The organism is Micromonospora musae (assembly GCF_003626635.1).
Taxonomy (GTDB): domain Bacteria; phylum Actinomycetota; class Actinomycetes; order Mycobacteriales; family Micromonosporaceae; genus Micromonospora; species Micromonospora musae.
The window spans coordinates 57,672-114,742 of the sequence record NZ_RAZT01000009.1 but is presented as its reverse complement, the minus strand read 5'-3'; the positions used below and the strand labels follow the sequence as shown (position 1 = coordinate 114,742).

General features: G+C 72.4%; 52 protein-coding genes (2 of these 52 cut by a window edge). 15 read left to right on the top strand and 37 right to left on the bottom strand.

Annotated elements, in window-relative coordinates; all coding sequences use genetic code 11:
• The 3 genes in view from D7044_RS18900 to D7044_RS18890 are tightly spaced (at most 44 nt apart) and all read left to right on the top strand, a layout consistent with a single transcriptional unit that may run on beyond the window.
• Window positions 1-522: the 3' portion of an ABC transporter substrate-binding protein gene (locus tag D7044_RS18900; protein WP_120689704.1), read on the top strand. It extends 348 nt beyond the left edge of the window; the window shows 522 of its 870 coding nt (coding positions 349-870); its start codon lies off the left edge, out of view; its stop codon occupies window positions 520-522.
• A 44-nt stretch (window positions 523-566) separates the two neighbouring features.
• Complete coding sequence (locus D7044_RS18895) at window positions 567-1,346, top strand: amino acid ABC transporter permease (RefSeq protein ID WP_120689703.1); 780 nt, start codon at window positions 567-569, stop codon at window positions 1,344-1,346.
• Window positions 1,343-2,086, top strand: coding sequence for an amino acid ABC transporter ATP-binding protein (locus D7044_RS18890; protein WP_120674903.1), 744 nt, complete (start codon window positions 1,343-1,345; stop codon window positions 2,084-2,086). The genes D7044_RS18895 and D7044_RS18890 overlap by 4 nt, the downstream gene beginning before the upstream one ends.
• Window positions 2,087-2,160: 74 nt before the next feature.
• Here D7044_RS18890 and D7044_RS18885 read toward each other — a convergent pair whose 3' ends face one another.
• From D7044_RS18885 to D7044_RS18875, 3 genes are all read right to left on the bottom strand, one after another.
• Window positions 2,161-3,000: a sugar phosphate isomerase/epimerase family protein gene (locus D7044_RS18885; protein ID WP_199716698.1), complete on the bottom strand. Its 840-nt coding sequence runs from the start codon at window positions 2,998-3,000 to the stop codon at window positions 2,161-2,163.
• A gap of 68 nt (window positions 3,001-3,068) precedes the next feature.
• Window positions 3,069-4,229 carry a dihydrodipicolinate synthase family protein gene (locus D7044_RS18880; protein WP_120689702.1) on the bottom strand — a complete coding sequence of 387 codons (1,161 nt, stop codon included), beginning with the start codon at window positions 4,227-4,229 and terminating at the stop codon, window positions 3,069-3,071.
• A complete protein-coding gene (locus D7044_RS18875) occupies window positions 4,226-5,377 on the bottom strand; it encodes a Gfo/Idh/MocA family protein (protein ID WP_120674899.1) in 1,152 nt (383 codons plus the stop codon). The genes D7044_RS18880 and D7044_RS18875 overlap by 4 nt, the downstream gene beginning before the upstream one ends.
• Window positions 5,378-5,589: 212 nt before the next feature.
• On the opposite strand from D7044_RS18875, the gene D7044_RS18870 reads away from it, so the two are divergent.
• Complete coding sequence (locus D7044_RS18870; protein WP_120689701.1) at window positions 5,590-6,624, top strand: LacI family DNA-binding transcriptional regulator; 1,035 nt, start codon at window positions 5,590-5,592, stop codon at window positions 6,622-6,624.
• Window positions 6,625-6,744: 120 nt separating this feature from the next.
• Here D7044_RS18870 and D7044_RS18865 read toward each other — a convergent pair whose 3' ends face one another.
• From D7044_RS18865 to D7044_RS18835, 7 genes are all read right to left on the bottom strand, one after another.
• Window positions 6,745-8,841 (bottom strand): PQQ-dependent sugar dehydrogenase, encoded by a 2,097-nt coding sequence (locus D7044_RS18865; RefSeq protein WP_120689700.1) that lies wholly within the window; start codon window positions 8,839-8,841, stop codon window positions 6,745-6,747.
• A gap of 34 nt (window positions 8,842-8,875) precedes the next feature.
• Entirely contained in the window at window positions 8,876-9,838 is a 963-nt protein-coding gene (locus D7044_RS18860; protein WP_120689844.1) for a LamG-like jellyroll fold domain-containing protein, read from the bottom strand.
• A gap of 112 nt (window positions 9,839-9,950) precedes the next feature.
• Window positions 9,951-10,700 (bottom strand): ABC transporter ATP-binding protein, encoded by a 750-nt coding sequence (locus D7044_RS18855; RefSeq protein WP_120674893.1) that lies wholly within the window; start codon window positions 10,698-10,700, stop codon window positions 9,951-9,953.
• Window positions 10,690-11,427, bottom strand: coding sequence for an ABC transporter ATP-binding protein (locus tag D7044_RS18850; protein ID WP_120674891.1), 738 nt, complete (start codon window positions 11,425-11,427; stop codon window positions 10,690-10,692). The genes D7044_RS18855 and D7044_RS18850 overlap by 11 nt, the downstream gene beginning before the upstream one ends.
• A gap of 76 nt (window positions 11,428-11,503) precedes the next feature.
• Complete coding sequence (locus D7044_RS18845) at window positions 11,504-12,625, bottom strand: branched-chain amino acid ABC transporter permease (protein WP_233565039.1); 1,122 nt, start codon at window positions 12,623-12,625, stop codon at window positions 11,504-11,506.
• Window positions 12,609-13,496, bottom strand: a complete 888-nt coding sequence (locus D7044_RS18840; protein ID WP_120689698.1) for a branched-chain amino acid ABC transporter permease — start codon at window positions 13,494-13,496, stop codon at window positions 12,609-12,611. Before D7044_RS18840 ends, D7044_RS18845 begins: the two co-directional genes overlap by 17 nt.
• A gap of 5 nt (window positions 13,497-13,501) precedes the next feature.
• Window positions 13,502-14,725 carry an amino acid ABC transporter substrate-binding protein gene (locus tag D7044_RS18835; RefSeq protein WP_233565038.1) on the bottom strand — a complete coding sequence of 408 codons (1,224 nt, stop codon included), beginning with the start codon at window positions 14,723-14,725 and terminating at the stop codon, window positions 13,502-13,504.
• A gap of 123 nt (window positions 14,726-14,848) precedes the next feature.
• Here D7044_RS18835 and D7044_RS18830 point away from each other — a divergent pair, with 123 nt between their 5' ends.
• Window positions 14,849-15,880: a LacI family DNA-binding transcriptional regulator gene (locus tag D7044_RS18830; protein ID WP_120689697.1), complete on the top strand. Its 1,032-nt coding sequence runs from the start codon at window positions 14,849-14,851 to the stop codon at window positions 15,878-15,880.
• Between the two features lie 33 nt (window positions 15,881-15,913).
• Here the strand turns inward: D7044_RS18830 and D7044_RS18825 are convergent, their stop codons facing one another.
• Window positions 15,914-16,705: a maleylpyruvate isomerase family mycothiol-dependent enzyme gene (locus D7044_RS18825; RefSeq protein WP_120689696.1), complete on the bottom strand. Its 792-nt coding sequence runs from the start codon at window positions 16,703-16,705 to the stop codon at window positions 15,914-15,916.
• A 357-nt stretch (window positions 16,706-17,062) separates the two neighbouring features.
• On the opposite strand from D7044_RS18825, the gene D7044_RS18820 reads away from it, so the two are divergent.
• Window positions 17,063-18,625: a coiled-coil domain-containing protein gene (locus tag D7044_RS18820; protein WP_120689695.1), complete on the top strand. Its 1,563-nt coding sequence runs from the start codon at window positions 17,063-17,065 to the stop codon at window positions 18,623-18,625.
• Between the two features lie 86 nt (window positions 18,626-18,711).
• On the opposite strand, the gene D7044_RS18815 is transcribed toward D7044_RS18820, so the two are convergent.
• The 8 genes from D7044_RS18815 to D7044_RS18780 form a co-directional block, all read right to left on the bottom strand.
• Window positions 18,712-19,419, bottom strand: a complete 708-nt coding sequence (locus D7044_RS18815) for a phosphatase PAP2 family protein (protein ID WP_120674881.1) — start codon at window positions 19,417-19,419, stop codon at window positions 18,712-18,714.
• 112 nt (window positions 19,420-19,531) lie between these two features.
• On the bottom strand, window positions 19,532-19,975 hold the full coding sequence (locus D7044_RS18810) for a VOC family protein (protein WP_120689694.1): 444 nt from the start codon (window positions 19,973-19,975) through the stop codon (window positions 19,532-19,534).
• Between the two features lie 152 nt (window positions 19,976-20,127).
• On the bottom strand, window positions 20,128-21,165 hold the full coding sequence (locus D7044_RS18805) for a zinc-dependent alcohol dehydrogenase family protein (protein WP_120689693.1): 1,038 nt from the start codon (window positions 21,163-21,165) through the stop codon (window positions 20,128-20,130).
• A complete protein-coding gene (locus D7044_RS18800; protein WP_120689692.1) occupies window positions 21,162-22,019 on the bottom strand; it encodes a carbohydrate ABC transporter permease in 858 nt (285 codons plus the stop codon). The genes D7044_RS18805 and D7044_RS18800 overlap by 4 nt, the downstream gene beginning before the upstream one ends.
• Window positions 22,016-22,951, bottom strand: a complete 936-nt coding sequence (locus D7044_RS18795; RefSeq protein ID WP_120674873.1) for a carbohydrate ABC transporter permease — start codon at window positions 22,949-22,951, stop codon at window positions 22,016-22,018. Before D7044_RS18795 ends, D7044_RS18800 begins: the two co-directional genes overlap by 4 nt.
• A 59-nt stretch (window positions 22,952-23,010) precedes the next feature.
• On the bottom strand, window positions 23,011-24,378 hold the full coding sequence (locus tag D7044_RS18790; RefSeq protein WP_233565037.1) for an ABC transporter substrate-binding protein: 1,368 nt from the start codon (window positions 24,376-24,378) through the stop codon (window positions 23,011-23,013).
• Between the two features lie 52 nt (window positions 24,379-24,430).
• Complete coding sequence (locus D7044_RS18785; protein WP_120689690.1) at window positions 24,431-25,192, bottom strand: DeoR/GlpR family DNA-binding transcription regulator; 762 nt, start codon at window positions 25,190-25,192, stop codon at window positions 24,431-24,433.
• Between the two features lie 365 nt (window positions 25,193-25,557).
• The gene (locus D7044_RS18780; RefSeq protein ID WP_233562988.1) at window positions 25,558-26,838 is read right to left on the bottom strand and encodes a multidrug effflux MFS transporter; all 1,281 of its coding nucleotides are present in this window, start codon (window positions 26,836-26,838) and stop codon (window positions 25,558-25,560) included.
• A gap of 230 nt (window positions 26,839-27,068) precedes the next feature.
• Between D7044_RS18780 and D7044_RS18775 the strand changes: the two genes are divergently transcribed.
• A complete protein-coding gene (locus D7044_RS18775) occupies window positions 27,069-28,505 on the top strand; it encodes a nitroreductase family protein (RefSeq protein WP_120689689.1) in 1,437 nt (478 codons plus the stop codon).
• 73 nt (window positions 28,506-28,578) lie between these two features.
• Here D7044_RS18775 and D7044_RS18770 read toward each other — a convergent pair whose 3' ends face one another.
• Window positions 28,579-30,369 (bottom strand): ABC transporter ATP-binding protein, encoded by a 1,791-nt coding sequence (locus D7044_RS18770; RefSeq protein ID WP_233565036.1) that lies wholly within the window; start codon window positions 30,367-30,369, stop codon window positions 28,579-28,581.
• Between the two features lie 73 nt (window positions 30,370-30,442).
• On the opposite strand from D7044_RS18770, the gene D7044_RS18765 reads away from it, so the two are divergent.
• Window positions 30,443-31,015, top strand: a complete 573-nt coding sequence (locus tag D7044_RS18765) for a TetR/AcrR family transcriptional regulator (protein WP_120674865.1) — start codon at window positions 30,443-30,445, stop codon at window positions 31,013-31,015.
• A gap of 25 nt (window positions 31,016-31,040) precedes the next feature.
• Here D7044_RS18765 and D7044_RS18760 read toward each other — a convergent pair whose 3' ends face one another.
• The 9 genes from D7044_RS18760 to D7044_RS18720 form a co-directional block, all read right to left on the bottom strand.
• Window positions 31,041-31,382 carry an MmcQ/YjbR family DNA-binding protein gene (locus D7044_RS18760; protein ID WP_120689688.1) on the bottom strand — a complete coding sequence of 114 codons (342 nt, stop codon included), beginning with the start codon at window positions 31,380-31,382 and terminating at the stop codon, window positions 31,041-31,043.
• Window positions 31,383-31,502: 120 nt separating this feature from the next.
• Window positions 31,503-32,048, bottom strand: coding sequence for a gluconokinase (locus D7044_RS18755; RefSeq protein WP_120674861.1), 546 nt, complete (start codon window positions 32,046-32,048; stop codon window positions 31,503-31,505).
• Window positions 32,038-33,267, bottom strand: a complete 1,230-nt coding sequence (manD, locus tag D7044_RS18750) for a D-mannonate dehydratase ManD (RefSeq protein ID WP_120674859.1) — start codon at window positions 33,265-33,267, stop codon at window positions 32,038-32,040. Before manD ends, D7044_RS18755 begins: the two co-directional genes overlap by 11 nt.
• Window positions 33,268-33,298: 31 nt before the next feature.
• Window positions 33,299-34,249 (bottom strand): sugar kinase, encoded by a 951-nt coding sequence (locus D7044_RS18745; protein ID WP_120674857.1) that lies wholly within the window; start codon window positions 34,247-34,249, stop codon window positions 33,299-33,301.
• On the bottom strand, window positions 34,246-34,881 hold the full coding sequence (locus tag D7044_RS18740) for a bifunctional 4-hydroxy-2-oxoglutarate aldolase/2-dehydro-3-deoxy-phosphogluconate aldolase (RefSeq protein ID WP_233565035.1): 636 nt from the start codon (window positions 34,879-34,881) through the stop codon (window positions 34,246-34,248). The genes D7044_RS18745 and D7044_RS18740 overlap by 4 nt, the downstream gene beginning before the upstream one ends.
• A 5-nt stretch (window positions 34,882-34,886) precedes the next feature.
• Complete coding sequence (dgoD, locus tag D7044_RS18735; RefSeq protein ID WP_120674854.1) at window positions 34,887-36,035, bottom strand: galactonate dehydratase; 1,149 nt, start codon at window positions 36,033-36,035, stop codon at window positions 34,887-34,889.
• 7 nt (window positions 36,036-36,042) lie between these two features.
• A complete protein-coding gene (locus D7044_RS18730) occupies window positions 36,043-36,858 on the bottom strand; it encodes a carbohydrate ABC transporter permease (RefSeq protein ID WP_120674852.1) in 816 nt (271 codons plus the stop codon).
• Complete coding sequence (locus D7044_RS18725) at window positions 36,855-37,805, bottom strand: carbohydrate ABC transporter permease (RefSeq protein ID WP_199716682.1); 951 nt, start codon at window positions 37,803-37,805, stop codon at window positions 36,855-36,857. Before D7044_RS18725 ends, D7044_RS18730 begins: the two co-directional genes overlap by 4 nt.
• Window positions 37,806-37,881: 76 nt before the next feature.
• Complete coding sequence (locus tag D7044_RS18720) at window positions 37,882-39,168, bottom strand: ABC transporter substrate-binding protein (protein ID WP_233562985.1); 1,287 nt, start codon at window positions 39,166-39,168, stop codon at window positions 37,882-37,884.
• A 135-nt stretch (window positions 39,169-39,303) separates the two neighbouring features.
• Here D7044_RS18720 and D7044_RS18715 point away from each other — a divergent pair, with 135 nt between their 5' ends.
• A complete protein-coding gene (locus tag D7044_RS18715; RefSeq protein WP_233565034.1) occupies window positions 39,304-40,062 on the top strand; it encodes a FadR/GntR family transcriptional regulator in 759 nt (252 codons plus the stop codon).
• A 57-nt stretch (window positions 40,063-40,119) separates the two neighbouring features.
• Here the strand turns inward: D7044_RS18715 and D7044_RS18710 are convergent, their stop codons facing one another.
• Window positions 40,120-41,280, bottom strand: a complete 1,161-nt coding sequence (locus tag D7044_RS18710) for a CapA family protein (RefSeq protein ID WP_120689685.1) — start codon at window positions 41,278-41,280, stop codon at window positions 40,120-40,122.
• A gap of 144 nt (window positions 41,281-41,424) precedes the next feature.
• The gene (locus D7044_RS18705; RefSeq protein ID WP_120689684.1) at window positions 41,425-42,642 is read right to left on the bottom strand and encodes a DUF418 domain-containing protein; all 1,218 of its coding nucleotides are present in this window, start codon (window positions 42,640-42,642) and stop codon (window positions 41,425-41,427) included.
• A 97-nt stretch (window positions 42,643-42,739) separates the two neighbouring features.
• On the opposite strand from D7044_RS18705, the gene D7044_RS18700 reads away from it, so the two are divergent.
• Entirely contained in the window at window positions 42,740-43,306 is a 567-nt protein-coding gene (locus D7044_RS18700) for a TetR/AcrR family transcriptional regulator (protein WP_120689683.1), read from the top strand.
• A 144-nt stretch (window positions 43,307-43,450) separates the two neighbouring features.
• On the opposite strand, the gene D7044_RS18695 is transcribed toward D7044_RS18700, so the two are convergent.
• Window positions 43,451-45,040, bottom strand: coding sequence for a glycosyltransferase 87 family protein (locus D7044_RS18695; RefSeq protein ID WP_158610017.1), 1,590 nt, complete (start codon window positions 45,038-45,040; stop codon window positions 43,451-43,453).
• 126 nt (window positions 45,041-45,166) lie between these two features.
• Window positions 45,167-45,631 (bottom strand): carboxymuconolactone decarboxylase family protein, encoded by a 465-nt coding sequence (locus D7044_RS18690; protein ID WP_120689681.1) that lies wholly within the window; start codon window positions 45,629-45,631, stop codon window positions 45,167-45,169.
• A 145-nt stretch (window positions 45,632-45,776) separates the two neighbouring features.
• Here D7044_RS18690 and D7044_RS18685 point away from each other — a divergent pair, with 145 nt between their 5' ends.
• Window positions 45,777-46,658: a sigma-70 family RNA polymerase sigma factor gene (locus tag D7044_RS18685; RefSeq protein ID WP_120689680.1), complete on the top strand. Its 882-nt coding sequence runs from the start codon at window positions 45,777-45,779 to the stop codon at window positions 46,656-46,658.
• Window positions 46,659-46,700: 42 nt separating this feature from the next.
• Here the strand turns inward: D7044_RS18685 and D7044_RS18680 are convergent, their stop codons facing one another.
• From D7044_RS18680 to D7044_RS18665, 4 genes are all read right to left on the bottom strand, one after another.
• Complete coding sequence (locus D7044_RS18680; protein ID WP_120689841.1) at window positions 46,701-47,303, bottom strand: LutC/YkgG family protein; 603 nt, start codon at window positions 47,301-47,303, stop codon at window positions 46,701-46,703.
• Window positions 47,300-48,730 carry a lactate utilization protein B gene (locus D7044_RS18675; protein ID WP_120674834.1) on the bottom strand — a complete coding sequence of 477 codons (1,431 nt, stop codon included), beginning with the start codon at window positions 48,728-48,730 and terminating at the stop codon, window positions 47,300-47,302. Before D7044_RS18675 ends, D7044_RS18680 begins: the two co-directional genes overlap by 4 nt.
• Window positions 48,727-49,491, bottom strand: a complete 765-nt coding sequence (locus D7044_RS18670; protein ID WP_120689840.1) for a (Fe-S)-binding protein — start codon at window positions 49,489-49,491, stop codon at window positions 48,727-48,729. The genes D7044_RS18675 and D7044_RS18670 overlap by 4 nt, the downstream gene beginning before the upstream one ends.
• Window positions 49,492-49,623: 132 nt before the next feature.
• Entirely contained in the window at window positions 49,624-53,022 is a 3,399-nt protein-coding gene (locus D7044_RS18665) for a glycosyl hydrolase family 95 catalytic domain-containing protein (protein WP_120689679.1), read from the bottom strand.
• A gap of 304 nt (window positions 53,023-53,326) precedes the next feature.
• Between D7044_RS18665 and D7044_RS18660 the strand changes: the two genes are divergently transcribed.
• The 4 genes from D7044_RS18660 to D7044_RS18645 form a co-directional block, all read left to right on the top strand.
• On the top strand, window positions 53,327-54,175 hold the full coding sequence (locus D7044_RS18660; RefSeq protein WP_120674830.1) for a fumarylacetoacetate hydrolase family protein: 849 nt from the start codon (window positions 53,327-53,329) through the stop codon (window positions 54,173-54,175).
• Entirely contained in the window at window positions 54,172-55,536 is a 1,365-nt protein-coding gene (locus D7044_RS18655; RefSeq protein ID WP_120689678.1) for an L-fuconate dehydratase, read from the top strand. Before D7044_RS18660 ends, D7044_RS18655 begins: the two co-directional genes overlap by 4 nt.
• On the top strand, window positions 55,533-56,306 hold the full coding sequence (locus tag D7044_RS18650; RefSeq protein ID WP_120689677.1) for an SDR family NAD(P)-dependent oxidoreductase: 774 nt from the start codon (window positions 55,533-55,535) through the stop codon (window positions 56,304-56,306). The genes D7044_RS18655 and D7044_RS18650 overlap by 4 nt, the downstream gene beginning before the upstream one ends.
• A 75-nt stretch (window positions 56,307-56,381) precedes the next feature.
• A protein-coding gene (locus D7044_RS18645; protein WP_120674823.1) for a sugar ABC transporter substrate-binding protein crosses the window boundary here: on the top strand, window positions 56,382-57,071 show its 5' portion. It continues 360 nt past the right edge of the window; only the first 690 of its 1,050 coding nucleotides appear in the window; its start codon is at window positions 56,382-56,384; its stop codon lies off the right edge, out of view.

The window sequence follows — 57,071 nt, the reverse complement described above, 5'->3', positions numbered from 1 at the left end:
CGCAAGAAGACTGTGGACTTCGGCAACGGGTACGACTTCGGCTACTTCGGACTCGACGTCCCCGCCGGCTCGTCGATCAAGAGCTTCGACGAGCTGACCGGGAAGCGGGTCGTCGTCGTGCAGGGCACCGTCCAGGACGACTACGCCAGCGGCAAGGGGCTCGACCCCGTGCGGGTGCCGGACTACAACGGCGCGATCAACCAGCTCAAGGCCGGCACCGCGGACGCCTGGATCGCCCCGGCCGAGATCGGCGAGACCTCGGCCGCGGAGAGCGGCGGGAAGATCACCGTGGCCGCGAAGCTGCTCAGCCCCGCACCGACGGCGTACGCGGTGGCGAAGGGGAACGACGCCCTGCGCAAGGCGCTCGACAAGGGCCTCGACGAGGTGATCGCCGACGGCACGTGGAGCCGGCTGCAGGCCCAGTACTACCCGGGCCGGCCGATCCCCGCGGACTTCAAGCCGGGCAGCGGCACCGTGGCGGTCCCGGCCGCGCCGACCGCGTCCGCGTCGGCCACGTCCTGACGGTACGACGAGACGAGCGAGCGGAACGGTAGGAGAGGCGAGACATGGATCCGTTGCGCACCCTGTGGGAGACGTTCTTCGACTGGGAGTCGATGCGCGAGGCGCTGCCCGAGATGCTCACCGTCGGGCTGCCCAACACGCTGATCCTCGCGGTCTCCGCCGCTCTGCTCGGCTCGGTGCTGGGCATGCTGCTGGCGATCGCCGGCATCTCCCGCACCCGGTGGCTGCGCTGGCCGGCGCGGGTCTACACCGACGTGTTCCGGGGGCTGCCGGCCGCCGCGACCATCCTGCTGATCGGCGTCGGCCTGGCGCCGCTCGGTATGCAGGTGTGGGGCCCGAACCCGTACCCGCTGGGCATTCTGGCGCTCTCCCTGATCGCCGCCGCCTACATCGGAGAGATCTTCCGCTCCGGAATCCAGTCGGTGGAGGCGGCCCAGTTGGAGGGTGCCCGGGCGTTGGGCTTCTCCTGGGGCGAGGCGATGCGGATGGTGATCATCCCGCAGGGCGTACGCCGGGTCCTGCCGGCCTGGGTCAACCAGCTCATCGCGCTCATCAAGGACTCCAGCCTGGTCTACTTCCTCGGTCTGGTGGCCAGTCAGCGGGAGCTGTTCCGGATCGGGCAGGACTACGCGGCCACCACCGGCAACGAGTCGGCCCTGCTGCTGGCCGGTCTCTTCTACCTGGCGCTGACCGTGCCGCTGACCCACGTGGTCAACGCGATCGACGCCCGGCTGCGGCACGGCCGGCTCGCCACCGGACCGGCCGACGAGATCGACGACGCCGACCTGGCCCTGCCGGGCGCGGCGGGAGGGAGCGGGCGATGACCGTCGACATCAGCACCTCGGTCAGCCTGGCCGTACGCGACGTCCATCTGGCCTTCGGGTCCAACCGGGTGCTGCGCGGGGCGGACCTGGACGTCGCCCGGGGCGGCACGGCCTGCGTCATCGGGCCGTCCGGCTCCGGCAAGTCGACGCTGCTGCGGACGATCAACCGGCTCATCGAGCCGGACCGCGGCGACGTGCTGCTCGACGGGCGCAGCGTGCTCGCCGACGACCCGGACGCGCTGCGCCAGCGGATCGGGATGGTCTTCCAGCAGTTCAACCTCTTCCCGCACATGAGCGTGCTGCGCAACGTGACCCTGGCGCTGCGTCGAATCAAGAAGCTGCCCGAGGAGGAGGCGGTGGCGCTCGCCCGGACCCAGCTGGAGCTGGTCGGGCTGGCCGGCAAGGCGGACGCGCGTCCCGGACACCTCTCGGGCGGGCAGCAACAGCGGGTCGCGATCGCCCGGGCGCTGGCGCTGCAGCCGCAGGTGATGCTCTTCGACGAGGCGACCAGCGCGCTCGACCCGGAGCTGGTCAAGGGGGTGCTCGGGGTGATGGCCGACCTCGCCTCCGCCGGCATGACCATGGTGGTGGTGACCCACGAGATGGGCTTCGCACGGGAGGTGGCCGACACGGTGGCCTTCATGGACCACGGCGTGGTGCTGGAGTCCGGTGAGCCGGCGGCCGTCTTCGAGGCGGCCGAGCACCCGCGGCTGCGCCGGTTCCTGGCCCAGGTGCTCTGAGCCGCGCCGTCGCGCGCGCCGCTGGTCTGCGGACGGCCGGACCGCTCGGTGCCGCCCGGCCGTCCCGCGACCGCTCAGTCGGGTAGCACCTGCGTGACGTAGCGGCGGGCCAGCGTCGCCACCACCTCGTCCGGGTCGGCCGCCCAGACGTCGGCGTTGAAGATCTCCACCTCGATGTCACCGGTGTAGCCGGCCCGCTCGACGGCGCGGCGCAGCAGCGGGAAATCGATGTGCCCGTCGCCCATCATGCCCCGGGAGAGCAGGGCGTCCGGCGGCAGCGGGGTGATCCAGTCGCAGACCTGGAAGCCGGCGATGCGGCCCCGGGCGCGAGCGATCTGGCCGAGGACGTCCGGGTCCCACCAGACGTGGAACGTGTCGACCACCACGCCCACCTGCTGGGCGGGGAACCGCTCGGCCAGGTCGAGCGCCTGCCCGAGGGTGGAGAGCACCCCACGGTCGGCGCAGAAGATCGGGTGCATGGGCTCCAGGGCCAGCCGTACGCCCCGTCGGGTCGCGTACGGCGCCAGCTCGGCGATCCCGTCGGCCATCCGGTCCCGGGCGCCGGCCAGGTCACGTGAGCCCTCCGGCAGGCCGCCGACCACCATGACCAGACAGGCCGCCGCCAGCTCGGCGGCCTCGTCGATGGCGCGCCGGTTGTCGTCGAGAGCCTGCCGCCACCGCGCCGGGTCGGCGGCGGTGAGGAAACCGCCGCGGCACAGCGAGGAGACCCGCAGGCCGGCGTCGGCGACGAGCCGGGCGGCGGCGGGCACGCCGATCTCCTGCACCGGCTCCCGCCACAGCCCGACCGCCGGCAGGCCGGCCCGTACGCAGCCGGCGACCGCCTCGGCGACCGACCACCGTTCGGTGGTCCGCTGGTTGAGCGACAGCCGGGCCAGCCGGGGGTCACCGGGGATCGGGGTCGGCACCCCGGCCGGCCGTCCGGACGGCACGTCGAGGGTGTCCATGGTGGAGAGCGCGTCGGTCATCGGGGCACTCCGGCGACGTCGAGGAAAGCCCGCAGCCGCGCGGCGGCGAGGTCGGGGTCGGGCAGCAGCCGGGCGTCGTCGGCGAGCCGGACCAGCTCGGCCAGGTGGAGCACGGACCGGGCGCTCTGCAGGCCACCCACCATGGTGAACCCGGGCTGGTGGCCGCAGAGCCAGGCGAGGAACGCGATGCCGGTCTTGTAGTACCAGGTCGGGGCGGCGAAGAGATGCCGGGCCAGCGGGAGCGTCGGTGCGAACGTCTCGTCGTACCGCGCCGGGTCGCCCGCGTCGAGGGCCTGCAACGCGGCCGAGGCGGCCGGGGCGATGGCGGCGAAGACGCCGAGCAGGGCGTCGCTGTGGTGCGTACCGTCGCCCCGGATCAGCTCCGGGTAGTTGAAGTCGTCGCCGGTGTAGAGGCGGACGCCGGCCGGCAGGGCCGCCCGTAGCCTTTGTTCGTGCCCGGCGTCGAGCAGCGACACCTTGATCCCGTCGACCTTGCCCGCGTACCCCCCGACGAGGTCGAGCAGCGCGGCGGTGGCGGCCGGCACCTCCGGCGAGCCCCAGTAGCCGTCCAGGGCCGGGTCGAACATCGGGCCCAGCCAGTGCAGGATCACCGGGCCGGAGACCTCGTCGAGCAGCGGAGCGTACACCTTGGCGTAGTCCTCGGGGCCGCGGGCCAGCCGGGCGAGCTGGCGGCTGGCCATCAGGATGACCTGTGCCCCGCTCGCCTCCACGACCTCGATCTGGGTGCGGTAGGCGGCGGTGACCTCGTCGAGCGAGGCGAGGTCGGCCGGGGCGTGGTCGGTGCCGGCGCCCGCGGCGATCCGGCCGCCCGCCTCCCGGGCGGCCGCGGCGCTGCGCGTGATGAGCTCGCGGGTGCTGGCCCAGTCCAGGCCCATGCCGCGCTGGGCGGTGTCCATCGCCTCGGCGACCCCCAGCCCGTAGGACCAGAGGTGCCGGCGGAACCCCAGGGTGGCCTCCCAGTCGACGACCGCCGGCGCGCCCGGGGTGTTGTCGCCGAGCGGGTCGGCCACGACGTGCGCCGCGGCGAAGGCGATCCGGGAGGTGATCGGCCCGGCGGGCCGGGACCAGCCGACCGGCTCGGCCAGCCGGCGCTGCTCCACGGTCCCGTCCGGACGGGGCAGCCGCACGGTGCTCACGCCGTCAGCTCCGGCAACTCGACGCGGCGCCCCTCCCGGGAGGAGCGGAGCCCGGCGTCGGCGAGCTGCACCCCACGGGCGCCGGAGAGCAGGTCGTACGGGTTCGGCGCGTCCTCCACGACGTGCCGCACGAACTGTTCCCACTGGGCCTTGAAGCCGTTGTCGAGCACGGCGTTGTCCGGCACCTCCTGCCACTCGTCACGGAAGTGCCGGGTCTCCGCGACATCCGGGTTCCAGACCGGTTTCGGGGTGACCGTGCGGTGCTGGACCCGGCAGCGGTGCAGCCCCGCCACCGCGCTGCCCTCGACGCCGTCGACCTGGAACTCCACCAGCTCGTCCCGGTTGATCCGGACCGCCCAGGACGAGTTGATCTGGGCGATCACCCCGCCGTCGAGCTCGAAGATGGCGTACGCGGCGTCGTCGGCGCTCGCCTCGTACCGCTGGCCCTGCTCGTCCCACCGGTGCGGCACGTGCGTGACCACCCGGGCGGTGACGGCCCGTACCCGCCCGAAGAGGTTCTCCAGCACGTAGTTCCAGTGCGGGAACATGTCCAGCGCGATGCCGCCACCGTCCTGCGCCCGGTAGTTCCAGCTGGGCCGCTGGGCCGGCTGCCAGTCGCCCTCGAAGACCCAGTAGCCGAACTCGCCGCGTACGGACAGGATGCGGCCGAAGAAGCCGCCGTCGACCAGTCGCTTGAGCTTCAGCAGGCCGGGCAGGTAGAGCTTGTCGTGCACCACGCCGTTCTTCACCCCGGCCCGGCGCGCGTGCCGGGCGAGTTCGAGCGCGCCGGCCAACGACTCGGCGCTCGGCTTCTCGGCGTAGACGTGCCGGCCGGCGTCCATCGCCTTGATGAGCGCCTTCTCCCGGATCTGGGTCAGCTGGGCGTCGAAGTAGACCGGGTAGTCGGGGTCGGCCAGAGCGGCGTCCAGGTCGGTCGTCCATCGGGGAAGGTCGTGCCGCTGCGCGATCTCACCCAGCTTGGTGGCGTTCCGCCCGACGAGCAGCGGCTCGAGCTGCACCCGGGTGCCGTCGGAGAGCGCCACCCCGCCCTGCTCTCGGATGGCGAGGACGGATCGGACGAGATGCTGCCGGTAGCCCATCCGGCCGGTCACCCCGTTCATCACCACGCCGAGCTTGCGAGCGGCCATCGACGACCTCCTTGGGAAAGCGCTTACCGAGACGGTAGGGCAGAGCGCGCCGCCGGTGCAAGCCCCGTCCACATCGGCCGGTCACCGCCGGTGCCGATCGGCCCCGGTGGATGGGAGAAGCCCAGCTCATCAGGGTTTGACGACGCGATCGGCCGGTTCCTACGCTGGCTGCGGACGATTTCCGTCCGACGCCCGCGGGAAAGGACGGTGTCGTGACCGGTTCCGTCACGCTGCACGACGTGGCTCGGCGCGCCGGCGTCTCGCTGGCCACCGCCTCGCGTGCGCTCAACGGCAGCGCCAACCGGGTGGTGGGCGAGGAGCTGCGCGAGCGCGTACTGCGCGCGGCGGCGGAGCTGCGCTACTCCCCCAACGCCCACGCCCAGGCGATGGCCCGCGGACGCACCAACATCGTCGGTCTGTCGCTGCACGACATCGCCGACCCCTACTTCTCCGCCGTCGCCGCCGGCGTGATGCGGGCGGCCGAGGCGCACGGCCTGCTGGTCACCATGGCGAGCACCGAGCGGCGCCCGGGGGCCGAGACCGACTACGTGGGGGCGTTCCGCCGGCACTGGGCCAGCGTGGTCGTCGTGGTCGGCAGCCGCACCGACGACCGGGCGGCCACCGACCAGCTCGCCGAGGAACTCGCCGCGTTCGAGGCCGAGGGCGGGCGCGCGGTCGCCGTCAGCCAGCCCCGCCTGCCGGTGGACACCATCTCCATCGACAACCACGCGGGCGCGCGCGACCTCGGCCACGCCCTGCACGACCTCGGGCACCGGCGGTTCGCGGTGCTCGCCGGCCCGACCGACCTGCTCACCGCGAGCGAGCGCGTCGCCGGCTTCCGGGAGGCGCTCGCCCACCACGGCGGCCGGCTCGCCGCTGAGCACGTCGTGTCCGGGCCGTTCACCCGCGACGGCGGGTACGCGGCCATGCAGCGCCTGCTCGACCGGAGCCCGGACGTGACAGGCGTCTTCGCGGTCAACGACGTGATGGCGGTGGGCGCGATGGCGGCGCTGCGCGACCGGGGCGTCGAGCCGCCGGGCGGCATGGCGATCGCCGGCTTCGACGACATCGCCACGCTCCGGGACGTCAACCCGGGGCTGACCACCGTGCGGATCCCGCTGGAGGAGATCGGCGCGCTCGCCGTCCGGATGGCGCTCGACGACGGCGTGGCGCGACCCCGGGTGCACCGGGTGGCCGGCGAGGTCGTCGTACGCGCCAGCACCCCCCGCCTGCCCCAGCCCCGTTGATCATGAGGTTTGCGGGGCCCACGAAGATCGACCCGGCCGCCGACCCCATGATCGACGGCGGGGCGGCCACGGAAGGCGGCCAGGTGGGGGCGGCGGTGTGCCGCCGCCCCCACCTGATGGTCAGAGCGCCGGGGTGCCGCGCACCGTGAGGTCACGCAGCCGACCGACGTTGTCGAAGGAGCCGAAGCCCACCCGACCCGAGTCGAACGTGGTGTCCCGGGCCGTCATGAGCGGATCCTTCGACCCGTCGACGTAGACCGCGATCTCGCCGGTGGCCGGCAGGTGCCGGACCCGGACGTCGTGCCAGTCGGCGTCGACGACGGCCGGGGCGGCGCCCCGGGACCGGCCGTTCCACTGGTAGTCGATCCGCTCCCGGTCAGCATTGTTGACCTTGAAGATGCCGTTGTGCGGCAGGATCGTGTTGTCCGTGGAGAGGTGCGCGTAGTAGAACTCCGTGTCCGAGCGGTAACCGAAGACGATGATCACATCCCGGTTGCTCACCTCGACCGGAGTGTCCAGCCGCACCTTCGCGGTGATGTCCACCGCCGCGAACTCCGGGCCCGCGGTCAGCACCGCGTACTCGAAGGGGCGGCGCGGGCCGGGACGCTGCACGCCCGCCTCGGCCAGGATGACCTCCTTGCCGGTGAACCGCCACTTCGCCGGCGTGACCGGCCGCCAGTTCGTCGGACGCATCGTGTCCCGGACCTTCGTCGTGCCGGGCTGCCCGTCGGCGAACTCGCGCGTACCGGTCACCTTCCAGATCTTCCCGTTCGCCTTGGCCAGGATGTAGAGCTCGCCCTGTGCGTCGGTGCCGAAGCGCAGGTCGACCCGGTTCGGGTCACCCGGCGCGCCCGGGCCGGAGAGGTCCTGCATCCGCACCGCCGTGCCGGCGGCGTCGAAGAGGGCCAGCCGGTGGATCGGGGCGAGCCCGCCCCCGCGCCGCATCTGCTTCGCCTCGGTGTACAGCACCCGGCCGTCGACCAGGTCACCGAAGACGTACTTGCCACGCAGCGCCGGCACGTCCCGGCCCCGGTAGACGAACCCGCCGGCCACCGCGACCCCCACGTCCGAGGTGCAGTTCCAGCCCGGCGCCGGATCGTGGTCGTACGCGGCCACCGGGTAGGTGTAGCCGTACTGCTCGTCGTCGGCCGGGAGCGGGAAGATCTTGTCGCAGGGCGCGGTCGACGTCTTGTCGAAGAGGAACGCCCCCTCGCGCTCGCTCCAGCCGAAGTTGTCGCCGGCGCGCACCTCGTAGATCGCCTCGATGGCGTGCTCGCCGATGTGACCCAGGTACATCTTGCCGGTCTGCCGGTCCCAGCTGAACCGGTGCGGGTCGCGGAAGCCGACCGCGTAGACCTCGCCGAGCGCCCCCTCCCGCCCGACGAACGGGTTCGACGGCGGAACGCCGTAGCGCCCGCTCGCGGCGTTGGTGCCCAGCGGGTCGATCCGCAGCAGCTTGCCGTGCGGCAGGGCGAGGTTCTGCGGATCGGTGTTGCGCACGCCCAGCCCACCGTCACCGACGGCGAGGTAGAGCATGCCGTAGTCCGGGTCGCGCTTCTTCGCCGCCGGATTGAAGTTGATCTCCTGGATGCCGTGCACCTGGCCGCCGAAGCCGATCCGCAGCACCTCGCGGCGGGTGCCGGCGAAGGTGTCGGCCGCCGGGTCGCTCGCCGTCCACTCGGTGATGATGCCGTGGAAGATCGTGCCGGTCTGCGACCAGTCCGGCACCTCGGTGGCGAGCGACGCCTGCTCGGTGTGGACGGTGTAGAACTTGCCGCTGCGCTTGAAGTCGGGGTGGAAGGCCACGTAGCCGAAGCCCTGGCCGAGACCCCGGCCGGAGAAGAACTTCGGCGCGAAGGTCGACGCGACGTCGAGGTACACGTGCGGTTCACCGTTCTCGACGACGTACAGCTTGCCGTTGAGGTCGGGTACGGCCCGGCGGCCGGAGCCGTCGGGGATCTCCATGATGGTGTTGATCCGGGCCTGCCGCATGAGCCGCGCGTCGGTCGGCGCGGGCGTCGGCTCGGACTTCGGGAACGACGTGTACTCGCTGAGCACGAGCCCGAGGCGGCTCTGGGTCTGCGCCTCGGGCACCGGATCGTAGATCGCGTCGGCGGCGCGGGCGGGCGCCGCGGCCACCAGCGACAGGGTGAGCGCGGCGGTCGCGAGCGCCGCCGTGGCCACCGATCTGCGCAGGCGGCGAGTGGAGATGCGCACAGGTCACTCCGTTCTCGGGGGGACGGGAGGTGGATCAGCGTCGGTGGGTCATGTGCCGGTACTGCCGTTCGATCTCCCGCGCGTCGAGCGCCCGGTCGAGGAACATCAACGAGTCCATCCGGCAGTCGCACGGGTTCTGCTCCCGGTTGTCCTGCGGATAGCTGCCGCCGATCTTGATGCCGCGCGGATCGGAGGCGGTGGTGACGTGCGGGCCCGGGCCGGCGACGAGCCACGGGTCGTCGGTACGGGTGTAGAAGCCGGCCAGCGGCACACCGTCGCGGTAGAGCGCCATCGCGCCGGTGCCGAAGTCGAACGTGGCGGTGAGGTGCACCCAGCGCCCGGCGGGCAGCAGCGCGCGCCAGTCCTGCGCGGCGGCGAACGTCTGGGAGTTGCCCCCGTCGAGCCGCCGGCCGAGCGCGACCAGCCGCAACTCCCCGTTCACGTCGATCAGCTCCAGCAGGGCCCGTACGCCGTGCCCGTCGGAGTCGCCGGTCAGTACGCCGGCCAGCCCGATGGCGTTGTAGCGATCGGCCGGGTCGGTCGTGTTCGAGTTCGGCTTCGGTTCGGTCATCTCGACCTTGAACCAGCCCATCACCGTGGTGCCGGCGACGGCGTTGAACGCGCGCAGCGTACGCACGCCGCTCGCCGAGTAGATGCCGGCCTTCCAGTCGTCGTTGCCGGCGACCGTCGGCTCGACCTGCCGGGTCTGCAACGCCCGGCCGCTGCCGGCGTAGGCGCGGTCCCGCACGCGCATCTCCGCCGCGCCGTTCACCAGCTCGATCTCGGTGCCGGAGCGCCCCTGGTCGCGTTCCAGCGCCTCGTCGCCGGGGACCGGATGATCGAAGTCGTAGAAGGCGACCAGGTCGTCTCGTAGGGACGGGTGGACGTCGCGCGGGCCGGCCCGGAAGGCCGACGCGGGTGGCGCGGCGACACCGGCCAGCACCCCGGCCGCCAGCACGGCGGCGGTGGCGGCGGCGACGCGTCCTGCTCTGGACATCGCGTACACCTCTCTGTGCCACGAACCTCGTCGGTCCGGTCCCGGTAAACGCTTACCCCGTTGGCCGGACCTCGCTATGTCATTTGTGCGGTGGTGCCGTACGGGCCGGCCGTCAGCGCTTCGGAACGACCGGGGGCTCGGCGGGCCGGCCGCCGAGGTAGAGCTCGCCGAGCTGCGGGTCCGCCAGCAGCTCCGGCGCGGGACCGGAGATGTGCACCCGGCCCAGGTCGAGTACGCAGCCCAGGTCGGCGGTCTCCAGTGCCCGGCGGGCGTTCTGCTCGACGAGCAGCACGGCGGTGCCGGCGTCGCGCATCCGCACGACCTGCTCGAAGACGGTCGCCGTGGCCTTCGGGTCCAGGCCCATGGACGGCTCGTCGAGCAGCACGACCTTCGGGTCCACCATCAGCGACCGGGCGAACTCGACCTGCTTCTGCTGGCCGCCGGAGAGCAGCCCGGCGAGGCTCCCCCAGCGCTGCGCCACCACCGGGAAGAGCTCCTTGACGAACTCGGCCCGACGGGCGACCCGGGTCTTGTCGCGCAGCGTGTAGCCGCCGAGCAGGACGTTCTCGGCCACCGTCATCTCGCGGAACACGCTGTGCCCCTGGAGCACGTGCGCGACGCCCGCGGCGAGCATCGCCTGCGGCCCCTGCCCGGTCACCTCCCGGCCGCCGACCAGGATCCGCCCGGACCGGGGCCGGAGCAGCCCGCTGGCCACCTTCAGCACCGTGGACTTGCCGGCGCCGTTCGGGCCGACCAGGCAGACGACGGAGCCGGCCGGCACCGCGACGGAGAGCCCACGCAGGACCGGCGCGGCGCGCCCGTAGCCGGCCTGGATGTCGACGAGTTCGATCTCAGACGCCAAGGTAGGCCCCCAGCACGCGTTCGTCGGCGCGGATCACCGACGGTGGCCCCTCCGCGATCGGCCGGCCACGGTCGAAGACCACGATGTGGTCGCTGATGCTCATCACCAGGTCCATGTTGTGCTCGACGATGACGAAGGTGCGGCCCTCGGCGTTGAGCTCCCGGACCAGGCCGCCGATCCGGTCGAGCAGGGCCGGGTTGACCCCGCCCGCCGGCTCGTCCAGCAGGACCGTCTCCGGATCGGCCATCAGCACGCCGGCCAGCTCCAGCAGCTTCTGCTGCCCCCACGACATGTTCCGCGCCTCGACGTCGACGAGGTGCTCGATGCCGAGCCGGGTCAGCCAGCCGCGCGCCCGGTCGACCTCCGCCCGGCCGTGCGCGCCCCGCAACCGGCCGAGCAGGCCCGCCGGGCGTACGGCGGCGAGCACGTTGTCCAGCGCCGACATGCGAGGAAAGACCCGGCAGAGCTGGAAGGTACGGCCCAGGCCGGCGTGCGCGATCGCGTGCGGGGCGGCCCGGGTGATGTCCCGTCCCCGGTAGACGGTCCGGCCGGAGTCGGCGCGGATCATGCCGGTGACGCAGTTGAAGAACGTCGTCTTGCCGGAGCCGTTCGGCCCGATGAGCGCGTTCACCTGCCCGTGCCGGAAGGCGACGCTGGCGCCGTCTAGCGCCACCACTCCCCCGAACGCCTTGGTGAGGCCCTCGGTCCGCAGCGCCCGCTCGCTCATGCCGGCACCTCGCTCCGCTCGCCGCCGCCATGAGGCTCCACCGCACCGCACCCGATGATTCGCTCACTCCGCTCGCTCATGCTCGCTCCTTCGTGGACGACGCCGCCGGGCCCGCTCCGGCCAGCTCGGTCTCGGCGCCTTCGCGCTGCTCGCGCAGCTCGGCGGCGGTCACCTCCCGGATGGACTGCTGGGCCGGGCGGAACCGGTCGATCGCGGCGCTGACCGCCGGCAGCACCCCGTCGGGCATGAAGAGCACGACGACGGCGAGCAGCAGACCGGTGGCGACCAGGTGCAGCGGGGTGCTGCCGTACTCGACCTTGAAGTACTCCAGCGCCGTGCCGACGACCAGCGCTCCGAGCAGCGGGCCGAAGAGGCTGCGCACCCCGCCGAGCAGCGCCATCAGCACCAGGTAGGAGCCGGTCAGGATGGAGAACTGGAAGACCGGGTCGAGGTCGCCGAACCAGAGCGCGTACAGGCCACCGGCGGCGCCGGTGAACCCGGCCGACACCACGAACACCACGAGCTTGTAGGCGAAGGTCGGGATGCCCAGCGACTCCGCCTTGTCCTCGTCCTCCCGGATCGCCTTGAGCCCGAGGCCGAACCGGGAACGGTCGATCACCCACCAGACCAGCAGCGCGAGCGCCAGCAGCCCGGCGAAGAGGAACCAGAAGACCCGGTGGTGCTCGGGGCGAAGCAGGTCCGGGAAGGGGCGCGGCACGGTCAGCCCGCGCGAGCCGCCGGTGAACGAGGCCCAGCTCTGGAAGACCAGCAGCAGGACCAGCACCAACGCGATGGAGACGATGACGAAGGAGGCGCCGCGCACCCGTAGCGCCGCGTAACCGATCGGCACGGCGAGGGCCGCCACGGCGAGGGCCGCGACGACGAGCGCCACGAAGCTGGGCACGCCGGCCTTGGTCACGAGCAGGGCGGTGCCGTACGCGCCGAGCCCGGCGAGCGCCCCGTGCCCGAGCGAGATGTAGCCGGTGAAGCCGCCGACGAAGTTCCACGAGGTCGACAGGAGGGCGTAGTTCAGCACGAGGATGCCGGCCGAGAGGATGTACGGGTTGGGCGCCAGCGACGGGAACGACAGCACGGCGACGACGAGCAGCAGGAGCAGGACGCCCCGGGCGGCCCGACCGGCCATGACCGCCGGCCGGCGCGCGGCGAGGGTGGTTACCGGTTCAGAAGCGCTGGGCAAGCCGGCCTCCGAAGAATCCCTGCGGGCGGAACGCCAGCGTGGCGAAGAGCGCGAGGTAGAAGATGGTCTGCGCCCAGGTGGTGTTGAGCGGGATCTGCAGCAGGCTCTGGGTGAGGCCGAGCACCATGGCGGCGGCCGCGGCCCCGGGCACGCTGCCCAGCCCGCCGACCACGATGATCGCCATGAGCGGCCCGATCCAGTGCCAGTGCAGCGAGGGGTAGATGGTGGTGTCCAGGGCCAGCGCGGTGCCGCCGACGGCCGCGGTGGCCAGCCCGAGGCCGAAGCCGTAGCCGGCGACCCGGTTGGTGTCGATGCCGACCAACCGGGCCGCGTCCGGGTGCTGGATGGTGGCCCGCAGCGCCCAGCCGAACGTGGTGCGTTTCAGCAGCAGGTAGAGGGTGAGCAGCGCGGCCACCGCGAGGCCGAACGCGATGAGCTTCACGACGGCGATCCGCGCGCCGAAGAGCTCGATGTTCGCCGTGCCGTAGCCGAGCTGGACGCGCCGTTGGGTGCCGGTGAAGGCGTACCCGAGCAGCCCCTCGATGATGACCGCGATGGCGAAGGTCAGCAGCACCGACATCATGGTCAGCGTGGCGGGGCGCAGCCGGGCGAGCAGGCCCCGTTGCAGCAGCACCCCGGCGGCGAAGAAGAGCGGGACCGTGACGACCAGGGAGAGCAGCGGGTCGACGCCGAGCCGGGTCTGCGACCACCAGGCCAGGTAGGCGGCGAGGATGAGGAACGCCGAGTGGGCGATCATCACCACCCGCATGATGCCGAAGTAGAGCGTCAGGCCCGAGGCCAGCAGGGCGTAGAGCCCGCCGAGCAGCAGACCCAGGATGACGCTCTGGAAGATCAGCGCTCCGGAGGTCATCGCGGCTACCAGGCCGGCTTCGGGTAGACGATGTCGGCCTCCTTGGCGTCGGCCGGGAGCACGATCTGGATCTCCCCGCCGACCCACTGCTGGATCATGTGGGCGCCCTGCGGTTTGCCGGTCGCGTCCCAGCTGAGCGGGCCGACGACCGTCTCGACGGTGTTGCCGCGTACCCAGTCGATGAGCTTCTGCTGGCACTCGCCCTGCTCGGCGCAGCCCGCCGCGGTGATCGCCGCGGCGACGACCTGGCCGGTGGTGTACGCGTTCGCCTCGTCCTCCTCCGGCGGCGTGCCGAACTGGGCGGTGTACTTCTCCACGAACTCGACGTTGCTCGGGTAGGGCGCCTTCTGGGTGTAGCCGGTGGGCGCCAGGATCCCCTCGGTCTTGTTGCCGATGGCGGCGGCGAACTCGGGGCTGGTCGGCGCCGTGGAGAACGCGGCGAGCTTCGGCTGGTACGCGAGCTGCTGGAGGGCGACGATCAGGTTCACGCCGTCCTGGTACTGCGAGCCGCCCACCACGAGATCCGCCTTCGACGCGGCGATCTTCGCGGCGATGCCGCTGAACTCGGTGGTGTTCGGCGGGTAGACCTCGTCGACCACGGTGCGGACACCGCCCGCCTCGAGCTTCTCCTTCAGCCCGTACGCCGTGCCCTGCGCGAACGGGTCGTCCATCGCCGCGTACGCCGCGGTGGTGGGGCGCTGCCCGGCCGGCAGACCGAGGATGTACTCGGCGAGGTGGTTGTAGTGGTCGTTCGCCACCGCGGGGGCGGCGTAGAAGAGGTTCTTGAAGCCCTGTTCGAAGACCTCCTTCGCGGCGCCCGCGGGCTCGACGAACAACATCCCGTACTCTTCGGCGACGCGGGCGGCCGGCACGACGAGCCGGGTCGAGAAGGGACCGACCACGACGTCGACCTGGTCCTGGCCGATGAGCTGCTCGTAGTCGGAGACGACGCGGTCGGCGTTGGACTGGTCGTCGAGGATCTTCAGCTCGACCTGGCGGCCCAGCAGGCCGCCCTTGTCGTTCACGATCTTCGCCCAGGCCTGGTAGCCGCGCTGGACTCCCTTGCCGGGCTCGGAGAAGTCGCCGGTGAGCGGCAACGAGATCCCGACCACGATCGGGTCATCGCTGGAGGTCGAGCCCTCCTCGCCACCGCTGCAACCGGCGAGCGCGAGGGCCGTCGTCGCGCCGAACGCCGTCGCCCATCTCATCTTCGTCAACCGGGTGGACATGCTCGGAGGCTCCTTTGCACCGGGCTGGAAGCGCTTGCGAAAGCGCTTTCGTACTCTAGGGTGTGTCCTACGTCACTGGCAATAGATGAAGGTGCCGACATCGATGTCTCAGGAGAGTCGCTGATGCCCAAGCCTGGCTCGAGGCTGCGCCTCGTCGACGTCGCCGAGCGGGCCGGAGTGTCACTGGCGACAGCGTCCCGGGCCCTCTCCGGCCGGGACGGAGTCAGCGAGGAGGTCGCCGACCGGGTGCGGCGGGTCTCCCAGGAGCTCGGCTACGTCGCCAACCCGTACGCGCGCACCCTCGCCGGGGGCGCCAGCTCGACCGTCGGCCTCGTCGTGCACCAGGTGGACGACCCGTACTTCTCCGAGATCGCCGGCGGGGTCATCGAGGTCGCCGCCGAGCAGGGGCTGCTCGTGCAGATCTGCCACTCGGGGCGCGACCCGCACTTCGAGCTGCGCCAGATCCGCCACCTCATCGCCCAGCGGGTCGGCATCATCCTCATCGCCGGCTCCGGCTACACCGACACCCGGGTCGAGGCGGAGACGAAGGCGGAGCTCTCCGCGTACCAGAGCCTCGGCGGGCGCGTCGCGGTCATCGGGCGGCACTCCCTCGGCGCCGACGCCGTGCTGCCCGACAACGAGGCCGGCGGGCGGGCGCTCGCCGAGCACCTCCTGGCGCTGGGGCACCGGCGGATCGCGGTGGCGGCGGGGACGCCGGGGCTGACCACCGTCACCGACCGGCTCGCCGGGGTCGCCTCGGCGCTGCGCGGCCACGGCCTGGACCTCGCCGAACTGCCGGTGGTGCACACCGACTTCACCCGGGAGGGCGGGCGGGTGGCGGCCGAGCGGATCCTCGGCGACCATCCGGGAACGACGGCCGTCATCGCGCTCAACGACGCGATGGCGATGGGGGTCCTCGCGGTGCTACGCGCCCGCCGCATCTCGGTGCCGGAGCGGGTGTCGGTGGTCGGCTTCGACGACGTCTCGGTCGCCGCCGACCTGGCGCCCAGCCTCACCACCGTCCGGCTGCCCATGACCGAGATGGGACGCACGGCGCTCGCCCTCGCGCTCAAGCCCAGGTCGAACCGACCGCGTCGGCGCCCCACCGGGCACACCCTCGTGGTGCGGGACTCCACCGGTCCGGCGCCCGCCTGACCACGACGGGCGCCGGAGCGGTGCAGCTGCGGCTCAGAAGCCGGGGAAGACGGAACGCAGCTCGTCCAGGCTCACCGGCCCGGTCAGCCGGACGGCCTCCGGCGTGTACTGCGCGCCGAGCCGTCCCACCGTGAGGCGCAGCCACGCCTCGGCCGGCGCCAGCAGCTCCCCGTCCGGCCGCTCGGGGGCGTCGGTCAGCTCGACCCGCTCGCCCAGCCGCAGCCCGAAGAGCCGCGACGGCTCCTCCAGCCGCACCGTGAGGTGTGCCTGTCGTCCGCCGAGAACGTCCGCGCGGCTCGTCCAGGCGAGCATCGCCCCCACGTTGTCGAGCAGGCGCGCCACCGCCTCCGCCGACACCGTCGCCGACGGGTCGAATCCGACCTCGACGTCCCACTGGTGCAGGGCGAACTCGCTGAGCCGCATCCGGGCCGAGGTGGCGACGTCCACCGGCTCGGGCAGGAAGCCCAGGTCGATCCGGAGCTGCGCCCGGGTGGTCGGATCCAACGCTTCGTACTCCTCGACGAGCCGCTGGTTGGCCTCGACGAAGCCGGCGGCCTGCTCGGCGGGGGACATCGCGTCCCACCGGGCCCAGACCGACTTGTTGAAGTCACCGCCCGGCGCCGCGCCGCCGGACTTCGCGGCGCGCAGCGCCGCCAGGTTGATCTCCGCTCCGCTGCCGAGGTGGCTGAGCACCTGGGACACCTGCCAGTCACTGGCGCCGGAGGGCCGTACCAGGTCCTCCTGGCCGAGCTTCCCGACGAACGCGACGAGCGCGTCGTGCCCGCCACGCAGGGCCGATATCGTCTGGTCTGCGATCGAAGACATGTCTCTCCTGTTCGTTGCGCGGCGCCGCCGCCCGCCCGCGAGGTGCGGAGCCGGCCGGGACCGGCGCCGCTGACCATCATGCCGCGCGCCCGGGCGACCCGCGCCGTGCTGAGGTCTTTGCCATGCTTTACTCTCGACGCCTTCGAGCCGGAGACGCCTCGGGGGCCGCGGCCGACACCGGCGGTGGCTCGACGGCCACCGACCGTCCGGGACGCCGGGCGGCGACCGGCGTCCACGCACGACGGGCGCGCCCCGTGGCAGGAGCGCCGGGTCGATGACGATCCGGCGTCGGCACGACGGTAGCGTTGCGCGACCCCATGCCCTGTGGGGACGGCAGGATCGTACGGAGGATGTCGGATGTCCAACGGCGAAGAGCCGTTCGCGGTACGCGAGAACCGCGGCTCGCGACCCAGCTTCGAGCTGGCGCTGCGCGGTTACGAGAAGCGGCAGGTCGATCGGTACATCGAGCAGCTCGACGGGCAGCTCGCGGCGCTCTCCACCGAGCGCGACCGGGTGACCGGGCAGGTCCGGGAGCTGACCGCGCAGATGCAGCAGCTGCACACCGAGCTGACCGAGCTGCGGCACCGCCCGAACCAGCCCGACCGGGCGTCGTTCCGCGATCTGGGCCCGATGGTCGACCAGATCCTCGCGCTGGCCGAGAAGCAGGGCGCGGCGATCGCCGACACCGCCGCGCAGCGCGCCGGGGAGCTGCAGACCGAGGCGGAACGGACGCTTGTCGACGCGCGCGAGCGAGCCACCCGGGCGCTGCAGGACCTGGAGGAGGAGCTCTCCGCGCGCCGCGTCGAGCAGGAGAAGACGTACGAGGAGCGCCGCACCGCGGTCGAGACCGAGATCGCCGAGATCCGGGAGGCGGCGGAGAAGCTGCGCGCCGACGGGGAGGCCGCGCACGAGCGGGCCCGCCAGGAGGCGAAGCGGATCAGCGAGCAGAGCGCCCAGCAGGTCGAGCAGGCCCGAGCCGCCTCCGAGGCGCTGACCCGCGCGGCGCGTACGCAGATCCAGCAGGAGCTGCAGGCGGCCCGGAGCAAGAGCCAGCAGGAGCTGGCCCAGTGGCAGGCGAACATCGAACGGGACGTCAACGAGCGGCGTACCGCCGCCGAGCAGGAGATCGCCGAGCAACGGGCGACCGCCGAGCGGGAGATCGAGAACCAGCGCAGCGCCGCCGAGCAGACCATCGGCTCCCTCATCGCCGAGGCGCAGCAGTACGCGACGGAGGTGCGGCAGCGCGCCGACGAACAGGCCACCACCCACCAGGAGCAGCTCACCGAGCTGCACCGGGAGGTGACGGTGCGCCAGCAGGCGCTGACGCAGGTGGAGTCCGAGCTGGGCGCGGCGCAGCGGAAGCTGGCCGGGGCGCACCAGGAGCAGTCGGCGACCGAGCACGAGTTGGGCACGGCGCAGCGACGCCTGGAGGAGGTCCGCCAGCAACTCGCCACCGAGGCGGCCCGACTCGACGAGGCACGCCGCTCCGCCGACCTGGCCGAGCGGCACGCGAAGGACGTCCGTGCCCGGGTGCAGCGCGAGGCGAAGCGGGTGGCCGACCTGGCCGCCGCGGCGGTGATGGCGGCCGCGGCGGGCGGCGGCGAGACGGCCGAGTACCCGACGGTGGGCACGCGCGAGCCGGGCCGGCGGCGGGCGAACGGCGGTCCCGCGCACGCGCAGGTCGAGGCGGCGGCCGAACCGGGCGAGGCGGCACCGGCACCGACTCCGGCCGAGCGGACCGCACCGGCCGAGACGCAGCGACCGGTCGAACCTGTCGCACACCCGCAGGAGCAGCCGCCGGGCGGGCCCGCCGAGACGCCACCTCCCGTCGAGCGGACCGCTCCGCATCTGGTCGCGGAGCCGCCGGCCGAGCCGGAGACCGGCGCGCATTCCAACGTGATCGTGCCCGAGCGGCGGTAGGGTGCGCCCCGCGCAGGGGCGGGTCGGCGGCAACCTGTCGACCCACCCCGCACGCGGATTGTCGAGGACCGGAGCGCCGTTCGGCGTCAGCGGGAGTGGTCCAGCCACCGCGGCAGCGGCAGCGTCCGCCACGGCACCCGCAGCAGCGCCCGGATGATCAGCAGGCCCAGCAGGTAACCGCCGACGCTGTCGGTCAACCAGTGGTAGCCGAGGTAGGTGGTGCCGATGAAGACGAGCACGCCCGGCACCCACATCAGCAACCGGCGGGCGAGCACCGGCAGGTACGGCGCGAGCAGCATGGCCAGCACGCCGAAGTAGACGATGCCGTTGCTCACGTGCCCGGAGGGGTAGTACTCCTCCCACCCGTCGGCGAACATCTCGACCGAGCCGTGGTGCGGGGCGCCGCGCGAGGTCCACCGCTTCAACCCCACGATCAGCAGGGTGCTGATGATCGGCGCGAGCCCGGCCGGGATGATCGGGCGTACCGACCGGTGCCGCCAGGCCAGCCAGAACGACACCAGCACGGTCAGCGTGGTGAGCGCGCCGCCCTGACCGACGCGGTCGAACAGGTACATCATCGTGTCGACCGGCGGGGGCCGGTGCTGGTCGCACCAGTCGCGTACGACGATGTCCAGCCGCAGCATCGGCCGCCACCAGATCAGGGCGGCGGTGAGCGCGGCGAGCGCGGCGAGCAGCAGCCCGTCGAACCACCAGCCACCCGGCACCGGCGCGAGCACGGGCACACCGAGTGGCCGGGGCGGTCGGCGGCGTCGCGAGGATCTCCCCGTTGGCATGACCCTCTCCGCTCCGCCTCCGGGTATATCCGGCCAACAGTGCGAAAATATCGCCAAAGCCTCCGCCGCGGCGGTGACTCGGCGGATCTCCCCCGGACGCGTCCCGCCCGCGTCAGTCGCCGTCGGCGCCGTCCGCCTCCGCCAGGATCCCGGTGCCCTGGCCGAGTTCGATCAGGTAGCCGTCCGGGTCCCGCAGGTAGCAGCGGATCTCCGCGCCGTGGTCCTTCGGTTCGGTCAGGAACTCGCCGCCCCGGGAACGCCACTGCTCGTACACCGCCCGGACGTCGGTGACCCGGACGTTCAGCGCGCTGCTCAGCACATCCGGATCGGCCGGGGCCTGGGCCCGTACCGTCGGCTTGTCGTCGGTCGGGCCACCCTCGTCGTTGATCACGATGTAGCTGTTGTGGAACCGCAGGATGGCCGGTCGCCGCTCGCGCACCACCGTCGCGCCCAGGACCCGCCGGTAGAACTCCCGCGAACGGTCCACGTCCCGCACGATCAGCAGATGGGTGAGGACCACCCCGTTCTCCGGCCGGAAGTAGTCCGGCGCCTCCATCGCCACCGCGCCTCCCGAAGCTCGTCCCGGTGGCGCGGGTACCCCTCGGCGACGCCGGCACACCTCACGGCTCGCGGGCGAGCCGCGACCAGAGCGACCCGCCCGTCCCGCCGCCCGGTGACGAGGCGGCGGAACGGGCGCGGCCCGGCGGGTCAGGCGTGGCCGACCTGCGCGGAAACGGGTTCGCGGGCCGCCTCGCCGAGGCCGACGATCTCGATCTTCCGGCCGACACCGGCCCGGAACTGGGCGATCGCCTCGGCGTAGCTCTCCAGCGGGAACCGGTGGCTGATGAAGACCTCGGGGTCGAGGATTCCGGCGGCGAAGAGCTCCCCGGCCCGTTCGAAGCTGTGCAGCACCGCCATCGACCCGGTCACCGTGATCTCCTGGTTGTAGATCCGGTACGGCTCGATCGTCGCCCGCGTGCGGTACTCCGAGACACCGAACTGGAGGAACGTGCCGGCCGGCGCGACCCGGCCCAGGCCGTCGTCGATCGCCGCCTGCACCCCGGTGCAGTCGATCACGACGTCCCAGCCGCGAGCCCGGGTCAGCTCGGCCGCGCTCGGCGCCGACGCCGAGCAGCCCAGCCGGACGGCGGTGGCCAGGCGGGCCGGGTTCGGATCCACCACGCTGACGCTCGCGGCACCGCAGCGCTTGGCGAGCTCCAGCATCATCAGCCCCATCGTCCCGGCCCCGTAGATCAGGTAGTGGTCGCCGAGCCGCCGGGGCAGGACGTCGAAGCCGCGGACCGCGCAGGAGAGCGGTTCGATCAGTGCGGCGTCCACCGGCGCCACCCCCTCGGGCAGCGGAAAGCAGTTCTTCACCGGGGCCACTGCGAACTCGGCGGCCCCGCCGGAGACGGTGACCCCGATGGCCGCCCACCGCTCGCAGAGGTTGCCCCGGGCGCGGCGGCACTGGTAGCACTCGCCGCAGTGCAGCGACGGGTCGACCGCGACGGCGTCGCCGACCCGTACCTCGGTGACGTCGCGACCCGCCGCCACGACCGTGCCGGCGAACTCGTGTCCGGGAACGATCGGATACGCCGGGGCGAACTCACCGTCGAGGATATGCAGGTCGGTGCCGCAGATGCCGCAGCCGGCGACCTGCACCACCACGTCACGTGGCCCGGGCGTCGGGTCGGGTACCGACTCGATCGAGATCTGACCCGGCGTGACGATGACCGCTGCTTTCACTTGACCGCCCCCATCGAGAGTCCACGGACGAGTTGCTTCTGGGCGATCCAGCCGGCCAGCACGACCGGCAGCGACACCAGCGTCGCGGCCGCGCAGAGCCGGGCGAGGAAGAGCCCTTCGGAGGTGATGAAACCGACCAGGAAGATCGGTGAGGTGCCGGCCCGGGTCGCGGTCAGGTTCACCGCGAGGAAGAACTCGTTCCAGCTGAAGATGAAGCAGATCAGCGCGGTGGCGGCGAGCCCGGGCGCGACGATCGGCAACAGGATCCGGCGGATGGTGACGAGCACGCTCGCGCCGTCCACCGCGGCCGCCTCGATCAACGCGGGCGGGACCTCCAGCAGGAAGGAGCGCATCATCCAGACCGCGAGCGGCAGGTTCATCGCGGTGTACAGGACGATCATCGTCCAGACGTTGTCGAGCAGGCCGAACTCCTTGACCAGCAGGTAGATCGGGAGCAGCGCGGCCACCGCGGGGAGCATCTTGGTGCTGATGAAGAAGAACAGCACGTCGCGCCACTTCGCCACCGGCCGGATCGACAACGCGTACGCGGCCGGGGTGGCCAGCAGCAGCACGAACAGCGTCGAGAGCAGGCTGGCCATCAGCGAGTTGAGCAGGTACGGGGTGATGTCCCGGTCGAAGACCTGCCGGTAGCCGTCGAGGACCGGGGTGAAGAACCAGGTCGGCGGGTTGCTGGCCGCGTCCACCTCCCGCTTGAAGCCGGTGAGCACCATCCAGAGCACCGGCAGGAAGAAGAGCAGCCCGACCAGCCAGGCGAGCACGGTCCAGGTCGCCGCGGCCGGGCTTGCTCGCCGGGAGCGACGGCCGGCGCTGCGCGCGGAGCGTACGGCGGTCATCGAGCACCCTCCATCCGGAACAGGCTGGAGATCACCCGCAGCGCGAAGGTGGCCACCACGATCGTGCCGATCACCACGACGACGCCGGCGGCGGCCGCCTCGCCGTACTCGAACTTGCGGAACGTGGTCAGGTAGATCTCGTAGGGCAGGTTGGTGGTGGCGGTGCCCGGCCCGCCCTGGGTGATGGTGAAGACCGCGTCGAAGGTCTGCACCAGGTAGATCGAGCCGAGCAGGGCGCCCAGCTCCAGGTACGGGCGCAGGTGTGGCAGCGTGATCCGGGTGAAGACCTGCCAGGCGCCGGCACCGTCGACCCGGGCCGCCTCGAGGATCTCCGTCGACTGGCTCTGCAGCCCGGCCAGGATGATCAGCATCATGAACGGGGTCCACTGCCAGACCAGGGTGGCGACGACGGAGAGCATCGGATACTGGGAGACCCAGTCGGTGCTGCCGCCGAGGATCCCGTTGATCAGGCCGTACGCGGGGTTGTAGATGGCGTGCTTCCAGAGCAGAGCGGCGGCCATCGGCATCACCAGGAACGGGGTGATGAGCAGGGTTCGGACGATGCCCCGGCCCGGGAACCTCCGGTCGAGCAGGATCGCGATCCCGAGCCCGAGCAGCACCGACGCGACGACCGCCCCGGCGGTGAGCACCACCGTGTTCGTCAACGCCGCGCGCAGCCGGGTGTCGGTGAGCACCTCGGCGTAGTTGGCGAGCCCGACGAAGCCGCGCTCACCGGGGCGCAGCGCGTTCCAGTCGAGGGTGGAGAGGTAGAGGGTGACCAGGAACGGGATCTGGGTCACCAGGATCGCGAAGATCAGCGCGGGCAGCAGTGGCGCCCGGCGGCTCCACCGGTCTGCGGCGCGCCGGCCGGCGGGAGCCGCGACCGGGGCGCGCGGCGTCGGGCCCGCGCCGGTGGCGAGTGTCTGTGTCATCGGTTCACCTCAGGTCGGGCCGGGGGCCACCGCCGACGGCGGCCGCCCCCGGCCGGTGGCTACCGGTTCTCCTTGGCGACTTCCTCGGCCAGCTTCTGGCCGTCGGTGAGCGCCTTCTCCACGGTGGTGCTGCCCGCGATCGCCGCCGAGACCTCCTGGGACACCTTGGTGCCCAGGTCGGCGAACTCGGGTATGCCGACGAACTGCACGCCGAGCGCCGGGCGCGGCTGCATGCCCGGGTTCTTCGGGTCGGCCTCCTGGATGGACTTGAGCGTCAGGTCGGCGAAGGCCGCGGCGGACTGCTGGTACTCCGGGATGGCGTAGGTGGACTGCCGCTTCCCGGCCGGCACCCGGGACCAGCCGAGGGAGGAGCCGACCAGCCGCTCGTACTCCTTGCCGGTGGCCCAGGAGATGAACTTCCAGGCGGCGTCGGCGTGCTTGGTGGTCTTCGGCATCGCCAGCGCCCACGCCCAGAGCCAGCCGGACGACTTGGTCTTGTCGACCGGGGCGTACGCGTAGCCGACCTTGCCGGCGACGGTGCTGGCCGAGGCGTCCTCGAGGGTGCCGGCGGCCGAGGTGGCGTCGTACCACATGGCCGCCTTGCCCTGGCCGAAGGTGTTCAGGCACTCGGTGAAGCCGGCCTGCGGCGCTCCGGGCGTGCCGTGCTCGCGCACCAGGTCGACGTAGAACTTCGTGGCCGCGACGAACTCGGGCGCGTTCACCTTCGGCGTCCAGTCCTTCTCGAACCAGGTGCCGCCGAACGTGTTCACGACGGTGGTGAGCGGGGCGAAGAGCTCGCCCCAGCCGGGCAGCCCGCGCAGGCAGATGCCGGAGACGCCGGCCTTCTCGTCGTCCAGCTGCGCGGCGAACTGCGCCACCTGCTGCCAGGTCGGCCGCTCCGGCATGGTCAGGCCCTTCGCGGCGAAGAGCTCCTTGTTGTACATGAGGAAGGAGGACTCGCCGTAGAACGGGGCGGCGTAGAGCTTGCCGTCCTCGCCGGAGAGCGAGGTGACCATCGGCGGGAGCAGGTCGGCCCTGTCGTAGCCGGTGTCGGCGTCGGCGTACGAGCTCAGCTCGTGCAGCCAGCCGTTCTTCGACCAGATCGGCGCCTCGTACGCGCCGATGGTCGCCACGTCGTACTGGCCGCCCTGGGTGGCGACGTCCTGGGTGACCTTGTCGCGCAGTTCGTTCTCGGGCAGGATCGTGAACCGGACCTCGATGCCGGTCTCCTTGGTGAAGTTCTCGGCGGTGACCTTGGCGAGGTCCTCCATCTGCGGGTTGCCCACCATGAGCACGGTGATGCTCTTGCCGTCGCCGCCGTCGGAGGATCCGCCGCCGGCTCCGGAGCAACCAGCGGCGGCGAGGACGGCCACCAGGGCCAGGGCCAGGGTGGGCCGCAAACGGTGCGGAGACCATCTTCTGGACACAGCGAACCTCCAGGATCCGTTTCGGTGGTGAGGGAGATGGCCGGTCCGGTGGTCAGACGCGCTGGACCACCGGGCCGAGCAGCGAGTAGCGGTGTGCTTCGGACGCCGGCAGCCCGACGTCGGTGACGACGGCGTCGAGGTCGGCGACGTCCGCGAAGCGGCAGAAGCTGCTGGCGCCGAACTTGGTGTGCACCCCGGCGAAGACGACGCGCCGGGACACGGTGACGACCTGCGCCTTCACCGCGGCGACGGCCGGGTCGGGGGTGGTGAGGCCGTGCTCCCGGGAGATCCCGTTCGCGCCGACGAAGGCCAGGTCGATCACGAAACCGGCGAGCATGTCGACGGCCCAGTGATCGACGGTCGCCCGGGTGCGGCCCCGGACCCGGCCGCCGAGCAGGAGGACCGTGGTGGCGGGCGACGCGGCGAGGATCGCCGCGGTGTCCAGCGAGGCGGTGACCACGGTGAGCGCGCGCTCGGCCGGCAACGCCTCCGCGATCAGCCGGGGGGTGTAGCCCTCGTCGATGTAGACCGACTCGGCGTCTCCCAGCAGCTGGGCCGCCGCCGTGGCGACGCGGCGCTTCTCCGTCACCAGTCGGGTGGTCCGCGTGTCGAGGGTCGTCTCGAACCGGGCGGTCTCCACCGGGTAGGCGCCGCCGTGGGTACGCCGCACCAGCCCCTGCTGCTCGAGCCGGTGCAGATCGCGCCGGACGGTCTCCGGCGACACGGCCAGATCGGCGGCGAGTTTCTGCACGTCGACCGAGCCCTGTTCACGGGCGGAGGCGAGGATGCGCTGTCGGCGCTCCATCGAGTTCATCGCTCACCTCCCGCCCGTCGGTCGCTAATTTTTAACACCGTTACGCGGGTGTGACGCCCATCGCATCGGGCGAATTCCGGAGGATTCCTGCCCGGTTGCGGCCAGCGCTCGGGCGCATCAATACCAACAAGTGGATCGATAGCTGGCAAAAGGTGCGCCCGTTTGGGCAAGGTGGATGCCCGAATGTTGCCCGTCCTCGCTCCGGGGGCACGATCGGGCAACGGCGGCCGCGCCGAAGCGGCGCGCATCGGCGTATCGGCGGGCGAGCGGAGGGCGAACCCAGCCGGCACAGACAGTCACGGCCGGCGGGGCATAAGCCCCGCCGGCCGCTCAACTCAGGATCTGCTCGGCAGACAGCAGTCCGGTCAGTGCGCCGCCACGGTGACCGCCGACGGTGCGAGGTCGCCCAGCTGCGCCGGGCGCACGACCACGAAGAGCACGGCGACGGCGGCGATCATGCCGCCCGCGACGACCACGGCCATCGCCACGACCCCCGTGCCGAGCGCGCCGACCAGGGGCGCCGACAACGCGCCGACGCCGAACTGCACCGCGCCGAGCATCGCCGCCGCCGTGCCGGCCGACTCACCGTGGCGGGACAGGGCGAGCGCCGGCGCGTTCGGCATGGCCAGGCCCGCCGCGAACAGGACCACCCACAGCGACGCCAGGACGGCCGGCAGGCCGCCGAAGTCGGTCACGGCGAAGGTCGTCAACACGAGGCCGGCCACGGTGCCCAGCCCCAGCGCGGCGATCAGGATCCGCTGCGGCGAGTACCGGTTCAGCAGCCGGACGTTCAGCTGGGTGGCCGCGATCAGCCCGACGGCGCCCGCGCCGAACGCGATCCCGAACTGCTGCTCGTCGAGGCCGTACTGCTCCTGAAAGACGAACGACGACCCCGAGACGTACGCGAAGAGCGCCGCCATGGCCAGACCGGTGACCAGGACCAGCCCGACGAACGTACGGTCCCGCAGCAGCGAGCCGTAGACGCGGGCGGTGGCGAGCACACCACCGCGGCGGCGTGCCGCGGGCGGCAGCGTCTCCGGGAGACCGAACGCCGCGACCGTGATCAGGATGAGGCCGAACGCCGCGAGGGCGATGAAGACGCCCCGCCAGTCCGACCAGCGCAGCAGCCCACTGCCCAGGGTCGGGGCGAGCACCGGCGCCACACCGACGACGAGCATGAGGCGGGAGAAGAGCCGGGCGAAGGCGGCGCCGTCGAACAGGTCGCGGACCACGGCCATCGCCACCACCGAGGCGGCCGCCACGCCCAGCCCCTGCAGCACCCGCAGCACGCCGATCACGCCGATGCTCGGCGCGAGAACGCAGAGCACCGACGCCACGATGTGCAGGGCGACGCCGGCGAGCAGCGGCTTGCGCCGGCCGACCGCGTCGGAGAGCGGGCCGATCAGCAACTGACCGACGGCGAGGCCCGCGAGCGTCCCGGTCAGGGTCAACTGCACGGCCGCCGACGTGGTGTGCAGGTCGACGGCGATCTCCGGAAGCGCCGGCAGGTACATGTCGATGGTGAGCGGACCGATAGCGGTCAGCGAACCGAGCACCAGGACCAGTCGCAGCCGCCGCGCGGTGGTCATCACCTCACCGGAGCTCCCGGCGGCGGGAGCCTCGGTACGGGTGGGGGCGGAGGTCATGCCCTCTCCCCGGTCGGTCTGTGGCGGACGTGTGCGGGCGTACGTGCAGCTTTCACACCTGCCACCAAACCGTCGGCGGCTCATCTCATTCCCGGCCGGGCCGAAGGTGCCTCACCTCACACGCCCGTTTCGGGCGGAAGGCTCGGAAGACGCCCGGACCCGCTCCGATCGATCCCGACAAGCGCGCGGGCGCCGAATGTGACGCCGCCGACCGCTGGCAGGATGATCGGATGGACCTCGAATCCGGTGCCGGGTTGCTGCACCGCCTGACGTCGTACGTGCCGGATCGCGAGTGGGACGTGCCCGCCGAGGACCCCCGCGTACGCCATGATCTGGTCCCGAACGACCCCGCGACGATGCCACCGCCGCTGAAGAGCTACCCGGCCGGGCTGCCCGTCGTACCTCTGCCACGTGACCTGCCCGACCCGGGCGTGCCCGCCACGGCCGTCCTCGCCGGCGTGGCGTCCACCGCACGACCGCTGGATGCGGCGCAGCTCGGCCGGGTGCTCTTCCTCGGCGCCGGCGTCGTACGCACCGCCGTCCGCGACGGACGACCGGTCGTCTTCCGCGCCTCCGGGTCGGCGGGCAACCGGTTCCCGCTGGAGCTCTACGCCAGCACCCGGGGCGTGGCCGGTGTGCCCGACGGGGTGTACTGGTACGACCCGGTGGAGCACGCGCTGGTGCGGGTCGCCCCGGCCGCGGCCGGCACGGTCACCACCCTCGTGGTCACCGGCGTGCCCTGGCGCACCGGCTGGCGCTACGCCGAGCGCGGCTGGCGGCACCTCTACTGGGACGCCGGAACCCTGCTCTCGCAGCTCACCGCGGCGGCCGCCGGCGCCGGCCTCGCCCCAAGGCTGCGCTCGCTCTTCCCCGACGCCACGCTGCGCCGACTCGTCGGCGCGGACGGGGTGCACGAGTATCCGTTGGCCCTGCTCTCCCTCGGCGACGGCGAGCCGGCGATCGAGCCGGGCGGACCGGCCACGCCGGGTGAGCTGCCCCCGGTCGAGCTGCCGCTCTGCACCGCGGCGCAGCGCGCCGGCGAGCGGGACGCCCTCGGGTCGCCCTGGCCGGACGGGCCCACCCTGCGCGACGTGCCGCCGTCCGACTCGCTCGACGAGGTGATCCGTCGGCGCGGCTCGCAGCGGCGGATGGACCGGGCCCGGACGCTTCCGCGAGCCCTGTTGGAGTGGCCGCTGGCGGCCGCCCTGCGCGGTGTGGACGTGCCGCACCACGTCGCCGTGCACGGCGTCGACGGGGTGACCCCCGGCCGCTACCGGTGGCCCGACCTGGCCCGGCCCCAGCGGTCGGCGCAGCTGCGCGACGAGCTGCTGCGGATCTGCCTCGACCAGGCGCTCGCCGGGGACGCGGCGTACGTCGTCATCGCGGCCACGCCGGCCGCCCCGCTCGACGACCGCACCTACCGCGACGCCCAACTCGCCGCCGGGCTGGTCGAGGGGCGGCTGCACCTGGCCGCGTACGCGCTGGGCGCGAGCGCCTCCGGCATGACCTTCCTGGACTCGGAGGTTCCCGGCCTGCTCGACGAGCCGGACGATCTCGCCACCCTGCTCTTCACCTGCGTCGGTGTGCCGGAGTACGCCTCGCGCCCCGGTGGCGGGCCGGGCGCTCCGGTCGAGATCCGCCCGGTGCTCCCCCGCCTCCGCGGGTGACCGGCCGCGGGTTCCGCCGTCCCGTCGCGGTCCGGCTTGCGGGCGACGGCCGGGCGGGGCCGGGGCGGCGTCGTCACGCCACGGCGGCGGCGACCACGTCCTGGTCGGCGGCGATGCGCAGGGCAAGCACCAGCCTTTGGTAGAGCTCGTCGGAGGCGAGCAGTTCGGCGTGCGTGCCCTGCGCCCGGATCCGGCCCTCTTCGAGCACGACGATCCGGTCGGCGTCGAGGACGGTGGAGAGCCGGTGCGCGATGGTGACCACGGCGCCCGCCGCGGCCCGCTGCCGGATGCACTCGTGCAGCGCGGCCTCGGTGAGACCGTCGAGCTGGGCGGTCGCCTCGTCGAGCAGCAGCACGTCCGGGGTGCGCAGCATGGCCCGGGCGAGCGCGATGCGCTGCCGCTGGCCGCCGGAGACCTCCGTGGACGCCAGCGGCGTGTCCAGCCCTTCGGGCAGCGAGTCGACCTTCTCGTCCAACTGTACGGCCCGCAGGACCTCCTGGATCTCCGCCTCCGTCGCGTCGGGGTGGCCGAAGCGCACGTTGTCGCGGATGGTGCCGGGCACCACCGGGGTCTCCTGCTCGACGTACGCGAGGCGGGCGCGCACCTGGTCGTGGCTGTGTGCGGCGTACGGGCGGCCGTCGAGCAGCAGCTCGCCGTGCTCGGGTTCGAGGAACCGGAGGAGAAGCGAGAAGAGGGTGGTCTTGCCGGCGCCGGAGGGGCCGACGATGGCGGTGTGCCCCCGTCGCGGGATCTCCAGGTCGATGCCGCTCACTGCGGGAGGGGCGTCCGGGCCGTACCGGGCGGTGACGCCCCGGAAGGCGAGCACCGGCTGATCGGCGTCGGTGTCGGGGGCCGGGCGGTGCGCGGGCAGCGGCACGGCCGCCGGAGCGGCTGGGGACTCCACGCCGATGGCCTCGACCTCGCGGATCCGTCCGGCCGCGGCGATGCCGGCCTGCAACGCGGTGACGTTCTGGGTCAGCTCACTGATCGGTCCCATGAGCTGGAAGGCGTAGAGCAGGAACGCGATCAGGCTGGAGATCTCGAGCAGGTCCCGCTGGGCGCGCCAGGCGCCGATGCCGAGGATCGCGATGACGGCCAGCTGGATGCCGGTCCACGCGACGGTCCAGACGGAGGCGCTGATCCGCGCCGCCCGCACACTGTGCGCCGCCGTGTCCCGGGCGTCGGCGATGACGCGTTCGCCCAGCCGCCCCTCGGCACGGCTGGCCTTGACCGTCCGGATGGCGCGCAGCGTCCCCTCCAGCGTCCCGCCGAGGCGGCCCACCGACTCCTGGGCCGCCGTGGTCGCCTTCGCGATCCGAGGTAGCAGCACGCCCATCACCGCGGCGACGACGAGCACCGCCACGATGGTGCAGCCGAGCAGGAACAGGTCCAGCACACCCATCAGCACGAGCGTGCCGAGCAGGGCGATGGTGCTGTTCACCAGGCCGATGATGCTGCCGGACGCCTCGTGCAGCAGCGCGGCGTCGGAGGTGACCCGGGTGACCAGCTCGCCGCTGGGGCGGCGGTGCAGGTCACCGACGCGGGCCCGCAGGTAGCGGACGACCATCGCGGTGCGGGCGTCCAGCACGACCTGTTCGGCGAGGGTGCCGAGCAGCCGCCACTGCCACAGGGTGATGAGCGCGCCGACCAGGACGAGCGCCAGCAGCACGCCGATCGGGCGGGTCATCGGCTCGCCCGTGCCGAGGGTGTCGAGGACCCATTTGGTGACCATCGGCGTGGCGAGCCCCGCCGCGTTGGCGACGAGGCCGAGCACGAGCCCTAGGAGCAGGGTGCGCCGGTGCGGGGCGAGGAACGACAGGAGCGTCCGCAGGCGGGGCAGGAGGGCGGAACCGGAGGCAGGCACCTCCCGATTGGAACACTGCTGTTCCGTTTCGGGCAAGCGTTTCGCCGCATTGGCGCGTTGGTATTCTCGCGTGGTGAGCGAGGCCCAGGTGTCCGGCAGCCGGGCGCGCACCCGGCAGGCGATCGTCGACGCGGCCATCGACGTGCTGGGGCGAAACCCGGCGGCGTCCCTCGGCGACATCGCCGCCGCCGCCGAGGTGGGGCGCACCACGCTGCACCGCTACTTCGCCGACCGCGCCGACCTGCTGCGGGCGGTGACCGCCGAGGCCGACGCCCGGCTGGAACGCGCGACGGCTCAGGCCCGGATGACCGAGGGCAGCGGGGCGTCCGCGGTACGACGTCTCTGCGAGGAGTACTTCGACCTGGGCAGTGTGCTGTCGCTCCTCTTCACCGCCACGCCAGCGTCGGCCGACCCCAGCTGCGAGGAGCCGGCGGGCTGCGATCCCGACTTCACGGCGATGGTCGAACGGGGACACCGGGACGGCACCATCGACCCCGAGCTTCCGGCCGACTGGGTGCAGAGCCTGATCTGGTCCCAGCTCTACGCGGGCTGGTCCTACCAGGCCACGATGGGCACGTCGCGGCACGAGGTGCTGCGCCTGATCCTGCGTACGGTCGACGGCGCGATCGCCGTCAAGGCGGCCTGACCGCCCACCGGCGACGAGCCGGCGGTCAACGGCCGAGGCGCTGCCGCGCCAGGAACTTCGGCACGCACATCCGCCACGCCTCGGTCACCAGCTCGGTCATGTGCTGCTGGTCGAGCCGCGCGACGTGGCAGCAGACCCAGTTGAAGCGCAGGTCGGACGCGCCGGGCAGGAAGAAGAGGCCCGGCTCGGCGGCGATCAGGGCGTCGCGCTCCTCCTTCGGGTAGCCGAAGCCCATCGACGCCTCGTCCCGGCTGAACGCGACGTAGACGAGCGACCCGACCCGGAACTTCACCCGGTCACGGATCAGGTGCTCGCTGCTGCGGGGCAGCGTGTGGGCGAGGGCTCGGACGTCGGCGACGGTCACCACGCGATGACCGTAACGCCCGCCACCGACAACCACCCGCACCGGTGGCGGGCGCGCCGAGAGCCTCCGGCGCTCCGCCGCGCGGCGCGACCGGACCGGACGCCCGCCGCCCGGCCGCTCTGGCTAGCGCTCCCCCACCGGCGTCACGGTCGGCAGGCCGAGGCCGTGCAGCGCCGCTGCCACCAGCTGCTCCGGGCTGAGCGAGACGTCGAGCACGAGCACCGACTCGTCCGGCTCGGCCGGCTCCAGGGTGGCCAGCTGCGACTCGAGCAGGCTGGCCGGCATGAAGTGCCCGGTGCGGCGGGCCATCCGGTCCCGGATGACCTCCGCCGCCCCGTCCAGGTGCACGAAGTCCACGGTGGGCGGTCCCTGGCGCAGCACGTCCCGGTACGACCGCCGCAGCGCCGAGCAGGCCAGCACCGTCGAGCGGCCCTCCGCCGCCCTCGCGGCCATCCAGCCGGCGAGTTCACGCAGCCAGGGCAGGCGGGCGGCGTCGTCCAGCGGCACGCCGGCCCGCATCCGGGCCACGTTCTCCGCCGGGTGGAACTCGTCCGCCTCGGCGAAGAGCAGCCCGGTCGCCTCGCTGATCCCCCGCGCCACGGTGGTCTTGCCGGAGCCGGAGACCCCCATGACCACGACGTGCCGGGTCGGCCGCCGCTCACCAGTCATGGATCGTCCCGTCCTTGAGCCGGTTGAACGGCAGGTACGCCGGCACGTACGGGAACTTCGCGGCGGCCGCCTCGTCGAGTTCGACCCCGAGACCCGGCTGCTCCCCCGGGTGCAGGTAGCCGTCGGTGAAGGTGAACGACTGCCGGAACACCTCGTCGGTGAGCGTCCCGTGCCGCATGTACTCCTGGATGCCGAAGTTGTGGATCGCCAGGTCCAGGTGCAGGGCGGCGGCCATCCCCACCGGGGAGATGTCGGTGGGGCCGTGGATGCCGCTCTTGATCTGGTACTGCGCGGCGTAGTCGAGCAGCTTGCGCATGGCGGTGATGCCGCCGGTGTGGGTGACCGCCGAGCGGACGTAGTCGATCAGCTGTTCCCGGATCAGGGTCTGGTAGTCCCAGACCGTGTTGAAGACCTCGCCGATCGCCAGCGGAGTGGTGGTGTGCTGGCGGACCAGCCGCAACGCCTCCTGGTTCTCCGCCGGGGTGCAGTCCTCCAGCCAGAACAGGTCGTACGGTTCGAGCGCCTTGCCGAGCTTCGCGGCCTGGATCGGGGTCATCCGGTGGTGCCCGTCGTGCAGCAGCGGCAGCTCCGGGCCGAACTCGTTGCGTACGGCCTCGAAGACGCCGGGGAGGTGGCGCAGGTAGGCGCGGGTGTCCCAGTCCTCCTCGGCGGGCAGCGGGGTGCGCTGCGCCGGCTCGTAGTCGTACCGCTTTCCGCCGGCGCTGGGCTGCGTGGCCACCCCGTAGACGGCGTTGATGCCCGGTACGGAGGTCTGCACCCGGATCGACTTGAAGCCCTCGTCGAGGTGGCGGCGGATCGAGTCGAACAGCTCCGGCACGTCCCGCCCGGAGGCGTGCCCGTACGCCATGATCCCCGTCCGGGAGGCGCCGCCGAGCAGCTGGTAGAGCGGCATGCCGGCGGCCTTGGCCTTGATGTCCCAGAGGGCCACGTCCACGGCGGCGATGGCGGCCATGGTGACCGGCCCGCGCCGCCAGTAGGCGGAGCGGTACAGGAACTGCCAGGTGTCCTCGATGCGGTGCGGGTCGCGCCCGATCAGCAGCGGGACGACGTGGTCGCGCAGGTACGACGCGACGCTCAGCTCCCGGCCGTTGAGGGTGCCGTCGCCGAGGCCGGTGAACCCCTCGTCAGTGGTGATCTTGAGGGTGACGAAGTTGCGGTCGGGACTGGTGACGACGACGTCGGCAGCAACGATCTTCAAGGGGTGGTGCCTTTCTCTGCGGTGGTGAGGGTCAGCGCAGGACGCTGCCTGCCTCGTGGCCGTCGAGGAGCGCGAGTTCGGCGCGGCGCGGCAGACCCTCGCAGTCGCCGCGGGTGGAGACCGCGAAGGCGCCGAGGGTGGCCGCGCGGCGCAGCCGGCCGGTGAGGTCCAGCCCGTCGAACCAGCCGGAGAGGTAGCCGGCGGTGAACGCGTCCCCGGCGCCCACCGTGTCGACGGCGGTCACGCTCACCACGCCGACCTCCTCGACACCGTCGGCGGTGTACGCCCGGGCGCCCTCCGCCCCGAGCTTGACCAGCACGGTCTGCACGCCGCGCCGCAGCAGCTCGGCCGCGACCGTGGACTCGTCCGCGTCCGGCTCGCCGACGAGGTCCAGCTCGTCGGCGGAGGCGATGATGGTCGACGCGTACGTCGCCAGCGGGGTGAGCGCCGCCCGCGCGGCGTCGCGGGACCAGAGCCGGGCGCGGTAGTTGACGTCGAGGCAGATCGGGATGCCGGCCGCCGCGGCGGCCTCGGCCGCCCAGCCGGTCGCCGCCCGCGCGGTGTCGGAGAGGGCCGGGGTGATGCCGGTCAGGTGCAGCATCCGCGCCCCGGCGGCGAGCGGGGCCTTCAGGTCGTCGACGCCCAGCGCCGAGCCGGCCGAGCCGGCGCGGTAGTACTGGACCCGGGTCAGGTCGGCCGAGCGCTGCTCCAGGAACATCAGGCCGGTCTGCCGCTCGGCGTCACGGGTCACCCCGTCGACGCCGATCCCCTCGGCGCGCAGCTGCCGCAGGACGTACTCGCCGAACTCGTCGGTGCTCACCCGACCTGCCCAGGCGGCACGGTGCCCGAGCCGGGCCACCCCGACGGCCACGTTGGACTCGGCGCCGGCGACGTGCATGCTCAGCGGCGCGCCGGTGGCCAGCGGCCCGGCCGCCCGCATCGAGACCATGGCCTCGCCGAAGGTGAGCAGGTCGGGGGTCATGCGTGTGCTCCCTTGAGGACGGTGAGGTAGGTGCGGGCCCGCTCGCGCAGCGCGCCCAGGTCGCCGCCGGACGCGGCGTCGCCGACCAGCGGCCCGCCGACGCCCACCGCTATCGCGCCGGCCGCCAGGTAGCCGGGCACGTCGTCGAGGCCGACCCCGCCGACCGCGACGAACGGGATGTCCGGGAACGGGTCGCGCAGGGCCTTGAGGTACGCCGGGCCGCCCACCGAGGCCGGGAAGAGCTTCACCGCCGAGGCGCCCATCCGGGTGGCCGTGTAGGCCTCGGTCGGGGTGAACGCCCCGGCGGCCACCGGGAGGTCGCGGCGGGCGGCCTCGGCGATCGACTCGACCACGGCCGGGGTGACGACGAACTGCGCCCCGGCGGCGGCCACGTCGGCGACGTCGGCGGCGGTGAGCACGGTGCCCGCGCCGACCAGGGTCCCCTCGGGCGCGACCGCGCGCAGCGCCGCCACGGCCCGGGTCGCGTCCGGCGTGGTGAGAGCGACCTCGACGACGGGCACCCCCTCCTCCAGTAGCGCGGTGCCGGCGGCGATCGCGCCGGCGGCCGAGGTGCCGCGGATGACCGCGAGGATGCGGGCCGCGGCGAGTTCGGCAGTGAGGTCGAGCGTCATGTCATTCACCATTCCGCGTAGGAGCCGTCGAGGTGCCGCCAGGTCGGGCTGCGCCAGGCGTGTCCACGCTTGTCCGCGGTACGCACCGCGTGTTCGTCGATCTCGATGCCGAGGCCGGGCGCCCGCAGCCGCTCGACGTACCCGTCGACGAACGTCAGCGGCGCCTTGTCGAGGCAGTAGTCGAGCACCTCGGCGCCGAGGTTGTAGTGGATGCCGATGCTCTGCTCCTGGATCAGGTAGTTGGTCGTGGCGAAACCGACCTGGAGGCAGGCGGCGAGCGCGATCGGGCCGAGCGGGCAGTGCGGCGCGAGCTGCACGTCGTACACCTCGGCCAACGCGGCGATCTTGCGGACCTCGGTGATGCCGCCCGCGTGCGAGAGGTCCGGCTGCGCGACCGCGATGCCGGCCTGGAGCACGGGGAGGAACTCCTGCCGGTTGTAGAGCCGCTCCCCGGTGGAGACCGGCGTGCTGGTGGAGCGGACGAACTCGCCGATCAGGTGCGAGTTCTCCGGGACCACCGGCTCCTCCAGGAAGAACGGCCGGTACGGCTCCAGCAGCGGCGCGACCCGGCGGGCGTTGGCGAGGGTGAACCGGCCGTGAAAGTCGACGGCGACGTCCCGCTCCTCGCCGAGCACCTCACGCGCCGCCGCGACCCGTCGCACCACGCCGTCGAGTTCGGCGACCGAGGCGACCGGGCTCATCCGGCCGGACGCGTTCATCTTCACCGCCGTGAGACCGGACTCCACGGCGGCGGCGATCTGGTCGCGCACCTCGGCCGGCTCGTCACCGCCGACCCAGCCGTACACCCGGATCCGGTCCCGGACCGGGCCGCCGAGCAGCTGGTGCACCGGCGCGCCGAAGTGCTTTCCGGCGATGTCCCACAGCGCCTGGTCGAGGCCGGCGACGGCGCTTGCCAGGATCGGGCCACCCCGGTAGAAGGAGGCCTTGGTGAGCACCTGCCAGTGGTCCTCGATGCGCAGCGCGTCCCGGCCGATGAGCAGCTCGCCGAGCTGCTCGACGGCGGTGCGGACGGTCTCCGACCGGCCCTCGCAGGTCGCCTCGCCCCAGCCGACGACGCCGGAGTCGGTCTCGACCCGGACGAAGAGCCAACGCGGTGCGACGAGGAAGGTCTCCACCCGTGCGATCGTCGTCATGGCGTGCTCAACCCTTCGTGGCGCCGGCGGTGAGGCCGGAGACGACGTACTTCTGCACGAACAACGCGATCACCATGATCGGCAGGGTGACGACTGTCGCCGCCGCCATCAGGCCACCCCAGTCGATGCTCGCGTACCCGACGAAGTCGAAGATCGCCACCGGGAGCGTCTTCGTGTCCGCGCCGGAGAGCACCAGGGCGAACATGAAGTTGTTCCAGGAGAAGATGAACGAGAGGATGCCCGCGGTGGCGATGCCCGGCACCGACAGCGGCATCGTGATCCGCCGAAACGCGCCGATGTGGGTCAGCCCGTCGACGAGGGCGGCCTCTTCCAACTCGGTCGGCAGCCCGTCGAAGTAGCCCATCATGATGTACACGATCAGCGGTAGCGACACGAACATGTGGCTCAGGATCAGCACGGTGAACCCGCCGACCATCCGCAGGTTCGAGAAGACGTAGTACCACGGCACCAGGAGCGAGACCCCCGGGATCACCCGGGCCATCAGCACCACCAACGCCGAGCGGCGCATGGTGAACCGGCTCATCGAGTACGCCGCGGGCACGCCCAGGATCAGCGACAGCACGGTGGCGGCGAACGCCACCCAGAGGCTGTTGCCGATGAACTGGGCGTAGTTCGCGCGCTGGAGGACGTTGGTGTAGTTGTCCAGCGTCGGCGTGAAGGCGAACGCCTTGCCGCTGTCGTAGATGTCGACGTTGGTCTTCAGCGACGCCAGGATCATCCAGAGCAGCGGCGCCAGCAGGCCGAGCACCACGACGGCGAGGGCCACCGTCCGGAAGATGCGGTACGACCGGCTCGGTCTCATCGCTCCAGCCCCTTCTTGCGGTAGGTCAGCGCCCACATCACCCCGATGATGATCAGGAAGAAGATGATGAGGACGGTCGACGAGACGCCGTAGTCGTTGTAGTCGAAGCTGAGCCCGTAGGCGTACACGTTCAGGGTCTCCACCTCGTGGAAGGACCCGCCGCCGCGGCCCTTCGTGGCGTAGAGGATGTCGAAGGTCTTGAGCGCGTCGATGCCGCGCAGCAGGATCGCCACGACCACGGTCGGCATGAGCAGCGGCAGGGTGACGTGCCGGAACCGCTGCCAGGTGCTGGCGCCGTCGATCCGCGCCGCCTCCTGCGGCTCGTCGGAGAGCGAGGTGAGCCCGGCCAGCAGGATCAGGACGACCATCGGGGTCCACTGCCAGATGTCGATGAACATCGTCGTCGGCAACGCCGAGTGCTGGCCGGAGAGCCAGGGCTGGGGGCCGATGCCGACCCAGCCGAGCAGTTGGTTGGCCATCCCGATGTTGGGATCGAAGATCAGGCGCCACATCATGCCGACGGCCACCGGGGTGGCCACCAGCGGCAGCAGGATCGCCACGCGTACCCACCGCTCGCCGCGGAAGGGACGCCACAGCAGCAGGGCGATCGCCATGCCGAGGACGACCTCGACGAGGAGCACGACGCCGGTGAAGGCGACCGTACGCAAGACCGCCGGCCAGAACCGGTCGGTGTCGGTGAGCACGTCGAGGTAGTTCTGGACGCCGATGAACTCGCTCTCGGCGCGTACCGAGCCCTCGGCGTCGGTGAGGCTGAGGTACCCGGTCCAGGCCACCGGGAAGACGATCAGCACGGCGACGAACGCCATCGCGGGTGCCGCGAAGAGCCATTTGCGGTGTGCGTTGGCCCAGCGCGACCAGGCCGACCCGTCCGCAAGAGCCGGGCGGGCCTCGGGTGATCTGGTGTCGGGGGTGGTGACGGTGGACATCGGGGTCTCCGGTTCGCAGGGGCCGTGACCGGTGCGGTGGCGGAGCCCGGTCGGCTCCGCCACCGTCACGGTCGGGCTACTTCGCCTCGTCGTCGAGGAACTTCTGGAACGCCTCGTTGGCCGTGTCCGCCGAGGCGGCCGAGTCCTTGCCGGTGATCGCGTCGACGATCGGCTGGCCGACGATCTCGCGCGCCTCGGCGACCTTCACGACCAGCGGACGGTCGTGGCCGACACCGTTGGCGGTGCTGACCGTGGTGGCCTCGGCGAGGTCCTTCGGGTAGGTCGAGGTGGCCTCCGGGTTGGCCCAGACCGAGGCGCGCGCGCCGGGGACGCCGGCCTTCTGCTGCACCAGCGACTGCTCCTTGCCCGCCGCCCACTGGATGAACTTCCAGGCGTTGTCCTTGTTCTCCGAGGCGTCGTTGACGCCGAGCGCCCAGGAGGGGATGTTGTACGGCTTCGAGCCGGCCGGCCCGGCCGGGAAGGCCGCGAAGCCGACGGTGTCGGAGACCTTCGACTTGGCCGGATCGGTGGCGTTCTTGTAGAGCGAGTTGGCCTCGGTGTAGAAGGCGGCCTTGCCCTGGGTGAAGATGGCCATCGCCTCGGACCAGCTCATGTCGGTGCTGATGTTCTCCGGGCCGTGGTCCTTGAGCATCCCGCCGTAGTAGGCGTACGCCTGCTTGGCCTGCGGGGTGTTGACCGAGGCCTTGCCGCTGCCGTCGACGAAGTCGCCGCCGAAGCTGTAGAGGAAGCTGGAGAACTGGGTGACGGCGGCCGCCTTGCCGGTGCGGGCCACGAAGCCGGCCACGCCCGGGTTGTCGGCCTCGACCTTCGTCGCCTGCGCCTTGAGCTCGTCGAGGGTCTTCGGCGGGGCGGTGAAGCCGGACTTCTCCAGCAGGTCCTTGCGGTAGTAGAGGACCTCCTGCTCGGTGATGATCGGTACGCCGACCACCTTGTCCTCGTACGTGGTGGCCTCCACCGGCCCCGGCTGGAAGTCGCCGAACTCGAAGCCGGCGTCCGACTTGGTGCGGTCGGTCAGGTCGGCGAGGTACTTGTTCTTGGCGAAGAGCTTCCCCTCCTGCAGGGGGCGGTACATCATCACGTCGATGTCGCTGGACCCGGCGTTGAGCTTGACGTTGTACTGGTCGGAGAGCTGGTCCTCACCGAGCTGGGTGACCTCGACCTTGAGACCGGACTGCTTCTCGAATTCCGGCAGGGCCTGCTTGATGTTCTCCGTCCACACGTGATTGACCAGGGTGATGCGCAGCGTGTCGGAGCCCTCGCCGCTGTCCCCGCCACCGCAGGCGGTCAGGCCCATCGCGGCGACCACGGCCAGAGAAGTGCCGAGTATCGATCTACGTCGCACGCTTGTCTCTCCTTCTGTCGCGGTCATCGCCTCGACGAGGCGCTACCTCGCTTTTTACATCTGCTTAACGTCGGGATGCTAGGCCCAAAAAGCAGACTTATTCAAGGCGTTGATCTAACTGATATGATCAGTGGCGTGGAATCGTCCGCCTCCGGGGCCCCCGTCAGCGCCGCCCCCGCCGAGACCGGACTGCACGCGCGCGTCCTCGAACACCTCGGCACCGCCATCTGCGGCGGCGAGCTGGCCCCCGGATCGGTGCTCAACATCGACGAGCTGGTCGACCGGTACGCCGTGTCCCGCTCGGTCATCCGCGAGGTGCTGCGCGTGCTGGCCTCGATGGGGTTCATCGAGACGCGCCGCCGGGTCGGCGTGCTGATCCGCCCGGCGACCTCCTGGAACGTCTTCGACCCGCAGGTCATCCGGTGGCGGCTCGCCTCGGCCGGCCGGATGGCGCAGCTCAGGTCGATCACCGAGCTGCGCACCGCAGTCGAGCCGCACGCCGCCCTGCTGGCCGCCACCCGGGCCGATCACGACGAGGCGAGCGACCTGGTCGGGCTCGCCGCGAAGATGTGGGCCGCCGGCAAGGCCGGCGACGAGGAGCGCTTCCTGAGCCTGGACATCGAGTTCCACCGCCGGGTGCTACGCGCCTCCGGCAACGAGATGTTCCTCCGGTTGCAGGACCTGATCGCGGAGGTGCTCACCGGCCGGCACAAGCACCACCTCATGCCGCACCACCCGCACGAGCAGGCCCTCCAACTGCACGCCGAGGTCGCCCAGGCCATTCAGCGGCACGACGGCGAGCGCGCCCGGCGGGCCATGGTGGAGCTGATGGAGCAGGCCTTCGACGAGATGAGATCGCTCTGGGAGCAGACCGGCGAGCCCAGCCGGGGCTGAGGCGAAGCTCGGCGGGTCAGTCCACCGGCTCCGAACGCCGCTGCACCACCCGACGTGTCAGTGCGGCATGCGCAGCCCGGCGGCGACCGCGCCCCGCTGGTCCACCAGCCCGGCGATCCGCCGGAGCACCGCCGCGTAGTGGGCACGACGCAACGCCGGCGCGGCCGGGTCCGCCGCCGCGGCGGTCACGTCGACCACCCGGGCCTGCGGCCGGTACTCCATCCAGGTCGGCAGCACCGTCACCTCGGTGACCGCCCAGCGACCGTTGGCCGTACGGGTGAAGGTGAACTGCGGCACCACCGCGTCCTGCGAGCGCTCCTGCGAGCCGTCGGCGAACCGCGTGGTCAGGTTCCCCATGCCGTAGGCGACCCACTTCCCGCCCACCTTCTCGAACGGCTGCACCACGTGTACGTGGTGCCCGACGATCAGGTCGATGTCCGGCGAGGCCAGCAGTTCGCGCGCCAGGTCCGACTGGTCGGCGGTCGGCTCGTGCTGGTACTCCGTACCCCAGTGCATCGACAGGATGACGATCTCCGCGCCGGCCTCCCGGGCCCGGCGGGCCTCGGCGCGGATGGCGTCGGCGTCGATCAGGTTGGCGGCCCACGGCCGCCCGGCCGGCAGCGGGATGTCGTTGAAGCTCAACGTGTACGACAGGTGCCCGACCTTGACGCCCTTGACGTCCAGCACGTTGGGCCGGCGGGCCTCCGCCGCGGTACGCGCCATGCCGGTGTGCCGCAGGCCGACCCGGTCCAGGTTGTCCAGCGTTCGGGCGATGCCCTCCACTCCGGTGTCGAGGGAGTGGTTGGAGGCGGTCGAGCAGGTGTCGAAGCCCGCCCAGGCCGCGGCGTCGGCCAACTGTGGCGGGACGCTGAAGTTCGGCCAGCCGGTGAAGGGGCCGTCCGGCTCGGCGAGCGGCGTCTCCAGGTGGCAGATGGCGAGGTCGGCCGCGCTCACCCGAGGTTTCACGGCGGCCAGGATCTGGGTGAAGTCGTGCCCGTCGCGCCCCGCCCGGCGCGCGTCGGCGGCCGCCTGCTCGCTGAGCGCCGGGTGTACGAGCAGGTCACCGGCCGCAGCCACGGTGAGCGTGGTCGGCGGCGCGGCGCTGGTGGGCGGGGCGGACGGCGTGGCCGGCCGGACGAACGACTCGGGCTCGGACGCCTCACAGCCCGCCGCCAGCACGGCGACCAGCAACACCGCCACGGCGGGTGACTTCCTCATGACAGCACATGATGCCGGTCGCGCCGCGCCCCGCGGCGGGAACGTCGAAACTTCCCCCGTGCTCCACCTCAACCACCTGGGCCTGCCGACGGCATGAGCGCACCGCCCGGGCCGGTCCGCCCGGGCGGTGCTCCCCCACTCGCTCTACGCCGCCCGGCGCCGCCAGGGCGGCACGGTCGCGTTGGTCAGTGCCCGCAGCAGCCACTCGGCCGGGCCGTAGTGGTGCCCCCGCATCCACCAGGCGCTCACCGCCGCTTGGAGGGCGAAGACGGCCACGGCGACGAGGACGGCGACCAGCGGCGACACCCGCCCGATGAGGCCGAAGCCCCAGCCGGTGAAGATCACTGCGCAGATCACCGACTGACCGAGGTAGTTGGACAACGCCATCCGCCCGGCGGGGGCCAGCGCCCGGGAGAGGGTCCCGCCCGGGCGAGTCCGGAAGAGCTGGAAGAGCGTGGCGACGTACGCGGCGGCCAGCAGCGGGGCCGTCACCACGGTGAGGGCGAGCGCCACCGGGTCGAGTCCGGTGGTCCCTCCGGTGCTGGCGAAGACGACCGCTCCGGCCAGACCCACCGGGTAGCCGACCAGGCAGAGCCGCCGCCAGAGCCGGGTGTGCCGCTGCGGTTCGGACAGGATGCCGCGCTTGCCGGCGGCGAGACCGACGAGGAACGCGGCCAGCGCGACCGGCGCCTGCAACGAGGCCAGACCCAGCAGCATCTGCGGCATCGACCGGAGGTGCTCGGCGATCACACCGGCCGGGCTGCCGGCGAGCGCCTCGGTCGACGCCCGCCCCTCCGCCAGGGCGGCAGCCGGTTCGGCCGTCAGGCTCGCGCCGGTGACCGCCGCTCCCACCATCTGGAGGGCGACCAGTCCGATGAGGACGCCGGCCCAGATCATCGCGGTGCGGGGCCGGATCCGGCGGGCGACCAGCAGCACCAGGCCGAGCAGCGCGTACGTGGTGAGGATGTCGCCGTGGAAGAAGAGCAGGGCGTGCGCGACGCCGAGCAGGAACAGCCCGGCCAGCCGGCGCAGGAAACGCGGCACGAACGAGGCGCCGTGTCGCCGCGCCGACTCCAGTTGCAGCGTGAAGCTGTATCCGAAGAGGAACGAGAAGAGCAGGTAGAACTTCAGCTCGAAGAGGAGGGCGACCGTCGCGCGGACCGCGTCGTCCACCCCGGAGGTGAAGGCCGGATCGTCGATGCCGTGCCAGGGGAACGCGGTGGCGAAGAAGGCGATGTTCACCACGAGGATGCCGAAGAGCGCGAAGCCGCGCAGGGCGTCGACGTCGCGCAGCCGGGCGGGGGCGGCGGGGGCAGCGGACTCGCTGGTCTCCACCGCGGCGGGGTGCGTCGGGCTCGTCATGACCGTCACTCTAGGACCGCATCTATACGTTTGTCTATGACGCCTGTATAAGACGATCGTCTTATACAGGCGACCAGTCACCGGCTACTGTGGCAACGTGGGACATCGAGATCAGCTTCTTGCCGGCGCCCGGCAGTGCCTCTACGAGCGCGGATACGCCCGCACCACGGCGCGCGACATCGTGGCCGCCTCCGGCACCAACCTGGCCTCCATCGGCTACCACTTCGGCTCCAAGGACGCGCTGCTCACCGCCGCGATGATCGAGGCGATGAACGAATGGGGCGACACCCTCGGACGGACCATGGAGGTCGACCAGAGCCTTCCGCCGCTGGAGCGGCTCCGCAGCGTCTGCGACCAGGTGGCGGCGTCCATCCAGGAGAACCGCGCGCTCTGGTCGGCAAGCGTCGAGGTCTTCACCCAGACCGACCACCAGCCGGAGCTGCGCGAGCGGATCGCGTCGGCGTTCGAGGCGGGCCGCCCGGCCTTCGCCGCCATGCTCGGGGTCGACCCGGAGTCGTCACCGGGGACCGCCCGCGCGGTCGGCTCCCTGGTGCTCATGCTGATCAGCGGTCTCACCGTGCAGTGGCTGCTCGACCCGGAGCACGCTCCCTCCGGCGCGGAGCTGGCCACGGCCGTGCGGGCCCTGCTGCCGGCCGGCGGCTGACCGGCAGTCGACGAACGGCGGCGGGCGCGTCACCCGGAGGTTGGCGCTACGCGGACTGACCGGCTACCGGCCGAACCTCTCCGTCGTCCTGGTGCTGTGCTCGCTGCCGGAGCCGCTGTCGTGGAACCCGGAAGGGCAGCGACTTCACCCAAACGCGGCGGCTAGCTCGTCGTCGAAGGTGGCGATCGGTCGGCCGTCGGCACCGTAGGCGACGAGGCGGCCGTGCGTCATCGTCGCGGACCGGAACGAGAAGACCCGGGGCCCCGGATAGGGCGACAGCAGCGGAATGACGCGGGGTGCGCCGCCCGGGGCCGAGTGGTACTCCAGCCGCGCCACCTCCGTCGACACCACTCCGTTCACCCGTACCTTCGTCTTCTCAGTGCGGGTGCCGAAGGTGACCGGCCCGCCGGTGTCGTACGACGCGCAGGCGACCGGTCCGCGGCAGACGAAGAAGTAACGCGGGTTCACCACGTCGTCCAGTGCGTACGCCTTGAAGGTCGGGTCGGCGCCCGCCGGCAGCGGCTGCACGGCGAAGAACGCGACGGCCGTCGCGGCCGCGACCCCGGTGCGGAGCCAGGCGCGACCGGCGGCCCGGGGGCGTCTCGAACGGGCCGCCACCACCGCGACCCCGCCGAAACCCGTCAGGCAGAGCGCCACCACGCCGAGCGCGCGGGCGTTCTCGAACAGGAACTGCACACCAGGTCGCATGGAGACGGCGCTCAACGCGGCGCCCAGCGACACCACCATCGCGGTCAGCAGCGCCACGCCGGCCGCCCTCCGGGCCACCCCCGACGCGCCGATGAGCAGCATCGCGGCGAGCACCGGCCAGACCTGGTGATGCGTCCAGGAGACCGGCGACGCGGCCACGGTGGCGCAACCGACGAGCACCGCGGCGTGCCCCGGCAGCCCCTGCGCCGCCAACTGCCGGGCGCGCAGCAGCGCCACCGCGCAGATGGCCGCCACCAGGCCTGCCCAGAGCAGCGGCAGGGACACCGGTTCGACGCCGAGCCGCAGCAGCATGCCGTGCAGCGACTGGTTGCCCAGCGACGCGAGGTTGCCGATCCGACTGGTCTGCAGCACCGTTCCGGCCCAGTAGGTCCAGCTCTCCCCCGGCAGGACGACGGCCGCGAGCCCGGCGCAGGCCACGAAGGTCGCCGCCGCGCGAGCCGCGTCACGGTAGCGCCCGGCGGCGAGGAAGTAGAGCACGAAGAGCAGCGGGGTGAGCTTGATGGCGGACGCCACCCCGACGAGCACACCCCGCAGGCGCGGTGGGACGACCTCCATACCGTCGAGCAGCGCCAGCAGCACGACGAAGATGCTGACCTGACCGAAGCGCAGGTTGCTCTGCACCGGGGCGGAGAGCATCAGCGCGAGCGCCACGACCGCCGCCGCCACGTGCCGCCCGGAGCGTCCGCGCGCCAGCACCGCGCCCACCGGCACCGCCACGGCGACGACCGCCGCGCAGGTCGCCAGCAGCCAGACGACCTGCACCACCGGCTCGGAGAGCAGCGTGATCGGCCAGAGCACGAGCGCCGCGAACGGCGGGTAGGTGAAGGGGCCGCCGTTCTCGGCGACGTACCCGTAGAGCGGACGCCCCGCGCGCAGGTCGAGCAGCGCGCCGTAGTAGATGTGCAGGTCGGAGAGGCGGTCCTCGCGTCGCAGGACGAGCGCGACGGAGACCAGCGCGACGACGGCGAAGGCCGACCAGAGCAGTGCCAGCCGTCGATCCCGCACGGTTGTCAGCATAGGGTCCCGGGCGGCGACCCACAGCCCCGTGTGCCCGTCGGACCAGCCGACCCGTCGTGGACCGGGGCGGGTGGCGACCGGCAGCCGCCGCCCGTCCCGGTCCACCGCCGCGGGTCAGCCCCAGTGCTGCGGCGCGGGCTGGCGGGTGGTGGCGTTGATCCGGTTGAAGAAGTTGGTGGTGGCGATCCAGAGCACGATCGCCGCCAGCTCCTTCTCCCCGAAGTGCCGGGCGGCCTCCGCCCAGATGTCGTCCGGCACCGCGTCCGGCCGGTCGGCGAGGCGGGTGGCGGCCTCGGCGAGCGCCAGCGCGGCCCGCTCGGCCTCCGTGAAGTACGGCGTCTCCCGCCAGACGGCCACCGCGAAGAGCCGCTCGTCCGTCTCGCCCGCCTTACGCATCCCCCGGGCGCCCGAGTCGACACAGGCGCTGCACCCGTTGATCTGACTGGCCCGTAGGTGCACCAGCTCCAGCGTGCGCTGCGGCACGCCGGCCGAGTGGGCCGCCTTGTACAGCAGGTTGACGGCCTGCACGGCGTCCGGCAGCAGACCCGCGGGGTTCGCGATGCGTGGTTCGAGGCTCATATCTGTCCGTCCCTCCCTCTAGGCTGACCGGCGTCCGTCGCGGTACGACGTCCCGGCCCGTTCACCGATATGTCGACCGCCACCCCGACCGCGTGACAGATGTGGCTGCCGTCACACCGGCGCCTCGGCGAAGGAGTGTTCCGACATGCACGACGCCGACCTGCTGGCCCGGCGGTTCGAGGAGCACCGTCCGCACCTGCGGGCGGTGGCCCACCGGATGCTCGGCTCCGGCGTCGAGGCCGAGGACGCCGTCCAGGACACCTGGCTGCGGCTGACCCGGGCGCAGACCGACGGGATCGACAACCTGCCCGGCTGGCTGACCACAGCGGTCGGCCGGGTCTGCCTCGACCGGCTGCGTTCCCGGGCCGCCCGCGCCGAGCAGCCGTGGGACGGTGGCGACGCGACGGACGATCCGGCGGTCGATGCGCCCGCCGACCCGGAGCAGGAGGCCGTGCTCACCGAGTCGGTGGGCCGGGCGCTGCTGGTGGTCCTGGACACTCTCGCGCCCACCGAGCGGTTCGTCTTCGTGCTGCACGACCTCTTCGCGGTCTCCTTCGACGAGATCGCCGCCGTCGTCGACCGCAGCCCCGCCGCCCTCCGTCAGATCGCCAGCCGGGCCCGCCGGCGGGTCCAGCTCAGCGGCGAGGTACGGGAGACGGATCCGACGCGCCAGCGACAGGTCGTCGAGGCGTTCCTCGCCGCGTCCCGCGAAGGTCGCTTCGACGACCTGGTCACCCTGCTGGATCCGCACGTCGTACTCCGGGCCGATCCGGTGGCCGTCGGCATGGGTTCGACAGCGGAGACCCGTGGCGCGGCCGCCGTCGCCGCCTTCTTCAACGGCCGGGCGGAGGGCGCGGTCCCCGCGTACGTGGACGCCGCGCCGGGCGCGGTCGTGGTGATCCGTGGGCGGACCCGCATCGTGCTCGCCTTCATCGTCACCGACCGGATCATCGGCATCGAGGCGGTGGCCGACCCGGAGCACATCGCGTCCCTCGACCTCGTGCCGGACGACCCGGCGCGGCGGTGATCGGGCGGGGCGTCGGTGCCCGGTGAGCAGCGGGTGCCGACGTCAGGACGTCAGGAGGACCACGTGCAGGTTCCGGGGGCCGTGCACGCCCTCGACCCGGTTCAACTCGATGTCGCTGGTGGCGGAGGGCCCGCTGATCCAGGTGAGTGGGCGTCGCGGGTCGAGCCGGGCCACCGCGTCCGGCACCCCCGCCACCACCTGCTCGCTCCGCAGCACGCAGATGTGCACGTCGGGCAGGAGGGTGATGACCCGCCGACCCTGGTCGGGGGTGCCGTCCAGGACGATCGTGCCGGTCTCGGCGACCGCCACGGCCGCCGCGGTGACCACGCCGTCGGCGGCGGCGACCTCCGCGGTGCTGAGGTCGTCGTCGGTCACGGCCGTGACCGACGCGGGCAGCCACCGTTCGGGCAGCCCCCGCGGGACCACGACCCGCCGGCCACCGAGGACGGCGTCGACGACTTCAGCCACCTCGGGCTCGGCGCAGCGGTGCACGGTCGCCCGGTAGTCGGTGAGCCGGTCCACCAGCAGGTCGAGGTCGGCGTCGCCGCCCGCCGGCCGGTAGTCGCGCGGTGCCTCGGCCGGTACCCGCGGCGGGGCGCCGCGGGCGGCGCGCAGGCGGGCGAGGACCTCCTCCCGGCCGCTCACCGCTGCGCCCACCACTCGCGGAACGTGTGCTCCGGCGGTTGCGGCAGGTCCCGGCCGATGGTCCAGCCGGAGAGCGGTGGGGGCAGCCCACGACCACGGCGGCCGGCGAACCGGCTGAGCCGCGCCGCCCGCTGCGCCGCCGCGTAGAGCGCCGGCCGGTCCATGACGTACGCGGCCGCGGCCATCGCCGCGGCTTCGGCCTTCGGGTGTGGCGCCCGGTCGCGCAGGTGCACCAGCAGCTCCGGAATGTTGATCTTCACGGGGCAGGCGTCGTAGCAGGCGCCGCAGAGCGTCGAGGCGTACGGCAACGAGGCGTTCTCCTCGACGCCGGTGAGCTGTGGCGAGAGCACCGCGCCGATCGGCCCCGGATAGACCGACCCGTACGCGTGCCCGCCGGCACGCTCGTAGACCGGGCAGACGTTGAGGCACGCGGAGCAGCGGATGCAGCGCAGCGCCTGCCGGCCCACCTCGTCGGCCAGTACGGCGCTGCGGCCGTTGTCGAGCAGCACCAGGTGGAACGCCTGCGGCCCGTCGCCGGGGGTGACACCGCTCCACATCGAGGTGTACGGGTTCATCCGCTCCCCGGTGGACGAGCGGGGCAGCAGCTGCAGGAAGACCTCCAGGTCCCGCCAGGTCGGCACCACCTTCTCGACGCCCATCACGGTGATCAGCGTCTCGGGCAGGGTGAGGCACATCCGCCCGTTGCCCTCGGACTCCACGACGGCGAGGGTGCCGGTCTCCGCCACGGCGAAGTTGGCGCCGGAGACGGCGACCCGCGTGGTCAGGAACGTCTCGCGCAGGAAGCGGCGGGCGGCGGCGGCGAGCGCGGGCGGATCGTCGGTGAGCGACGGGTCGACGCCCGGCATGGCCTGCAGGAAGATCTCGCGGATCTCGGCCCGGTTGCGGTGGATGGCCGGCACCAGGATGTGGCTCGGCCGGTCCTCCCCGAGCTGCACGATGAGTTCGGCGAGGTCGGTCTCCACGGCGCTGATCCCGGCCGCTTCGAGCGCCTCGTTGAGGCCGATCTCCTGGGTCGCCATGGACTTCACCTTGATGACCCGGTCGCTGCCGGTCGCGGCGACCAGTTCGGTGACGATCCGGTTCGCCTCCACCGCGTCCGCCGCCCAGTGCACGATGCCGCCGGCCGCGGTGACCGCGACCTCCAACTGTTCCAGCAGCTCCGGCAGGCGGGCCAGGACGTCCGTCTTGATCGCCGCCCCGGCCTCGCGCAGGGCCTGCCAGTCGGGCAGTTCGCCGATGACCGCGCCGGACTTCGCGCGGATGGTGGTGGTGGCGTGGCCCAGGTTGCGCCGCAGCTGGGGGTCGGCGAGGCCGCGCCGGGCAGCGGCCGGAAAGGGCTCCTCGCCGCGCAGGTGCCCGACTCCGCGCGGCGCGGTCGCCGGCATGCCGAGGAAGGTACGCCTCATGCCCGCACCGCCGTCCGGCCGATGCTGCCGCTGCGCTCGGTCGCGGCGAGGATCTCCGCCAGGTGCACGGTGCGTACGCCGGTGCGTAGCCGGGCCAGTCCCCCGCCGATGTGCATCAGGCAGGAGGCGTCGCCGGCCGTGCAGACGTCGGCGCCGGTGGACTGGACGTGGCGCAGCTTGTCCGCGAGCATCGCGGTGGAGGTGTCGGCGTTCTTCACGGCGAAGGTGCCGCCGAAGCCGCAGCACTGCTCCGCCTGTGGCAGCTCGACGAGGTCGAGGCCGCGGACCTCCCGCAGCAGCCGCAGCGGCCGGTCCCCCACCCGCAGCAGGCGCAGCGAGTGGCAGGTCGGGTGGTACGTGACCCGGTGCGGATAGTACGCGCCCACGTCGGTCACCCCGAGCGCGTCCACCAGGAACTCCGACAGCTCGTAGGTGCGTTCCGAGACCGCCTCGGCGCGCGAGGCCAGCCGCTCGTCGCCGGCGTTGCGGGCCACCGAGGCGTGCTGGTGCCGTACCGATCCGACGCAGGAGCCCGACGGGGCGACCACCACGTCGTACGGCTCGAAGGCGCGTACGTGGCGGCGGACCAGCGGCAGGGCCTGCGCCGAGTAGCCGGTGTTGACGTGCATCTGCCCGCAGCAGGTCTGCTCCGGCGGGAAGACGACCTGATGGCCGAGGCGTTCCAGCAGCCGCACGGTCGCCTCGGCGGCGGCCGGGAAGAGCGTGTCCGCCAGGCACGTCACGAAGAGCGCGACCCGCATCGTCACCCGCCTCTCGGGTTCTGGTCGGCCCGATCCGCACCGGCCTCGGTCATTCGATCAGCTCGGCCGGCGTCACGCAACGGCCGGGCGGGCCGCCGGCGGGGACGGTGGGCGAGCCCGATCCGGGCGGTGTCAGCCGAAGGCACGGCTCTGCCAGGTGGTGATCTGGTCGGCCGGAAGCGCCTCGGGCAGGATGGCCACCCGGTCGATCTCGCCGGTGAGGCGCTGCCCGCCGTCCTGGTCGGCGGCGAACCGCAGCTCCCGGGTGACGCAGCCGACGATGCCGCCGTCCGGGACCTTGACTGTTCCGGCCGCGCGGCCGTCGAGGTAGACGGTGACGGTGCCGGCGTCGTCCATGGTGACCACCAGGTCGACGTACCGGCCGACGGGCAGCACGGCGTTGCTGGTCACGCCGGTGCCGGAGCCGATGAACCGCACCCGGTTGTCGGGGGTGAGGTCGATCAGCACGCCGTCGGTGCCGGGGTCGCCGCCGGGCTGGAAGTCGAAGAGCCGCCGGTAGCCGCCGCTCGTGGTCACCTTGACCTCTGCGGCGAAGGTGGCGGTCTCCAGGTAGCCCAGCGTGGTGGGGGCGGTCCGGAGGTAGCGGGCGCCGTCGAGGGCCAGCGCCGTGCCGGTGGGCCCGTCGGCGACGTACGCGGCACCGGTCTGCACCGTGGCCGTGCGCCCGTTCGGTGACCGGTCGGGCACGGTGTCGCCGCTCTCCGGATCCCAGGCGACGAGCGGCTGGTCCGGGGCCGGCCGGGCGCAGGGCGGCGGCACGGGCAGCGCGATGGCCGTCCAGCCGGAGGCCCGCCAGTCCTCGGTGACCAGTCGCGCCTCGATCCGGTTACGGCCCGGCGCGGCCTCCCGGGTCGGCGTGACCGTGAACCGGTAGACCTGGGAGTCGCCGGAGCGCAGGCGCGGCACCTCGAACCGGGCGGGTCGCGCGCTCCAGCCGGCCGGCAGCGCCAGCGTCAGGCGGGACGGCGGGAGGTTCTGCGCGGCGGCGACCGTCACCGAGACCGTCCCCGACCGGTCGGCCTCGAGCGTCGACGGGGCGTCGACGGTGAAGGCGACGCCGGCGGTGGCGACGTAGCGGTGTCCGGCCTTGGCCGGAAAGGTGAGCCGCTCACCGCGGGCCTCGACGTCGACCCGCTTGCCGGTCGTGGCGTCCACCATCCGGAACGGGCCGGCGAAGAGCGGGCTGCGCAGGCGCACCTCCCCGGCGCGTCCGGCGGTGACCGCGATCTCGGTCGCCGCGCCGGCCGACCACGTCGTGTCGACGGTGAGGTCGCCGCGGGCACGCAGCCCGCTCACGGAGCCGTTCGGCCAGGCGCTCGGCAGCGCCGGCAGGACCTGGACCTCACCGCTCTGGCTCTGCAGCAGCATCTCCGCGACGCCGGAGGTGGCGCCGAAGTTGCCGTCGATCTGGAACGGCGGGTGGGTGTCCCAGAGGTTGGGCAGGGTGCTCTGTCGCAGCTGTTCGGTGAGCATCTTGTGCGCGTGGTCGCCGTCGAGGAGGCGGGCCCAGAAATTGATCTTCCACGCCTTGCTCCAGCCGGTGCCGCCGTCGCCTCGCGCGGTGAGCGAGACCCGGGCCGCCTCGGCCAGCTCCGGGTCGTCCAGCGCGGTGATCTGGGCGCCGGGGTGGAGGGCGAACAGGTGGGAGACGTGCCGGTGCTCGTTCCGCGGGTCGTCCAGGTCCTCCTTCCACTCCTGCAGCTGGCCCCACGAGCCGACCCGGATCCCCGGGTCGAGGTCGGCGAGCGCGGCCCGTAGCTCCTTGCGGAACGCGTTGTCGCCGCCGATGATCCCGGCGGCCTCGACGGTGTTGGTGAAGAGGTCCCAGACGATCTGCTGGGACATCGAGGCGCCCGCGGTGAAGTCGCCCTGCTCCGGGGAGTAGCTCGGGGAGACGACGAGCTTGCCGTCGCGCGGGTCGACGACGAGTTCGTCGAGCCAGAACTGCGCGAGCTGCTTCATGACCGGGTACGCGCGCTCTCTCAGGAACCGCTGGTCCCGGGTGAACTGGTAGTGCTGCCAGTAGTGCTGGGCGAGCCACGCCCCGGCCTCCGGGAACCAGAACGAGGAGGCCCAGTTGTGCAGCCCGGTGAACCCGTAGATGTTGGTCTCGTTGTTCACCACCCAGCCCCGGTTTCCGTAGATCTCCCGGGCGGTCACCTGCCCCGGCGGCACCATCAAGTCGACGTAGTCGAAGAGCGGCGCGGTGGTCTCGGAGAGGTTGGTGAGCTCGGCCGGCCAGTAGTTCATCTGGAGGTTGATGTTGACGTGGTAGTCGGCGTCCCAGGGTGGGCTGGTGGAGTTGTTCCAGACGCCCTGCAGGTTCGCCGGCAGCGAACCGGCCCGCGACGACGCGATCAGCAGGTAGCGGCCGTACTGGAAGAAGAGCGCCTCCAGGGCCCGGTCGGCCGGGGACGGGCCGCCGGTGTAGCCGCGCAGCAGCTCGTCGGTCGGCACATCGGGCATCGCCTGGCCGATGTCGAGCCGGGCCCGGTCGAAGAGGGCGCGATGGTCGGCGGTGTGCGCGGCGAGCAGCTCGGCGTACGTCTTGCGCGTCGCCGCGTCCACGGTGGCGGTGACCGCCGGGTGCGGGTCGGCGCCCCGGTAGCGGGGGTAGGTCGGGGCGTAGTCGGTGCCGGCGGCCAGGATCAGCGTCGCCTCGTCCGCCTCGCGCACGGTGACGGTGCCGTCGGCGCCGTCGGTCACCGCGCCGCCCTGCGCGGTCACCTGGATCTGCGACTCGAACCGCAGCTTGTTGTCGTTGAGCGCGCCGGCGAAGGTGATGCGGCCGCCGCTCGCGGTGACCGCCCGGGACCGGTTGTTCGGCGCGGTGACGCCGGCGGTGAAGCCGATCCGGCCCGGCTGGTCGGCGCTGATCCGCACGACGAGGACCCGGTCCGGGTAGCTGGCGAAGTACTCCCGGGTGTAGCGCACCCCGTCGTCGAGGTAGGAGACCTTCGCGACGGCGCGGCCGATGTTCAACTCCCGGCGGTACTCCTGGACCGGTCCGGGGTCCTCGGTGAGCCGCAGCGACAGGTCACCGAAGGTGTTGTACGAGCCGAACCCGCTCTTCGGCTGGCCGAGCCGGCTCGCCACCTCCTCCGGGCTGAGTCGGCCGCGTTCGTTGATCAGCCGCTGCACCTCCTCGATGGCGCCGGGGCGCGGCGAGGTCCAGTTGCCGAAGTTGTAGCCGGCGGCCGAACCCGGTCCACCGGTCCAGAGCGTCTTCTCGTTGAACTGCACCGTCTCGGTCGCCACCCGGCCGAAGACCATGCCGCCGAGGGCGCCGTTGCCGATCGGCAGCGCCTGGGTCTCCCAGTCGGTGGCCGGCTCGTCGTACCAGAGGGTGAGTGGATCACCGGCGTCCGCGGTGGCGGCGCTCGAGGTGGGGGCGCCCGTGGTGGCCGCACCGGACGGCGTCGACCCGACGGGCAGCGCCGCGACCAGCACGGCCAGGAGCGCGGTCGCCGTCGACCGGAGCGGGAGCCGCCACCGGGAGAGGTCGTCCATGAGTTGCCTCCGGATCGTCCGAGGGGCCGGGGATGGTTCCTGACGCGGCTGCGCCGCCACGAGGGCCGCGCACGGTGGCACCTCGGATGTTTCACGCCGAGGCTACAAAGGACGGCCCGGCACAACAAGCACTTGACCTCATCGATAAACGTCGGCACACAGCCCTTCGACAGTGCGACAAGCGGGAGTTAGCTACCCGTTCCGTACTATCAGGACGGTCTTCGTCGATGACACGGTCTTGTGAAGCGCCCCAGTCACTGATAGACATCGGATGTCTTGCTGCACTGGTACTGGGGAGCGACGCGTGAGGTTGTTGCGGGTGGGTGCGCCGGGTCGGGAAACCCCGGCGCTGCTGGACGAGACCGGACGGATACGCGACCTCCGTGGGGTGATCGACGACCTCGACGCCGCCTTCCTGGCGGACGACGGGCTCTCCCGGCTCTCCTCGATCGCGGTGGACGAGCTGCCGGTGCTGGACCGCACCGGCCTGCGAGTGGGGCCGCCGCTGCACCCCGGCAAGATCGTCTGCATCGGGCTGAACTACCGGGACCACGCCGCCGAGACCGGCGCGCCACTGCCCGCCGAACCGGTGGTGTTCCTGAAGGCGCCCGACACCGTCGTCGGCCCCGACGATCCCGTCCTGATCCCCCGGGGCAGCACCAAGACGGACTGGGAGGTCGAGCTCGCGGTCGTCATCGGCCGGCCGGCACGCTACCTCGCCGACACCGAGGCGGCGCTGGCCTGCGTCGCCGGGTACGCCATCGCCAACGACGTCTCCGAGCGGGAGTTCCAGCTCGAGCGCGGCGGCCAGTGGGACAAGGGCAAGTCCTGCGAGACCTTCAACCCGTTCGGCCCCCTCCTGGTGACCGCCGACGAGGTCCCGGACCCGCAGGACCTGCGGCTGCGCCTCTGGGTCAACGGCACGCCCCGGCAGGACGGCAGCACGAAGGACATGGTCTTCCCGGTGGCCGAGATCGTCCGCTACCTGAGCCACTTCATGGTGCTGCACCCGGGGGACGTCATCAACACCGGAACGCCCGCCGGGGTCGCCCTCGGTCAGCCGGACCCGAAGCCGTACCTGACGGCGGGTGACGTCGTCGAGGTGGAGATCGACGGGCTGGGCCGGCAGCGTCAGGTGGTGGCCCAGGCATGATCTTCACCGAGCTGGACATCTCCGACATCCGCTTCCCGACCTCGCGGGCGCTGGACGGCTCCGACGCCATGAACCCCGACCCGGACTACTCGGCCGCGTACGTGGTGCTGCGCACCGACTCCGGCGACGGCCACGAGGGGCACGGGTTCGCCTTCACCATCGGACGCGGCAACGACGTCCAGGCCGCCGCCATCGCGTCGCTGCGCCCGTACCTGGTGGGCCGACCGGTGGCGACGATCCTCGCCGACCTCGGTGGCTTCTGGCGGGAACTCGTGCACGACTCGCAGCTGCGGTGGCTGGGCCCGGAGAAGGGCGTCATGCACATGGCGATCGCGGCGGTCGTCAACGCGCTGTGGGACCTGCGGGCCAAACGGGAGGGGCTGCCGCTGTGGCGGCTGCTGAGCCGGCTGAGCCCGGAGGAGCTCGTCGACCTCGTGGACTTCCGCTACCTCGACGACGCGCTCACCCGGGACGAGGCGCTGCGGATCCTGCGGGCGGCGCAGCCGGGCCGGGCCGAGCGCGAGGAACACCTGCTGCGCTCCGGCTTTCCCGCGTACACCACCTCACCCGGCTGGCTCGGCTACGACGACGACAAGCTGCGCCGGCTCTGCAAGGAGGCGGTCGCCGACGGGTTCGGCCAGATCAAGCTGAAGGTCGGCGCCGACCTCGCCGACGACATCCGGCGGATGACCATCGCCCGGCAGGCGTGCGGGCCGGACTTCCCCATCGCGGTCGACGCCAACCAGCGCTGGGACGTGCCGACGGCCATCACCTGGATGCGCGAGCTGGCCCGCTTCGACCCGCACTGGATCGAGGAGCCGACGAGCCCCGACGACGTGCTCGGGCACGCCACGATCGCCCGGGAGCTGGCCCCGATGCGGGTCGCCACCGGCGAGCACATCGCCAACCGGGTGCTCTTCAAGCAGCTGCTCCAGCTCGACGCGGTCTCGTACGTGCAGATCGACGCGACCCGTGTCGCGGGCGTCAACGAGAACCTCGCGATCCTGCTGCTGGCTGCGAAGTTCGGCGTGCCGGTCTGCCCGCACGCCGGCGGGGTGGGGCTCTGCGAGCTGGTGCAACACCTGTCCATGTTCGACTTCGTGGCGGTCTCCGGCGAGCTCACCGACCGGGTCATCGAGTACGTCGACCACCTGCACGAGCACTTCGTCGACCCGGTGGTGATCCGCGACGGCCGGTACGTCGCACCGACCGCGCCCGGCTTCAGCGCGACCATCCGGCCCCGCACGCTCGCCGACTACGCGTACCCGGACGGTCCCGTCTGGTCGGGGGCGTCCGCCGAGCCGGAACCGGTTCGAGGACCCGCGACGCCGCGACGGCCCGGAGCGGAGGTGGCCCGGTGAGCGCCGACCGGAACGAGTTCGCCGGCCTGGCGGCGGTGGTGACGGGCGGGGCGTCCGGCATCGGCCTGGCGACCGCGACCCTGCTCGCCGAGCGTGGCGCCCGGGTGGCGTGCCTCGACCTGAACGCGGAGAGCGTGCCTTCTCCGCTGCTCGGGCTCGCCGCCGACGTGCGCGACGACGGCAGCGTCCGGGCGGCGGTCGCCGCCGCCGCGGACGCGCTGGGCGGCATCGACGTACTGGTCAACAACGCCGGGATCGGCGCGCGCGGCAGCGTCGAGGAGAACTCCGACGAGGAGTGGCACCGGGTGCTCGACGTCAACGTGGTCGGGATCGCCCGGGTGACCCGGGCCGCGCTGCCGCACCTGCGCGCCTCGGCGCACGCGGCGATCGTGAACACCTGCTCCATCGCCGCCTCGGCGGGCCTGCCGCAACGGGCGCTCTACAGCGCCAGCAAGGGTGCCGTGCAGGCGCTCACCATGGCGATGGCGGCCGACCACGTGCGGGAGGGGATCCGGGTCAACTGTGTGAACCCCGGGACGGTGGATACCCCCTGGGTACGTCGGCTGCTCGACGCCGCCGACGATCCGGCGGGCGAGCTCGCCGCGCTGCGGGCCCGGCAGCCCACCGGTCGTCTCGTGAGCGCGGACGAGGTGGCCGCCGCGATCGCCTACCTGGCGGGTCCGCTCGCCGCGGCGACCACCGGCAGCGTGCTCGCCGTGGACGGCGGGATGCACGGGCTGCGGCTGCGTCCCGAACCTCCACCCGGCTGACCCCGGCGCGCCGAGCCGACCGGGACCTCCGATGTGCACCGAGAAACCCACCGCATCCACCGATGGAGGAGCACCGTGAGACATACCGTCAGAACCCCGATCGGGATCGCGCTCGGCGCGATCCTCGCCCTCACCACAGTCGCCTGTAGTGACTCGTCCTCGGGCGGATCGGGGAACCAGGCCGGATCGGGGCCGCAGATCGGCATCGACCTGCCCCGCGCCGACTCCGACTTCTGGAACTCGTACGCCAAGTACGTCCCGCAGTTCGCCGACGAGTACGACGTCAACCTGATGTCCCCGACCAACTCGCAGAACGACGTCTCGAAGCTCGTGGCGAACGTGCAGGCGATGGTGAGCCAGGGCGCCAAGGCGGTCGTGATGGCCCCGCAGGACACCGGGGCGATCGCCTCCACCCTGGGCACCCTGGAGTCCCGCAAGATCCCGGTGGTCTCGGTCGACACCCGCCCCGACAAGGGCAAGGTCTTCATGGTGGTGCGAGCCGACAACCGGGCGTACGGGCAGAAGGCCTGCGAGTTCCTCGGCGAGAAGCTCGGCGGCAAGGGCAAGGTGATCGAGTTCCAGGGCTCGCTCTCCTCGATCAACGGGCGGGACCGCTCGGAGGCGTTCGCGGAGTGCATGAAGACGAAGTTCCCGGAGATCACGATCTTCGAGGAGCCGACCGAGTGGGAGGGCGCCAAAGCGGCCGCCGCGCTCCAGACCCGGCTCGCCCAGCACCCGGACATCAAGGGCGTCTACATGCAGGCG

Coding starts and splice junctions, on each gene's coding strand:
- D7044_RS18665 (WP_120689679.1), bottom strand. CDS start 53,022: ATGGACGACCTCTCCCGGTGGCGGCTCCCGCTCCGGTCGACGGCGACC.
- D7044_RS18875 (WP_120674899.1), bottom strand. CDS start 5,377: ATGGCCGCTCGCAAGCTCGGCGTGGTGATGAACGGGGTGACCGGCCGG.
- D7044_RS18690 (WP_120689681.1), bottom strand. CDS start 45,631: ATGAGCCTCGAACCACGCATCGCGAACCCCGCGGGTCTGCTGCCGGAC.
- D7044_RS18745 (WP_120674857.1), bottom strand. CDS start 34,249: ATGACCCCCGACCTGCTCACCTTCGGCGAGGCCATGGTCTCGATGCGG.
- dgoD (WP_120674854.1), bottom strand. CDS start 36,035: ATGACGACGATCGCACGGGTGGAGACCTTCCTCGTCGCACCGCGTTGG.
- D7044_RS18890 (WP_120674903.1), top strand. CDS start 1,343: ATGACCGTCGACATCAGCACCTCGGTCAGCCTGGCCGTACGCGACGTC.
- D7044_RS18840 (WP_120689698.1), bottom strand. CDS start 13,496: ATGACCTCCGGAGCGCTGATCTTCCAGAGCGTCATCCTGGGTCTGCTG.
- D7044_RS18705 (WP_120689684.1), bottom strand. CDS start 42,642: ATGACGAGCCCGACGCACCCCGCCGCGGTGGAGACCAGCGAGTCCGCT.
- D7044_RS18850 (WP_120674891.1), bottom strand. CDS start 11,427: ATGAGCGAGCGGGCGCTGCGGACCGAGGGCCTCACCAAGGCGTTCGGG.
- D7044_RS18820 (WP_120689695.1), top strand. CDS start 17,063: ATGTCCAACGGCGAAGAGCCGTTCGCGGTACGCGAGAACCGCGGCTCG.
- D7044_RS18895 (WP_120689703.1), top strand. CDS start 567: ATGGATCCGTTGCGCACCCTGTGGGAGACGTTCTTCGACTGGGAGTCG.
- D7044_RS18755 (WP_120674861.1), bottom strand. CDS start 32,048: ATGACTGGTGAGCGGCGGCCGACCCGGCACGTCGTGGTCATGGGGGTC.
- D7044_RS18860 (WP_120689844.1), bottom strand. CDS start 9,838: ATGTCCAGAGCAGGACGCGTCGCCGCCGCCACCGCCGCCGTGCTGGCG.
- D7044_RS18800 (WP_120689692.1), bottom strand. CDS start 22,019: ATGACCGCCGTACGCTCCGCGCGCAGCGCCGGCCGTCGCTCCCGGCGA.
- D7044_RS18835 (WP_233565038.1), bottom strand. CDS start 14,725: ATGTCCACCCGGTTGACGAAGATGAGATGGGCGACGGCGTTCGGCGCG.
- D7044_RS18815 (WP_120674881.1), bottom strand. CDS start 19,419: ATGCCAACGGGGAGATCCTCGCGACGCCGCCGACCGCCCCGGCCACTC.
- D7044_RS18795 (WP_120674873.1), bottom strand. CDS start 22,951: ATGACACAGACACTCGCCACCGGCGCGGGCCCGACGCCGCGCGCCCCG.
- D7044_RS18725 (WP_199716682.1), bottom strand. CDS start 37,805: ATGTCCACCGTCACCACCCCCGACACCAGATCACCCGAGGCCCGCCCG.
- D7044_RS18775 (WP_120689689.1), top strand. CDS start 27,069: ATGGACCTCGAATCCGGTGCCGGGTTGCTGCACCGCCTGACGTCGTAC.
- D7044_RS18685 (WP_120689680.1), top strand. CDS start 45,777: ATGCACGACGCCGACCTGCTGGCCCGGCGGTTCGAGGAGCACCGTCCG.
- D7044_RS18675 (WP_120674834.1), bottom strand. CDS start 48,730: ATGAGGCGTACCTTCCTCGGCATGCCGGCGACCGCGCCGCGCGGAGTC.
- D7044_RS18730 (WP_120674852.1), bottom strand. CDS start 36,858: ATGAGACCGAGCCGGTCGTACCGCATCTTCCGGACGGTGGCCCTCGCC.
- D7044_RS18780 (WP_233562988.1), bottom strand. CDS start 26,838: ATGACCTCCGCCCCCACCCGTACCGAGGCTCCCGCCGCCGGGAGCTCC.
- D7044_RS18655 (WP_120689678.1), top strand. CDS start 54,172: ATGATCTTCACCGAGCTGGACATCTCCGACATCCGCTTCCCGACCTCG.
- D7044_RS18830 (WP_120689697.1), top strand. CDS start 14,849: ATGCCCAAGCCTGGCTCGAGGCTGCGCCTCGTCGACGTCGCCGAGCGG.
- D7044_RS18670 (WP_120689840.1), bottom strand. CDS start 49,491: ATGCGGGTCGCGCTCTTCGTGACGTGCCTGGCGGACACGCTCTTCCCG.
- D7044_RS18740 (WP_233565035.1), bottom strand. CDS start 34,881: ATGACGCTCGACCTCACTGCCGAACTCGCCGCGGCCCGCATCCTCGCG.
- D7044_RS18825 (WP_120689696.1), bottom strand. CDS start 16,705: ATGTCTTCGATCGCAGACCAGACGATATCGGCCCTGCGTGGCGGGCAC.
- D7044_RS18785 (WP_120689690.1), bottom strand. CDS start 25,192: ATGAACTCGATGGAGCGCCGACAGCGCATCCTCGCCTCCGCCCGTGAA.
- D7044_RS18810 (WP_120689694.1), bottom strand. CDS start 19,975: ATGGAGGCGCCGGACTACTTCCGGCCGGAGAACGGGGTGGTCCTCACC.
- D7044_RS18710 (WP_120689685.1), bottom strand. CDS start 41,280: ATGAGGAAGTCACCCGCCGTGGCGGTGTTGCTGGTCGCCGTGCTGGCG.